The organism is Citrobacter gillenii (genome assembly GCF_013337685.1).
Taxonomy (GTDB): domain Bacteria; phylum Pseudomonadota; class Gammaproteobacteria; order Enterobacterales; family Enterobacteriaceae; genus Citrobacter; species Citrobacter gillenii.
The window spans coordinates 345,439-401,993 of sequence record NZ_SUQN01000007.1; the positions used below are offsets into that span (position 1 = coordinate 345,439).

55 protein-coding genes, 1 pseudogene and 1 other annotated feature (1 of these 57 running past the window's edge) are annotated in these 56,555 nt (G+C 53.5%); of the genes and pseudogenes, 21 read left to right on the forward strand and 35 right to left on the reverse strand.

The genetic code is table 11. The features are described 5' to 3' along the window. Positions 1–43: 43 nt before the first annotated feature. The 5 genes from FCH32_RS18395 to uhpA form a co-directional block, all read right to left on the reverse strand. Positions 44–496, reverse strand: coding sequence for a DUF1198 domain-containing protein (locus tag FCH32_RS18395; RefSeq protein WP_096759021.1), 453 nt, complete (start codon positions 494–496; stop codon positions 44–46). A 145-nt stretch (positions 497–641) separates the two neighbouring features. Continuing rightward, complete coding sequence (gene uhpT, locus FCH32_RS18400; RefSeq protein WP_174361317.1) at positions 642–2,033, reverse strand: hexose-6-phosphate:phosphate antiporter; 1,392 nt, start codon at positions 2,031–2,033, stop codon at positions 642–644. A gap of 142 nt (positions 2,034–2,175) precedes the next feature. Continuing rightward, on the reverse strand, positions 2,176–3,504 hold the full coding sequence (uhpC, locus tag FCH32_RS18405) for an MFS transporter (protein ID WP_096759019.1): 1,329 nt from the start codon (positions 3,502–3,504) through the stop codon (positions 2,176–2,178). A 9-nt stretch (positions 3,505–3,513) separates the two neighbouring features. Beyond that, a complete protein-coding gene (uhpB, locus tag FCH32_RS18410) occupies positions 3,514–5,025 on the reverse strand; it encodes a signal transduction histidine-protein kinase/phosphatase UhpB (RefSeq protein ID WP_174361318.1) in 1,512 nt (503 codons plus the stop codon). Then, positions 5,022–5,615 carry a response regulator transcription factor UhpA gene (gene uhpA / locus FCH32_RS18415; protein ID WP_096759017.1) on the reverse strand — a complete coding sequence of 198 codons (594 nt, stop codon included), beginning with the start codon at positions 5,613–5,615 and terminating at the stop codon, positions 5,022–5,024. Before uhpA ends, uhpB begins: the two co-directional genes overlap by 4 nt. A 22-nt stretch (positions 5,616–5,637) precedes the next feature. Here uhpA and FCH32_RS23500 point away from each other — a divergent pair. Beyond that, positions 5,638–5,721 (forward strand): annotated as a pseudogene (locus FCH32_RS23500) (hypothetical protein); the annotation flags it as partial. Positions 5,722–5,769: 48 nt separating this feature from the next. Here the strand turns inward: FCH32_RS23500 and ilvN are convergent. From ilvN to ivbL, 3 genes are all read right to left on the reverse strand, one after another. Then, on the reverse strand, positions 5,770–6,060 hold the full coding sequence (gene ilvN / locus FCH32_RS18420; RefSeq protein ID WP_115257126.1) for an acetolactate synthase small subunit: 291 nt from the start codon (positions 6,058–6,060) through the stop codon (positions 5,770–5,772). Positions 6,061–6,063: 3 nt separating this feature from the next. Then, complete coding sequence (gene ilvB, locus FCH32_RS18425) at positions 6,064–7,752, reverse strand: acetolactate synthase large subunit (protein WP_096759015.1); 1,689 nt, start codon at positions 7,750–7,752, stop codon at positions 6,064–6,066. A 105-nt stretch (positions 7,753–7,857) separates the two neighbouring features. Further along, the gene (gene ivbL, locus FCH32_RS18430) at positions 7,858–7,956 is read right to left on the reverse strand and encodes an ilvB operon leader peptide IvbL (protein WP_096759014.1); all 99 of its coding nucleotides are present in this window, start codon (positions 7,954–7,956) and stop codon (positions 7,858–7,860) included. 523 nt (positions 7,957–8,479) lie between these two features. On the opposite strand from ivbL, the gene tisB reads away from it, so the two are divergent. The 3 genes from tisB to emrD all read left to right on the forward strand — a co-directional run bounded on the left by tisB (position 8,480) and on the right by emrD (position 10,915). After that, a complete protein-coding gene (tisB, locus tag FCH32_RS18435) occupies positions 8,480–8,569 on the forward strand; it encodes a type I toxin-antitoxin system toxin TisB (protein ID WP_115257124.1) in 90 nt (29 codons plus the stop codon). A 92-nt stretch (positions 8,570–8,661) separates the two neighbouring features. Then, the gene (locus tag FCH32_RS18440) at positions 8,662–9,522 is read left to right on the forward strand and encodes a DMT family transporter (RefSeq protein ID WP_153880497.1); all 861 of its coding nucleotides are present in this window, start codon (positions 8,662–8,664) and stop codon (positions 9,520–9,522) included. 208 nt (positions 9,523–9,730) lie between these two features. Beyond that, entirely contained in the window at positions 9,731–10,915 is a 1,185-nt protein-coding gene (gene emrD, locus FCH32_RS18445; protein ID WP_096759012.1) for a multidrug efflux MFS transporter EmrD, read from the forward strand. On the opposite strand, the gene FCH32_RS18450 is transcribed toward emrD, so the two are convergent. Beyond that, a complete protein-coding gene (locus FCH32_RS18450) occupies positions 10,842–11,924 on the reverse strand; it encodes a cellulase family glycosylhydrolase (protein ID WP_137399118.1) in 1,083 nt (360 codons plus the stop codon). The genes emrD and FCH32_RS18450 overlap by 74 nt on opposite strands. An 81-nt stretch (positions 11,925–12,005) precedes the next feature. Further along, positions 12,006–12,932, reverse strand: a complete 927-nt coding sequence (gene dsdC, locus FCH32_RS18455) for a DNA-binding transcriptional regulator DsdC (RefSeq protein ID WP_174361332.1) — start codon at positions 12,930–12,932, stop codon at positions 12,006–12,008. A 241-nt stretch (positions 12,933–13,173) separates the two neighbouring features. Between dsdC and dsdX the strand changes: the two genes are divergently transcribed. Both dsdX and dsdA read left to right on the forward strand, forming a co-directional pair. Then, positions 13,174–14,511, forward strand: a complete 1,338-nt coding sequence (dsdX, locus tag FCH32_RS18460) for a D-serine transporter DsdX (protein WP_096759009.1) — start codon at positions 13,174–13,176, stop codon at positions 14,509–14,511. 17 nt (positions 14,512–14,528) lie between these two features. After that, positions 14,529–15,851, forward strand: coding sequence for a D-serine ammonia-lyase (gene dsdA, locus FCH32_RS18465; RefSeq protein ID WP_135911183.1), 1,323 nt, complete (start codon positions 14,529–14,531; stop codon positions 15,849–15,851). Positions 15,852–15,863: 12 nt separating this feature from the next. Here dsdA and FCH32_RS18470 read toward each other — a convergent pair whose 3' ends face one another. The 6 genes from FCH32_RS18470 to ibpA form a co-directional block, all read right to left on the reverse strand. After that, on the reverse strand, positions 15,864–16,394 hold the full coding sequence (locus tag FCH32_RS18470; RefSeq protein WP_174361319.1) for a radical SAM protein: 531 nt from the start codon (positions 16,392–16,394) through the stop codon (positions 15,864–15,866). Then, the gene (locus tag FCH32_RS18475) at positions 16,391–16,753 is read right to left on the reverse strand and encodes a DUF202 domain-containing protein (RefSeq protein ID WP_115257118.1); all 363 of its coding nucleotides are present in this window, start codon (positions 16,751–16,753) and stop codon (positions 16,391–16,393) included. Before FCH32_RS18475 ends, FCH32_RS18470 begins: the two co-directional genes overlap by 4 nt. Continuing rightward, positions 16,743–17,090: a YidH family protein gene (locus tag FCH32_RS18480; protein WP_096759005.1), complete on the reverse strand. Its 348-nt coding sequence runs from the start codon at positions 17,088–17,090 to the stop codon at positions 16,743–16,745. The genes FCH32_RS18475 and FCH32_RS18480 overlap by 11 nt, the downstream gene beginning before the upstream one ends. 185 nt (positions 17,091–17,275) lie before the next feature. Beyond that, a complete protein-coding gene (locus tag FCH32_RS18485; RefSeq protein ID WP_135911180.1) occupies positions 17,276–18,937 on the reverse strand; it encodes a putative transporter in 1,662 nt (553 codons plus the stop codon). A gap of 124 nt (positions 18,938–19,061) precedes the next feature. Then, on the reverse strand, positions 19,062–19,490 hold the full coding sequence (ibpB, locus tag FCH32_RS18490; RefSeq protein WP_096759003.1) for a small heat shock chaperone IbpB: 429 nt from the start codon (positions 19,488–19,490) through the stop codon (positions 19,062–19,064). A gap of 94 nt (positions 19,491–19,584) precedes the next feature. Then, positions 19,585–19,998, reverse strand: a complete 414-nt coding sequence (ibpA, locus tag FCH32_RS18495) for a small heat shock chaperone IbpA (RefSeq protein WP_045448945.1) — start codon at positions 19,996–19,998, stop codon at positions 19,585–19,587. Further along, positions 19,992–20,064 (reverse strand) — a sequence feature (ROSE (Repression Of Heat Shock gene Expression) occurs in the 5'-region of heat shock genes and acts as an RNA thermometer to modulate expression.). It overlaps the preceding gene by 7 nt. Positions 20,065–20,304: 240 nt before the next feature. Between ibpA and FCH32_RS18500 the strand changes: the two genes are divergently transcribed. Continuing rightward, positions 20,305–20,637 carry a YceK/YidQ family lipoprotein gene (locus FCH32_RS18500; protein WP_096759493.1) on the forward strand — a complete coding sequence of 111 codons (333 nt, stop codon included), beginning with the start codon at positions 20,305–20,307 and terminating at the stop codon, positions 20,635–20,637. A 1-nt stretch (position 20,638) separates the two neighbouring features. On the opposite strand, the gene FCH32_RS18505 is transcribed toward FCH32_RS18500, so the two are convergent. After that, positions 20,639–21,865 carry a YidR family protein gene (locus tag FCH32_RS18505; RefSeq protein WP_174361320.1) on the reverse strand — a complete coding sequence of 409 codons (1,227 nt, stop codon included), beginning with the start codon at positions 21,863–21,865 and terminating at the stop codon, positions 20,639–20,641. Between the two features lie 99 nt (positions 21,866–21,964). Here FCH32_RS18505 and cbrA point away from each other — a divergent pair, with 99 nt between their 5' ends. Then, the gene (cbrA, locus tag FCH32_RS18510) at positions 21,965–23,092 is read left to right on the forward strand and encodes a colicin M resistance lipid reductase CbrA (RefSeq protein ID WP_115257114.1); all 1,128 of its coding nucleotides are present in this window, start codon (positions 21,965–21,967) and stop codon (positions 23,090–23,092) included. Between the two features lie 5 nt (positions 23,093–23,097). On the opposite strand, the gene yidA is transcribed toward cbrA, so the two are convergent. The 5 genes from yidA to dnaA all read right to left on the reverse strand — a co-directional run bounded on the left by yidA (position 23,098) and on the right by dnaA (position 30,295). Next, complete coding sequence (gene yidA / locus FCH32_RS18515) at positions 23,098–23,910, reverse strand: sugar-phosphatase (protein ID WP_174361321.1); 813 nt, start codon at positions 23,908–23,910, stop codon at positions 23,098–23,100. Between the two features lie 213 nt (positions 23,911–24,123). Further along, the gene (gene gyrB, locus FCH32_RS18520; protein WP_115257112.1) at positions 24,124–26,538 is read right to left on the reverse strand and encodes a DNA topoisomerase (ATP-hydrolyzing) subunit B; all 2,415 of its coding nucleotides are present in this window, start codon (positions 26,536–26,538) and stop codon (positions 24,124–24,126) included. A 28-nt stretch (positions 26,539–26,566) separates the two neighbouring features. Further along, the gene (recF, locus tag FCH32_RS18525) at positions 26,567–27,640 is read right to left on the reverse strand and encodes a DNA replication/repair protein RecF (protein ID WP_174361322.1); all 1,074 of its coding nucleotides are present in this window, start codon (positions 27,638–27,640) and stop codon (positions 26,567–26,569) included. Positions 27,641–27,786: 146 nt separating this feature from the next. Further along, positions 27,787–28,887, reverse strand: coding sequence for a DNA polymerase III subunit beta (gene dnaN / locus FCH32_RS18530; RefSeq protein WP_096758997.1), 1,101 nt, complete (start codon positions 28,885–28,887; stop codon positions 27,787–27,789). A 4-nt stretch (positions 28,888–28,891) separates the two neighbouring features. After that, the gene (gene dnaA / locus FCH32_RS18535; RefSeq protein WP_096758996.1) at positions 28,892–30,295 is read right to left on the reverse strand and encodes a chromosomal replication initiator protein DnaA; all 1,404 of its coding nucleotides are present in this window, start codon (positions 30,293–30,295) and stop codon (positions 28,892–28,894) included. Positions 30,296–30,592: 297 nt separating this feature from the next. On the opposite strand from dnaA, the gene FCH32_RS23505 reads away from it, so the two are divergent. From FCH32_RS23505 to FCH32_RS18565, 7 genes are all read left to right on the forward strand, one after another. Beyond that, entirely contained in the window at positions 30,593–30,673 is an 81-nt protein-coding gene (locus FCH32_RS23505; protein WP_420838405.1) for a hypothetical protein, read from the forward strand. Between the two features lie 228 nt (positions 30,674–30,901). Next, on the forward strand, positions 30,902–31,042 hold the full coding sequence (gene rpmH / locus FCH32_RS18540; protein ID WP_003023858.1) for a 50S ribosomal protein L34: 141 nt from the start codon (positions 30,902–30,904) through the stop codon (positions 31,040–31,042). A 17-nt stretch (positions 31,043–31,059) separates the two neighbouring features. Then, positions 31,060–31,419, forward strand: coding sequence for a ribonuclease P protein component (gene rnpA / locus FCH32_RS18545; protein ID WP_096758995.1), 360 nt, complete (start codon positions 31,060–31,062; stop codon positions 31,417–31,419). Continuing rightward, positions 31,383–31,640 carry a membrane protein insertion efficiency factor YidD gene (gene yidD / locus FCH32_RS18550; protein WP_003023846.1) on the forward strand — a complete coding sequence of 86 codons (258 nt, stop codon included), beginning with the start codon at positions 31,383–31,385 and terminating at the stop codon, positions 31,638–31,640. The genes rnpA and yidD overlap by 37 nt, the downstream gene beginning before the upstream one ends. Positions 31,641–31,642: 2 nt before the next feature. Beyond that, positions 31,643–33,289: a membrane protein insertase YidC gene (yidC, locus tag FCH32_RS18555; RefSeq protein ID WP_115259883.1), complete on the forward strand. Its 1,647-nt coding sequence runs from the start codon at positions 31,643–31,645 to the stop codon at positions 33,287–33,289. A 108-nt stretch (positions 33,290–33,397) separates the two neighbouring features. Then, entirely contained in the window at positions 33,398–34,762 is a 1,365-nt protein-coding gene (mnmE, locus tag FCH32_RS18560) for a tRNA uridine-5-carboxymethylaminomethyl(34) synthesis GTPase MnmE (protein ID WP_096758993.1), read from the forward strand. 62 nt (positions 34,763–34,824) lie between these two features. Then, on the forward strand, positions 34,825–35,262 hold the full coding sequence (locus tag FCH32_RS18565; protein WP_174361323.1) for a hypothetical protein: 438 nt from the start codon (positions 34,825–34,827) through the stop codon (positions 35,260–35,262). Positions 35,263–35,285: 23 nt separating this feature from the next. Here the strand turns inward: FCH32_RS18565 and FCH32_RS18570 are convergent, their stop codons facing one another. Next, complete coding sequence (locus FCH32_RS18570) at positions 35,286–35,981, reverse strand: HAD family hydrolase (RefSeq protein ID WP_174361324.1); 696 nt, start codon at positions 35,979–35,981, stop codon at positions 35,286–35,288. Positions 35,982–36,072: 91 nt separating this feature from the next. Between FCH32_RS18570 and FCH32_RS18575 the strand changes: the two genes are divergently transcribed. The 5 genes from FCH32_RS18575 to FCH32_RS18595 all read left to right on the forward strand — a co-directional run bounded on the left by FCH32_RS18575 (position 36,073) and on the right by FCH32_RS18595 (position 40,725). Then, a complete protein-coding gene (locus FCH32_RS18575) occupies positions 36,073–36,918 on the forward strand; it encodes a LysR family transcriptional regulator (protein WP_244958432.1) in 846 nt (281 codons plus the stop codon). A gap of 184 nt (positions 36,919–37,102) precedes the next feature. Then, a complete protein-coding gene (locus tag FCH32_RS18580) occupies positions 37,103–38,284 on the forward strand; it encodes an MFS transporter (RefSeq protein ID WP_117342604.1) in 1,182 nt (393 codons plus the stop codon). Further along, positions 38,253–39,212, forward strand: a complete 960-nt coding sequence (yidZ, locus tag FCH32_RS18585) for an HTH-type transcriptional regulator YidZ (protein WP_174361325.1) — start codon at positions 38,253–38,255, stop codon at positions 39,210–39,212. The genes FCH32_RS18580 and yidZ overlap by 32 nt, the downstream gene beginning before the upstream one ends. A 166-nt stretch (positions 39,213–39,378) precedes the next feature. Next, entirely contained in the window at positions 39,379–40,128 is a 750-nt protein-coding gene (locus tag FCH32_RS18590; protein WP_174361326.1) for a 4'-phosphopantetheinyl transferase family protein, read from the forward strand. A gap of 30 nt (positions 40,129–40,158) precedes the next feature. Continuing rightward, complete coding sequence (locus FCH32_RS18595; RefSeq protein WP_096758989.1) at positions 40,159–40,725, forward strand: NADPH-dependent FMN reductase; 567 nt, start codon at positions 40,159–40,161, stop codon at positions 40,723–40,725. A 54-nt stretch (positions 40,726–40,779) separates the two neighbouring features. Here FCH32_RS18595 and adeP read toward each other — a convergent pair whose 3' ends face one another. Further along, positions 40,780–42,117, reverse strand: coding sequence for an adenine permease AdeP (gene adeP / locus FCH32_RS18600; protein WP_138140552.1), 1,338 nt, complete (start codon positions 42,115–42,117; stop codon positions 40,780–40,782). 167 nt (positions 42,118–42,284) lie between these two features. On the opposite strand from adeP, the gene yieH reads away from it, so the two are divergent. Next, positions 42,285–42,950, forward strand: a complete 666-nt coding sequence (yieH, locus tag FCH32_RS18605) for a 6-phosphogluconate phosphatase (RefSeq protein ID WP_096758988.1) — start codon at positions 42,285–42,287, stop codon at positions 42,948–42,950. 120 nt (positions 42,951–43,070) lie between these two features. Here the strand turns inward: yieH and phoU are convergent, their stop codons facing one another. From phoU to atpD, 11 genes are all read right to left on the reverse strand, one after another. Continuing rightward, entirely contained in the window at positions 43,071–43,796 is a 726-nt protein-coding gene (gene phoU / locus FCH32_RS18610) for a phosphate signaling complex protein PhoU (RefSeq protein ID WP_115259878.1), read from the reverse strand. 14 nt (positions 43,797–43,810) lie between these two features. Further along, positions 43,811–44,584: a phosphate ABC transporter ATP-binding protein PstB gene (gene pstB / locus FCH32_RS18615; protein ID WP_003023821.1), complete on the reverse strand. Its 774-nt coding sequence runs from the start codon at positions 44,582–44,584 to the stop codon at positions 43,811–43,813. Between the two features lie 107 nt (positions 44,585–44,691). Beyond that, positions 44,692–45,582 carry a phosphate ABC transporter permease PstA gene (gene pstA, locus FCH32_RS18620; protein ID WP_096758986.1) on the reverse strand — a complete coding sequence of 297 codons (891 nt, stop codon included), beginning with the start codon at positions 45,580–45,582 and terminating at the stop codon, positions 44,692–44,694. Beyond that, positions 45,582–46,541, reverse strand: coding sequence for a phosphate ABC transporter permease PstC (pstC, locus tag FCH32_RS18625; protein WP_096758985.1), 960 nt, complete (start codon positions 46,539–46,541; stop codon positions 45,582–45,584). Before pstC ends, pstA begins: the two co-directional genes overlap by 1 nt. A 144-nt stretch (positions 46,542–46,685) precedes the next feature. Beyond that, positions 46,686–47,726 carry a phosphate ABC transporter substrate-binding protein PstS gene (gene pstS, locus FCH32_RS18630; protein WP_096758984.1) on the reverse strand — a complete coding sequence of 347 codons (1,041 nt, stop codon included), beginning with the start codon at positions 47,724–47,726 and terminating at the stop codon, positions 46,686–46,688. A 334-nt stretch (positions 47,727–48,060) separates the two neighbouring features. Further along, the gene (locus FCH32_RS18635; RefSeq protein ID WP_117342607.1) at positions 48,061–49,812 is read right to left on the reverse strand and encodes an amidohydrolase; all 1,752 of its coding nucleotides are present in this window, start codon (positions 49,810–49,812) and stop codon (positions 48,061–48,063) included. 68 nt (positions 49,813–49,880) lie between these two features. After that, positions 49,881–50,768 (reverse strand): AraC family transcriptional regulator, encoded by an 888-nt coding sequence (locus FCH32_RS18640; RefSeq protein WP_174361327.1) that lies wholly within the window; start codon positions 50,766–50,768, stop codon positions 49,881–49,883. A gap of 105 nt (positions 50,769–50,873) precedes the next feature. Next, entirely contained in the window at positions 50,874–52,703 is a 1,830-nt protein-coding gene (gene glmS, locus FCH32_RS18645; RefSeq protein WP_115259875.1) for a glutamine--fructose-6-phosphate transaminase (isomerizing), read from the reverse strand. Between the two features lie 364 nt (positions 52,704–53,067). Beyond that, complete coding sequence (gene glmU / locus FCH32_RS18650; RefSeq protein WP_115259874.1) at positions 53,068–54,438, reverse strand: bifunctional UDP-N-acetylglucosamine diphosphorylase/glucosamine-1-phosphate N-acetyltransferase GlmU; 1,371 nt, start codon at positions 54,436–54,438, stop codon at positions 53,068–53,070. A gap of 656 nt (positions 54,439–55,094) precedes the next feature. Further along, a complete protein-coding gene (locus FCH32_RS18655; protein WP_005121460.1) occupies positions 55,095–55,514 on the reverse strand; it encodes a F0F1 ATP synthase subunit epsilon in 420 nt (139 codons plus the stop codon). Between the two features lie 20 nt (positions 55,515–55,534). Then, positions 55,535–56,555, reverse strand: the 3' portion of a protein-coding gene (gene atpD / locus FCH32_RS18660) for a F0F1 ATP synthase subunit beta (RefSeq protein WP_096758981.1). 362 nt of this gene lie beyond the right edge of the window; 1,021 of the gene's 1,383 nt are visible here — the last part of the coding sequence; the start codon falls outside the window, past its right edge; it ends in the stop codon at positions 55,535–55,537.

Sequence of the window (56,555 nt, forward strand, 5' to 3'; positions counted from 1 at the left end):
CGCCGGACGGCGATGCCAAATAGCCATCATCACAAATCTGATATCAGTGTAGCCAGTGCACACCATCTTCAGGCAGGAAAAAGGCGTTGTAGCGCATTTGAAATGCATTTATCTCCTGCAGGTCTGGCTCCATTTCACGCAAAAAACCGAGCGCCAGACGCACCTGGGCGTCGGTAATTGGCGCGGCCAACCGGGCTTTTTGCAGTAAACGATGCCACTGCAGCAGATTCTGCTCACTACCGTCGACAATGACGACTTGCCAGATCAACAGCACCTGTGCGGCATTTTGCAGATGCGATTCGTCAGGTCGGTGGAGGTACTGTAAAAACGCCTCACCCTGCACTTTTCCCATCTGATCGGTCATCGATTCTACCGCCATCACATCAATACCCAGACGCTCGCTCAACCGGCGAACCGCACGCCGCGCCCCGGACGTCAGCACCCGAAAACCGACAATAAAAACAACCACCAACGTGGCCAGCATTATCCAAATCATGCGCACATCCCTTACCCGACAGGACGCCCATCATAGCGGCAATTTCATCTCTGTCGACGGCCGAACGTGTCAACGCTATTCCGGACGGCGCATAAGGCATAAAAAAGCCCGCCATAAAGGCGGGCAAAACGTTACCACTACACACTTAAGCGATGTTTAACTGCTGAATTTTTTTCTCGCGACGGATTTTACGTTCTTCGAAGACGGCCACGATAGCCATCAGGCAGATACAAGCGATAGCGGCGGTGTCCAACGCGGCGAAGGTGCCCGCCCAGCCGGTCAGGCCGAAGACTGGCGTCCCATCGGCAATCATCCCCAGACCCAGCTTAGCGAAGCTGTCACCGATCAGATACGCGAATGTGCCTTTAATCCCATCGGCCGCGCCGATCGCTTTTTTCGGCACAAAACCGACTGCCGCCACGCCGATCAACAGCTGCGGACCAAACACCAGGAAGCCGAGGGCAAACAGGGAAGCCAGGTAAACGTACTGGTTGCTGGCGTGCTGATAAACACCGAGCGTGGCGATAATTAATGCCAGCGCGACACAGGCTACCAGTGCGCGACGACCGTTCGCCAGATCCGACAGCCAGCCCCACAGCAGCGTGCCGACCAGCGCGCCCACTTCAAACAGGGTGAACCCCTGAATTGCCACCTCTTTAGAGAGTTTCAGCTCCTGGAAGGCATACACGGTAGACCACTGGTCGATACCGATACGCACCACGTACAGGAAGATGTTGGAGAAGCACAGCAGCCAGATCACTTTGTTTTTCAGCACGTACTCAACAAAGATCTGCCATTTGGTCATTTCGTTTTCTTCGGTCTCTTTGTCCTCTTCGCTGATCTCTTCGCCAAACAGTTCTTCTGCTTTACCGAGACCATAAGATTCCGGAGAGTCGCTACCAAAGCGCAGGCCGATAAAGCCCACGATCAGCGCGATAATCGACGGGAAGATAAACATCCCAATGACGTGGCCGTCGAACAGCACGTTAGCACCGAACAGCGCCACGCCTGCCGCACCCGCACCGCCGAGGTTATGGGAGATGTTCCACATACCGAGGTAGGAACCACGTTTACGGCGCGGCGTCCATTTGGTGATGGTCGAATAGCTGCACGAGCCGCCGGTACTCTGGAAGAAACCGCTCAGCGCGTAGAAGGCGATCATCAGGTACAAGCTGGTTGTGCCCGGCCCCATGCTGGCGCTAAAGCCGAGTATACAGATGGCCGAGAGGATCAACATCAGCGGCAGGAACTGCTTAGTGTTTTTGCCGTCAGCGTAGTAGGAGACCAGCGTTTTACCCACGCCATAGGTGATGGAGAAGCCCAGACCAATCATCCCCAGCTGCGTCATGCTCAGCCCGTAGGTGGTGATCATGTCGTTCTGCGCGATGTTGAAGTTTTTGCGGATCAGGTACATGGTCAGGTAGCCGATGAAAACCACCAGGTAAGACTGCATGAACGGCTTGAACCACATTTTGCGCCGCACATCGAGCGGCAAATCCAGGGTCGGCTTGCGCACCTGGTTTAGAAAGGCCAGCATAGGACACTCCCGAGCTAATTTTTATACCTGCGAATAGCAGGCATTGTAAAAATCAGTCGGCAGAGACGCCTGAGACAGCGTCCAGGCGGAACCGGGAAAATTTCTTAGTTTTGCCCCACTCAGGGCAAAAAGGTGAGGTGCATCACGCTTCGCTGACGTTGCGCGGCGCCTGAGCGTTTAAAAACGGCAGCAACAATAGTGCGGAAATACCCGCAGCAATGGCGATCACCACGAAGAACCCGGTCCAGTGCCAGACTTCCATCACCTTTGCCAGCGGCCAGCCGGAGAGCGATGCGCCGAGATAAGCGAACAGCCCAACAAACCCGGTTGCCGCGCCCGCCGCCTCTTTGTGCGAGCACTCCGCCGCCGCCATGCCGATCAACATCTGCGGGCCAAAGACAAAGAATCCGGTGGTGAAGAAGCACGCCGCCTGCATCACATAGCTGGCAAACGGCATCAGCCATAGTGAGCCGACTGAGAGCAAAATCCCGGCGGCAAAAATCAGGTTCATCGGCCCCCGATTGCCGTTAAACAGTTTGTCCGATCCCCAACCCGCCACCAGTGCGCCAATGAACCCACCGAGTTCGAACATGGTGACCGCCGTATTAGCGGTGACCAAATCAACGCCCAGCGTCTCCGACATGTACAGATTGCCCCAGTCGTTGATCGCCGCACGCACCACGTACACCAGCACATAGCACAGCGACAGCAGCCAAATATACGGGTTCAGCAGCACGTATTTAGTGAGGATCTCTTTACGGGTCAGCCCTGCCCCTTCCTGCTGTTGGGCGATTTCCAGCTCGTCGTGCCGCCAGTCGCCAACCGGCGGTAAGCCGATGGCCTGCGGGCGGTCACGCAGTCGCCAGCAGAGGAAAATGCCAACCACAATCGCCATCGTCCCGGCAATCATCATCCCGGCCCGCCAGCCGTAGTGCAGCGCGGCGGCGGCCATCACCATCGGAATTAACGCCCCACCAACATTATGCGCGGTGTTCCACAGCGCCCACCAGCCGCCGCGTTCAGTACGCGAGTACCAGGCCGTCAACAGACGGGCGCACACCGGCGACCCCCAGCCCTGGAAGAAGGCATTCAGCGCCCACAGTACGGCAAACGCCCACAGCGAAGTGGAAAAGCCAAACAGGATGTTTACCACCCCGGTGGCAATCAGCCCGATGCCCATAAAATAGCGGGCGTTGGAGCGGTCGCTGACGATACCGGAGACAAACTTCGACAAGCCATAGGTGATGTAAAACAGCGTTGCCAGCAGGCCAATATCGTTGCGGGTGAGTACGCCGCTGGCAAGGATATCGGGCACCGCGGCGTTGAAGCTTTTACGCGTGAAATAAAACAGCGCATAGCCAAGCCAGATGGTCAGCAGGATATGACGCCGCCAGTAGCGGTAACGGGCGTCGACCTCGTGTTTATCAGTGATAAGCGGCGCATTCGCCGGGGCTTTAAAAAACGTCAGCATCAATGCTCCTTACACGTAGCGCTGAGGCAACGACACGCTGACGCGCGTGCCATGCGTGCAGGAAATCGAGAGCGATCCGCCAAGGGCCGTAATGCGCTCACGCATGCCGGTCAGGCCAAATCCTTGTTGATTCGAGCCCGGCGGCAGACCGCAGCCGTCATCTTCAATCACCAACATTAACCGCTCGTCCTGTTGCCAGGCCTGAAGCGTCACCGCGCTGGCGTTGGCGTGTTTCACAATGTTGTTCAGCCCTTCCTGACAGACGCGAAACAGCGTCACCCGCTGGCTTTCACTGAGTGCCGACTCGTCGATGTGCCAGTCGAGATGGCTGACGATGCCGCGGCTTTCCAGTTCCATTTCGCGCAGCAGCGAGCGAATAGCCTGTTCCAGCGTCAGATCGTCGAGCTGGCGTGGGCGTAACCGCCCAAGCAGGCGACGCACCGAATCGTAGACGCCCAACGAAAGCTGCTCGATATGCGCCCCGCTTTGCTTCACGCCCGCATTCTCCGGGGCCAGCCGCTGGACAATGCCCGCCTGGGTGCGAATGGCGGTGATGGTTTGGCCGATATCGTCATGCAGTTCGCGCGCCACATCGCGGCGCACGCTCTCTTCGGTTTCCAGCAAGCGTTCTGCCAGCCGATGATTACGCGCCAGCTCGTTTTGCAGCGACTGGTTGAGTTCTCGCAGACGCTGAATCCCCGCACCGAGCAGCAGCCCGGTCAGGCTTTGCGCCAGCAGCGAGAGCAGTAAATCAACGGGATGATCGTGCCAGGTCTGGCTGGCAATCAGCGCGATGGCGTTCATCAGCGTGGCAATTAGCGCGCCCTGCCAGCCGTAATGCCAGGCCAGTGCGATGATCGGCAGCGCCAGGCAAAACGGTGTAAAGCGCGAAAGCTCGTCCGGCAAGCCCAACTGCAGCCACAGGCTGACGCTGAACAGCAGCAGGTACCACACCAGGTGCCGCCCACGCCAGTTCACCGGCTGGGAGACCACCGCCGGCCCGAGCGGTAGCCAGGTAGTGCTGGTCAGGTAGTGCCAGAACACCAGACAGATAGGGGCCAGCGTCAGTCCACCGGTCAGGGTCAGCAGCAGCGCAGTCCACGCGACTTCTCCCTGCCCCAGCCACGGCAGCGACTGTAACAGCGCCGCGGCAATCAGCGCCGCCCCCTGCAACAACAAGGCACGCCAGTCGCGCTGATGGCGATAGCGCCAGATCAACGTCACAGGCAGCAGCGTCAGCAGCGTCAGCAGGCTACCGGTCATCAACAGGGGGAAGTGCGCCAGCGCCACTTCCTGCGCCAGCCAGAAAATCAGCAGCCATTCCGCGCCCAGCAGCACCGGCCAGTAGCCACGTGGACATTGCAGCATCAACCCCAGCCGCAGGCCAAACGGGAACAGCAGTACCGCCAGCTCCGGGCGTTCCACCAGATGCAAGCTAATGCTCCACAGGCAGAACCAGGCGGCGGAGAAGATAAAGAAGCAGGCGACAACGGTGATTAAGCGAGAGAAAAAGGTGTTCATTGCCAGCCGTCAAACATCCGTCGAGCCAGCTCAACGTCGTTACTGACGTTCAGTTTTTCCATCAGATTAGCGCGGTGCACATGCACCGTTTTTGGCGACAGGCCCAACTCGGCGGCAATCTCTTTCACCGCCATGCCCTGCGCCAGTTTTTCCGCCACCTGACGCTCGCGCTTGGTCAACGGATCCTGACGCCCTGCCGCCAGTTTGACAGCGATATCCGGCGTGAGATAGCAGCCGCCGGTCGCTACAGTGTGTACTGCTGCAATCAGCTCATCGGGGCTACAGCGTTTGGAGAGGAAGCCGCGCGCCCCGGCGTTTAGCGCCTGCTCCACCAGCGCCGGGCTGTCGTGCACGGAGAGCATAATCGTCGCCATCCCTTTGGGGAGCTGGCTTAACAGCTCCAGCCCGGAGATATCCGGCATCGAAATATCGCAAATGCACACCTGCACGCCGCGGCCAGGCAATCCCGCCAACGCCTCAGCGCCTGAACCAAACTCAGCCACAACCTGCAAATCGGGTTCAAGCCCCAGCAGCTGCGCAAAGCCGGAGCGGACGATAAGGTGATCGTCTATCAGTGCAATGGTTGTCATGAATGTTGTCCTGGCGTGTGGGATGCCTGATGACGCTACGCTTATCAGGCCTACGGGCGGGAGCCGTGGTAGGCCGGATAAGGCGTTTACGCCGCCCTCCGGCAAAGGCGCTTACCTTAACGATATACACTTCATCGTTCAAGCCTTGAACGGATTACTCGAAGAACACGCTTATCTTGTTAAACATCGACGGGTCGGACTGGTTGCGCGCGACTTTCACCACATCTTCCAGTTTATCAATCTGGCTGATCATCTGTTCCAGACGTTGGTCATCATTGACCAGTAGCCAGATGCGGCTCTGGTCGCTGTCCTGAATAGGTAGACAGAGAATGCCTTCCACGTTAAACGCGCGACGGGCGAACAGGCCACAAACGTGAGTCATTACGCCGGGGTGGTTACGCACGGTGAGTTCAAGTATTACGTTGTCATGAGTCTGCTGTTGCATAGCTTATTCCCCCACCATCTCTGTATTTGCCGCGCCCGGCGGCACCATCGGATACACTTTTTCTTCCGCATCGATACGCACGTGGATCAGCGCCGGTCCCGGACGATCGATAATCGCCTGCAATGCCGCCTGCGGGTCGGCTTCGTGGTTTAAATCGCAAGTTTCGAGACCGAAACCGGCGGCAATCTGCATAAAGTTAATCATCCCCGGATAGGTGGCAGCAAACACGCCCTGTTTGTAGAACAGGCTTTGTTGCTGATACACCAGCCCCAGCGCTTCGTTATTCATCAGGATGATTTTAATATCCAACTGATTCTCACTGGCGGTGGCCATTTCCTGAATATTCATCATCAGGCTGCCGTCGCCGGAGAAGCACAGCACTTTTTTATCCGGGTTCGCCAGCGCCGCGCCAATTGCCGCAGGCAGGCCAAACCCCATGGTGCCAAGGCCGCCGGAAGTCAGCCACTGGCGCGGACGGTTCAGCGGGTAAGCCTGCGCCGCCCACATCTGATGCTGACCGACGTCGGTGGTGATGATCGCGCTGTCGTCCACACAGGCAGCAACCGCGTTAATCAGCCCATAATGGCTGAGCGGATTTTTTTCCTGTGGGATGGTGCACGGAAATTCTTGCTGCAGGTCGGACACCTGCTGATGCCAGGCTTCACGCGGTTGCGCTTCAATCAGCGGGATTAACTGTGCCAGCACCTCATCTACATCCGCCTGAATCGCCACATGCGCCTGTTTGATTTTACCCAGCTCCGCGCGGTCGATATCCACGTGGATGATTTTTGCATTCGGGCAGAACTGCTCAGTTTTACCGATCGCCCGGTCATCAAAACGGGCTCCCAGAACGATCAATAAATCCGCTTCTTGCAGAATAAAGTTGGTGCTGCGCGCGCCGTGCATCCCCAGCATACCTAACGACAGTGGATGCGCTTTTGGCAGCATGCCGAGCGCCATTAAGGTCATGGTGGTGGGCAACGTCGCTTTTTCTGCCAGTTCACGCACCCGCTCAGGGGCGTTAATGACTCCGCCGCCAAGATACAGCACCGGGCGTTTGGCCGCGTTAATCATCGCAGCGGCATCGCGGATGCTCTCCGTGCTAAAGGCTGGCGCGGGTGCTTTTTCAGCCGGTGCAGGCAACGATTCAATCTCAAACACGGCGGTTTGGATATCTTTAGGAATGTCTATCCACACCGGGCCCGGACGGCCTGACTGCGCAATGCGGAAGGCATCGCTCATAACCTGGGGTAATTCATTGATATGGCGGACCAGATAGTTGTGCTTGGTGATGGGAATCGCAATGCCGTAGGTGTCGACTTCCTGGAAGGCGTCGGTGCCAATCATCGAGGCCGGAACCTGGCCGGTGATACACACCAGCGGGATGGAATCCAGTCGCGCATCGGCAATAGCCGTCACCAGATTGGTGGCCCCCGGCCCGCTACAGGCCATACACACGGCAGGTTTGCCATCGGTTCGCGCCATGCCCTGGGCGATAAACCCCGCGCCCTGTTCGTGACGCGCCAGGATATGACGGATTTGCGTACTTTGGCTTAAAGCGTCGTAGACGGGGAGAATCGAGCCGCCCGGAATACCGGTGACCACCGTAATGCCCTGGCGCTCCAGGAAATGAACGATGAATTCTGCGCCCGTAAAGCGCGTACGCTTGGATGTTATGCCCGAACTTGCCATGCTCCAGTCCTTTTATTCTGGGCCTGCGTATCCGGGTGGGTCTCTTAAACGAAAAACCCCGCCCGGTTTGCGCCGGCGGGGTTTTGGAATCGTGTGTTCCGGACCCTACGGCGCATTGCCGACGACCACCACCACACGCACGACGACCACTGCGCGAGATGGCGCAGTTTTTAGTAGGGTCGCTGTCAGCATGGAAGGGTTCATTAGGGGCCTTGTCTGTTTGTTGGTTAACAGGATTTATACAAACACAGGTTTTTCAGCGTGACAATGGAAAAATTTTCATCTGCGTAAAAATGCGTCAACGATCACGTTTCATTGTATGTTGTGCAAAAACAAAAAACCCCGCCGGAGCGAGGTTTTCATCAGCGTTGTGCGGTTGGTTTCCGCTGGACACACTGTGTTATGTCAACGCAAAAAGTATACGCGTTCTGCGAAGAACACGCAATTTCGGCACGAATTTTGACGTTTTTTAGTATGATTCAGTCATAGCATTACGTCCATAAAATACTGTTCATTTATACAGTATTTATCTATAATGTCACCGTACGCAATGTGTTATGCGGGGGCCGCAGAGTAAACCGGCGCAAAAAAGTCCTGGCTGAAACGGGTGGTGCCGTCAGCGCCTTAACCCCCGTGTGAGCACACTGTGTTATGTCAACAAAGGTGCTGGCAACAGGCAGCGGCGAGGTACGCCAGCACCGTGCTCCTTGTACCAAAAGGAGAGCGTATGAGCCTCGTGGATATCACCATTCTTATCCTGAAACTCATTGTTGCTGCACTGCAACTACTTGATGCTGTTCTGAAGTACATTAAATAACTCAGATTCAAGTCGCACTAAAGGGGAGTGGGTAACCACTCCCCTTTCACCGTTACCCAGGTGCGCGTAGCTCGACAATATGTTACGTTTTTATGACGCTATCAGGGACGAATACCGCTATGACGCTTTCTGTTTTCTGCATTTTGCTGTTCGCCGCACTGCTCCATGCCAGCTGGAATGCTATCGTAAAAGCAGGAAACGACAAGTTGTACTCCGCCATTAGCGTCAGCGGATCGGCTGCAGTCATGGCCTTGATTTTACTGCCTTTTGCACCTCATCCCTCAGCAGCTAGCCTGCCGTACTTAGCGGTCTCAACCGCGTTACAGGTGGTGTATACCGTGCTGGTCGCCAAGACCTATCAGGTCTCGGACATGAGCCAGACCTATCCCTTAATGCGCGGTACTGCCCCGCTGCTGGTCGCGATCATCAGCGTTCTGTTTCTCGGCGATAGTCTGTCAATGCTCGCCTGGGTGGGTATCGCCACCATCTGTATGGCAATCCTCGGCATGGCGTTTAACGGGCGCAGCAGCTCACAGCAGGGAATTGTTTTGGCGTTAATTAACGCCTGCTTTATTGCTGGCTATACGCTGGTGGATGGCACCGGGGTACGACTCTCAGAGACCGCGTTGGGCTATACGCTGTGGACCTTCTTTCTCAACGGATCTTGTCTGCTCACCTGGGCGATGATCGCCCGACGCCGGGAGGCATCACGCTATCTGGCGCAGCAATGGAAGAAAGGCATTTTGGGCGGTATCGGCACCATGGGATCTTACGGTCTGGCACTGTGGGCAATGACACAGGCCCCGCTGGCAGTGGTCGCCGCGTTACGGGAAACGTCAATCCTGTTTGGTGCCCTGCTCGCCTGGCTGATACTGAAAGAAAAAGTCGCCGGTATACGCATTTTTGCTGCTGCCGGGATTGCCGCCGGGGCGATTTTGCTCCGTTTGTCGTGATCGCGCCTTCTCCATCCTCCAGAATAGTCGGATGCATTCCGGCAACATTTATTGCCGCTATTTGTTTACATTTCCTGCCGCTTCCCTTACCGCCTTTGTAGTGATCAATATGGCCTTCTTTTTTTAATGTGGTAGATTCCACGCGCATTTAGCGGAATGTTCAGCACCTTATTCTTCTTTTTTCTCTTTTTTAAAAGTAATCAGCGAAATGAAAAGGCATAGAAGCGTCAATTTGTTGTTGATGTTGGTACTCCTGGTGGCGGTAGGCCAGATGGCTCAAACCATTTATATCCCCGCCATTGCCGATATGGCGCGTGAACTCAACGTTCGCGAAGGAGCGGTGCAAAGTGTAATGGCGGCTTACCTGCTGACCTACGGCTTGTCGCAGCTGGTTTACGGTCCCCTTTCCGACCGGGTAGGGCGCCGTCCGGTGATCCTCACCGGAATGTCTATTTTTATGCTGGCTACGCTGGTCGCCATTACTACCCATAGCCTGACGGTATTGATTATCGCCAGCGCCATTCAGGGAATGGGAACGGGCGTCGGCGGCGTAATGGCGCGAACCTTACCGCGCGATCTGTATGAAGGTACCCAGCTACGTCATGCTAACAGTTTGTTAAACATGGGTATTCTTGTCAGCCCGCTGTTAGCGCCGCTGATTGGCGGCGTGCTGGACACGATGTGGAACTGGCGTGCCTGCTATATTTTCCTGTTGATTCTGTGCGCAGGCGTAACGTTTAGCATGGCGCGCTGGATGCCGGAAACGCGTCCTGCAGGTGCGCCGCGCCCACGGCTTATCGCCAGCTACAAAACCCTATTTGGCAACGGCGCATTCACCTGTTACGTACTGATGCTCATCGGCGGACTGGCGGGCGTTGCCGTCTTCGAAGCCTGCTCCGGGGTATTGCTGGGCGCAGGATTAGGCTTGAGCAGCATGGCGGTCAGTATTCTGTTTATTCTGCCGATCCCGGCGGCGTTTTTCGGTGCGTGGTTCGCTGGTCGCCCGAACAAGCGCTTCTCAACGTTGATGTGGCAGTCGGTTATCTGCTGCCTGGTGGCTGGTTTGATGATGTGGATCCCGGGCCTGCTTGACGTGATGAACGTCTGGACGTTACTGATCCCCGCCGCGCTGTTCTTCTTTGGTGCCGGGATGCTGTTCCCGCTCGCCACCAGCGGCGCGATGGAACCCTTCCCGTTCCTGGCAGGTACCGCCGGGGCGCTGGTGGGTGGTTTGCAAAATATTGGTTCCGGCGTGCTGGCGTGGCTTTCCGCGATGATGCCTCAGACCGGACAGGCTAGCCTGGGTCTGCTGATGACCCTTATGGGTGTGCTGATTCTGGTGTGCTGGTTGCCGCTGGCGTCACGCGTGTCTCATCAGGAGCAGGCGGTTTAAGCGTGTGATGGCCCGGTTTCTCGCCGGGCTTTTCACATTCAGGCGCAATCATCGTATTCAGCAACGGTTCCAGCGCCGGACGCCAGGCCCCTTCCTCGCCATCATAAAACTGCGTATCTGCATTGATAGCATAGGGAATTTTTGCTTTCTTCAGTTCACAGGCCATAAAGCGGGCAAACGCCATCTGCGAGGCCGAAGGCACATTTTTGATCGTCTCTCCCGGCGCCCATCCCCCGACCCAACTGACATGACCGGTCTTCTGCTGCCAGTGAACAGCGCTGTTAATGCGGGCGCGAATCGCCGTCTTTTCTGCCGCTGTACCCGACGTCCACGGATACTTACCGTTGTTTTTTAGCGGCCCCCACGGGAAGACATGCCACTCGGCCAGCACGGTGTTCTGACTTTGCGGCGGTAGCTTCAGGCTCGGCAATTCTTCCGGCGCGGCGCGCAGACGGGGTGCGACAAAAATCATACGCTGGGGATCGATAGCGTGAATCATACGAATCGTTTTGTCATACACCCGATTGAGCGACGCCTGATTGTGATTGAGCTTATCAGCAGGTTCGTAGATCAGGTCAAAACCCAGTAACGGCGAGCCTTGACCAAAGTAATGTGCGACGGCCACCCACCAGTTAATCACCTCTTTTTCATTGCTGATGCTGGGGTCTTTTTTATACTCGTCCGCCTGATAAGCAATAATCGGGATCACGCCATAGTGTTCACAGGCTTCCACCAGCTTACGCAGATGGATAAGCCGGGCCTCAGTGGGTTCTCCGGCCACGCGAATACGCACATGGGCGAGCCCCTTCGCCTGGAAATCTCTTACCACCAGCGGGTCAAACTCGCGGATGCCCCGTTCAGTGCGCGCCCAATCCACGTCCATCCCCACACCCAGTTGTTGGGCGTAGTGTGCTGCCGTCAGCGGAGGTTGTGCCGCATAGACAGTGGCGCTGGCGAGCAGCAACAGAGAAGCAAGCGGCTTTAACACGGTGATCCTCAAGTAAATCATCAGGTGTGATTCACGTATTTAGCATGATTTCTGACGCCGGGTGTAGAGAGAAAGCGTAAAAATATTCGAGGCTCACCTCGATTATTTTACCTGCTCCTGCAGCCAGCTAATAAACGCCTCGATTTTCGGCCACTGCCGGCCAGGTAGCGTAGTGATGTAATAATGCTGATGGCATTTCAGCGCCATATCGCCAAAGGGAGCGACCAGTTCTCCACTATCGAGGCGTTTTTGTACCAACCGCTTGCGTCCCATCGCCACGCCGATGTGGTTCATGGCGGCAATCACCGCTAAATCGGAACGATCGAAGCCAATGCCCGATGATGTCGGCAAATTCACTGCAAAATTCTGCGCCCAGCTGTGCCACTCATCGGTCCCTGAATCATTACTCCACGCCTGCCTGTCATGCAGCAACGTGCAGTGCGACAGGTTCACCCGCGCGTCGGTAAGATCATGGCGGCGGGCATAATCCGGGCTGCACACCGGCAAGATCGCTTCGTCCATCAGGAAATGATGCGTGAGCTGCGCAGACGGCGCATCATCAAAATAGATGGCCAGGTCAATACCGGCACGCTGCATATTGACGTTGTCATTCCCTGTCAGCATGGTCAGTGAAATCGACGGATAGCGACGGGTAAAGTCGCCGAGCGCGGGAACCAGCCAGCACTGGGCGATGGAGGGCCGCGAGTAGACGGTAAGCGTCCCGGACAGCTCCTGGTTTTTGATATCGAGAATTTCCTGATTAAGCGTATCCAGAGAAGATTTCAGCGCCCAGAACACCCGCTTGCCTTCGTGCGTGAGTTCGACTTTTCGATGTGAACGGACAAACAACTGGATGCCCAGTTCCTCTTCCAGTTGATTAATACGGTGACTGACGGCGCTGGGACTTAACGACAGTTCGTCTGCTGCCAGCGCAAACGACTGATGCCTGGCCGCCACTTCAAAGGTATAAAGCTTTGACAGTTGCCAGCCATTGAGCAGCCGATTTCTGACCTCGCGTACGGGATCCATACTCACCTCTTTCATCCTGAATCTTTCCCCGAAGTGTAAAAAAAACCGCTGTAAAAATCAGCGCAAAGATGAATCAGAGTGAACCATATCGCATTATTAGGCCATTATTAGAGGTAAATCACCCATTTGATTCAATCTGACTCATGTGAAAGAGGATTTTTATCGTTTGTCAGCGAGTGCCTTATTTTTGTCCAATAGACCCAGGCTATAAAGTCAGGTTAATCACAGGGCAAGGTGAGAAATGCACTCTCAAATCTGGGTTGTGAGCACGTTGTTGATAAGCATCGTGTTGATCGTTTTGACCATCGTGAAGTTCAAATTCCACCCGTTTCTGGCGCTGCTGTTAGCCAGCTTCTTTGTGGGAACGATGATGGGTATGGGTCCACTGGATATGGTCAATGCCATTGAGAGTGGTATCGGCGGTACGCTGGGCTTCCTCGCCGCGGTTATCGGTCTGGGGACTATTCTCGGAAAAATGATGGAAGTGTCCGGCGCGGCAGAACGCATCGGCCTGACGCTACAGCGCTGCCGCTGGCTTTCCGCTGACGTCATTATGGTGCTGGTCGGTCTGATTTGCGGGATCACGCTGTTTGTTGAAGTCGGCGTGGTGCTGTTGATTCCGCTGGCGTTTTCTATCGCCAAAAAAACCAATACCTCGCTACTGAAGCTGGCGATCCCGTTGTGTACAGCACTGATGGCGGTGCACTGCGTCGTCCCACCACATCCGGCGGCCCTGTTCGTGGCGAACAAGTTGGGTGCCGATATTGGTACAGTGATCGTTTACGGTTTACTGGTGGGTCTGATGGCGTCGCTGATCGGCGGGCCGCTGTACCTGAAATTCCTCGGCAATCGTCTGCCGTTTAAACCGGTACCGGCTGAGTTTTCCGACCTGAAGGTACGCGACGAAAACACGCTGCCGTCGCTGGGTGCCACGCTGTTTACCGTGCTGCTGCCGATTGGCCTGATGCTGATGAAAACCGTCGCTGAACTGAATATGGCGAAAGGCAGCGCGGTGTATACGCTGCTGGAGTTTATCGGCAACCCGATCACCGCCATGTTTATCGCCGTGTTTGTGGCCTATTACATTCTCGGTCTGCGCCAGCATATCGGCATGGGCGCACTGTTGACCCATACTGAAAATGGCTTTGGATCCATTGCCAACATCCTGCTGATTATCGGTGCGGGCGGCGCGTTCAACGCCATTCTGAAGAGCAGCGGACTGGCGGATACGCTGGCGCTGATTCTTTCAAACATGCATATGCACCCGATTCTGCTGGCCTGGCTGGTGGCGCTGATCCTGCACGCTGCGGTGGGTTCTGCCACGGTGGCGATGATGGGCGCAACGGCAATTGTGGCACCCATGCTGCCGCTCTATCCCAACGTCAGCCCGGAGATCATTGCCATTGCCATCGGTTCCGGCGCGATTGGCTGCACAATCGTCACCGATTCCCTCTTCTGGCTGGTGAAGCAGTACTGCGGCGCTACCCTGAATGAGACGTTTAAATACTATACGACCGCGACATTTATCGCGTCGGTGATTGCACTCGCGTGCACATTCCTGCTTTCCTTTATCATCTAAGCGCAAAGAGACGTCCTATGGAAAACATGCAAAAACTCATCGCCCAGTATCCGTTAGTGGAGGATCTGGTCGCACTGAAAGAAACGACCTGGTTTAACCCGGGCACCACCTCTCTTGCGGAAGGTTTACCCTATGTTGGCCTGACGGAAGACGACGTTCAGGATGCTCACGCCCGTCTGGCGCGCTTTGCGCCGTACCTGGCAAAAGCTTTCCCGGAAACCGCGGCCACCGGCGGTATTATCGAATCTGAGCTGGCCGCCATTCCCGCCATGAAGAAACGGCTGGAAAAAGAGTTTGGCCAGAATATCAGTGGCGAAATTCTGTTGAAGAAGGACAGCCACCTGCCGATTTCCGGCTCGATTAAAGCCCGTGGCGGTATTTATGAAGTACTGACTCACGCCGAAAAACTGGCGCTGGAAGCCGGTCTGCTGACCACCGATGATGATTACAGCGTGCTGCTTTCACCTGAGTTCAAGCAGTTCTTCAGCCAGTACAGCATCGCGGTAGGCTCGACCGGTAACCTCGGGATGTCGATCGGTATCATGAGCGCCTGCATTGGCTTTAAGGTGACAGTGCATATGTCTGCTGACGCCCGCGCCTGGAAAAAAGCCAAACTGCGCAGCCACGGCGTGACGGTAGTGGAGTATGAAGAAGATTACGGCGTGGCGGTTGAACAAGGCCGCAAGGCGGCGGAGTCTGATCCAAACTGCTTCTTTATCGACGACGAAAATTCCCGCACGCTGTTCTTAGGCTATGCGGTTGCCGGGCAGCGTTTGAAGGCGCAGTTCACGCAGCAGGGCCGCGTGGTAGATGCCGACCATCCGTTGTTTGTTTATCTGCCATGCGGCGTCGGCGGCGGCCCTGGCGGCGTGGCATTTGGCCTGAAGTTGGCGTTCGGCGATAACGTACACTGCTTCTTTGCAGAGCCGACCCATTCACCGTGCATGCTGCTCGGGGTTTACACCGGGCTGCACGATGACATCTCTGTACAGGAGATTGGCATTGATAATCTGACCGCAGCCGATGGCCTGGCGGTGGGTCGGGCTTCTGGTTTTGTGGGGCGTGCGATGGAGCGTCTACTCGACGGCTTGTACACCCTTGATGACCAGACCATGTACGACATGTTGGGCTGGCTGGCGCAGGAGGAAGGGATTCGCCTTGAGCCGTCGGCACTGGCGGGGATGGCCGGTCCGCAGCGCGTTTGCGCGTCAACTGACTATCAACAAATGCACGGTTTCAGTGCTGAGCAACTTAATAACGCCACGCACCTGGTGTGGGCCACCGGCGGCGGCATGGTGCCGGAAGCCGAAATGGCACAGTACCTGGCGAAAGGGCGCTAAACGCCGTTGACCTTAACGTAGCATCGCCATCAGTTCCATCGGTGAGCGATGCTGCTTCAGCAGGTCGCGCATAACGCGCATATGCGGAGCCGTGTGGTCAAAGAAAGCTTGATAGCCTGCACACAGTCCACCCTTGCCGCTATCATCACAAAATGCAGGGCAATCGCCACGATAGAATTGCAACAGGGAACATGACTGACAGCGCGCGCTCATCTGTGAAATCGTCTGTCGATTAGTTTGTCCCGTTCGACCACACCACCGATTCAACGTTTCATCAAAAAGCGGAATAGATATTCGTGTTATATCCTCACGAACCCAGATATCAAATACCGTATTTAAAAAATGTCCCCAGTCTTCCGCTGTAACGGAACCCACGGTCAGACACCCTTTTTCATCGCGTTCAACTAAGGGAACAAACTGCACCGAACGAACGCCTGATTTTTGTATATTGCGATATAAATCAATAGGTTGATTGCATTTCAGCCGATCTACCACCACCTTAATCATTCCCTCACTAACATCCATGTGCTCACACTCCGTCATACAAAATTCCCGAGATATACGATAAGTTGGCGAACGTGTGTTACAGCAAACAGTATTGCGAGAGATAACACCGCGAGGGAGATCATAAATTTGTCACGCACCGCGCGAGATTCAGAAAAATCACTATGCGTGACGTCCATCAGGTTACGGCTCCGGGTATAGCGCCAAAGAATTATCGCCACAATTGCCAGTACCCCAATTGACACCCAAAACAGAAAGCCGGCCTGATGCCAGTTATGTTTCAGCGCCAGCGCTATTAACGCGCCGTAACCCAGCAGGGTGCGAAACCAGGCCAGCGAGGTACGTTCAGGTTGCAGCCCCGGATCGGCGATACGTCGCGATTTACGGCTATCCGGCATACAGCACCAGGCCCATCACAATGACCGCAACAATCATCAAAATCAGACTGATTATCAACAGGCTATGCGTGTATGGCAGGTCCTCTTTCAGGCGCATGGCCTTTTCATTCCGCAACCAGCGCAGGTAGCCATAAATCGCCAGACCGCCGGCAAACAGGCACAGCAGCAGCGCCAGCAGTTCGCGAATGACCGGCGTGGCGAAATCCGGTGCCAGTTGATCAAGACCCACACCAGCGGCCAGAAACCCCAGCGCAGTGCGGATCCACGCCAAAAACGTACGCTCATTTGCCAGCGAGAAGCGGTAATCCGGCGCCTCTCCAAGGCGGGAAATTTTCATTATGGCTCCTTCAATGTTGTTGTCTGGTCGTTATACCGGAACAGTTAAGGAGTATGAACCTGATTCTCAAACGAACGAGGACGTAATGTGATGAGACAAAAGAAAAGAGAGACGCACCTTATGGTGCCGGATGGCGAATTGCGTCTTATCCGGCCTACAGACCAGGCAGGCCGGATAAGTCAGTGTTAACCCATCCCCCAGAAGATCACCGCCAGCAGTTGGGGGGTGATAATGCGCAGGAACATCACCAGTGGGTAGACCGTGGCATAGGAAAGCGCCGCCGCACCGCTGGTAGCGTGCAGGTTGTTGGCAAAAGCCAATGCCGGTGGGTCAGTCATCGAACCGGCCAGCATTCCGCACAGCGTGAGGTAGTTCATTTTGGTGAGCAGCCGCGCCAGCAAACCAACGGTGATCAGCGGAACGGCGGTAATGAAAATACCGTAACCCACCCAGCTTAAGCCATCGCCCTGGGTTAATGTATCGACAAAATCACCACCCGATTTCAGGCCAACCACCGCGAGAAAGAGCACAATCCCCAGTTCGCGCAACGCCAGGTTAGCGCTCGGCGGCATAAACCAGTACAGCTTGCCGATGCTGCCAATACGCCCAAGTATCAGCGCCATAATCAGCGGCCCACCAGCCAGGCCCAGCTTTAACGCCACCGGGAAGCCAGGAATAAACAGCGGAATAGAACCCAGTAAAACCCCAAGTCCGATACCGATAAACACTGGCAGCATCTGTACCTGCTGCAGTTTTTGCTGCGCGTTGCCGACAACATTAGCGACGGCATCGATGGACGAGGGCCGCCCCACCAAATTGAGGATATCACCAAACTGCAGGCTGGCGTCGCTGCTGGCGACCAGCTCAACACCTGCGCGGTTCAGGCGCGAGATAACAACGTCATAGCGTTCTTTGAAATGCAGATCGCGGATCCGTTTACCCAGCACCTGTTCGTTGGTCACCACCACACGCTCGACGCGCAAATCCGTGCCTCGCGTCGACAGCGAGGTATCAACTTCCTGACCGATCACTACCAGCGCGTTGTGCAGGTCATCGGGCTGCCCGACCAGGTGGAGCAGGTCGCCCATCTGGATAATGGTTCCCGGCGACGGCACCATCAGTGTCTCATCCCGCTTCAGACGCGAGCAGATAATTTTATCGCTGTTCAGAATGGGGACGTCCTGAATCGCCATATTATTCAGGTTCGGGTTTTCAACGCGGATGTTCATGGTCTGAATCAGCGCCTGACCGTTGGTCCGCGTTGATTCGTGCTGCTGTGCTTCTGCCTCGACGTTAACGCGGAAGATAAGGCGCATTAACCACATCGTGAGCAAGATACCGCAAATACCAAAAGGATAAGCCATGGCGTAGCTCATCCCCATCTGGTCCACGACATCCATGGGCGTACCCAGATCGCGCAGGATTTGCTGTCCAGCACCCAGCGCCGGAGTATTAGTGACGGCACCGGAGAATATGCCCAACACCACGGGAAGAGGTATAGCAAAAATTTTATGCAGGAGAGCGGTAACCAGCCCCCCCATAATGACAATCAGCACGGCGAACAAATTCAGGCGCAGGCCCGAAACGCGCAGCGAAGCAAAGAAACCCGGCCCCACCTGGATACCGATGGTGTACACGAAGAGTATCAGGCCGAACTCCTGAATAAAATGCAGCATATCGCCGCTCAGGGTCATCCCTGCCTGATCGACAAAATGTCCGACGATAATACCGCCAAACAGCACGCCTCCGATGCCAAAACCCACACCCCGGACTTTAATGTTGCCGATCCATAACCCGACAACCGCCACCAATGCCAGAACGCTGACCGTCAATGCTATATCACTCATTCTTCTGTTCCCTGTGAATAACATCATTAAGTAGATGGATTCTGGCAGAGTACAGTCGCAATGTATGGGTGGTAAAGCACAAAAAAGCCCCGTCATTTCTGGCGGGGCAAAGGCAAGGAGCTAATTAGCTATTTAATGCGGGACGTTCGCTGATGGTGATCCGCTGCGGTGGGACCGTTTCAGGTTCGTTGCGAATTAAATCGATGTGCAGCAAACCATTGGTGAAGCTCGCGCCGGAGACTTCCATATTTTCAGCCAGGGTAAAGCTCAGGCTGAAGGATTGTGTCACCAGCCCCTGATGCAGCCACTTGGTCTCTTTTTCCGGCTGCTCAGGCGTACCTTTCACGGTCAGACGCGTACCTTCCAGCTGAATATCCAGATCTTCCTGACGGAAACCGGCTAACGCAAGCGTAATGCGATAGTGGTTATCGTCGCTCTTTTCGATGTTATAGGGTGGGAAGCTCTGGCTTTCGCCGGTGTTTTGCAGTGCATTGGCCAGTTTGTCAAAACCGATCCATTGACGCAGCAGCGGGGATAAATCGTAGTTACGCATATTCATTTCTCCTTCTAAGAAGCGAGTAAATACCTTTCAGCTCCCTGACGGCAAGCTGATTGCTTAGCAGGGCCGCCTGACGCGGCCCACTGAATTAGTTGATTTCGATACGGCGCGGTTTGTTCGCTTCCGGAATCACGCGCTCAAGTTCGATATACAGCAGACCATTCACCAGGTTTGCGCCACGAACATGAATGTTCTCCGCCAACTGGAACTTGCGTTCAAAGTTGCGCTCGGCAATACCCTGATACAGGTAAGTACGTTCTTTTTGCTCGTCTGCATGAGCGCCTTTCACCACCAGCAAATTGTCCTGGGCGGTAATTTCCAGCTCGCTTTCAGCAAAGCCCGCAACGGCAATCGCAATACGGTAATGGTTTTCGTCTACCAGCTCGACGTTATACGGAGGGTAGCCGCCATTACTCTGGCTCTGATTGCTTTCCAGCAGGTTAAACAGACGATCAAAACCAATTGCAGAACGGTATAACGGGGATAAGTCAAAGTTACGCATAATCAATAGCTCCTGAAATCAGCGAGAATGTTAGACCTTCCATCATGGACAGGTCAGGTAGCCAGAACACCCATCAGACGTGCCCTTCATTTGCCTACATCCTAAAAATGGGTCTTGATACAAACTTTTCAAGCGTATTCATCCGACTTTTTTTGCAGTTTGTTGTCTATTGCATACACTGGGGGAACAGTTGTTATCGTTAGAGTGCGATAGCCACCACAGTGCGACAGAATGGTGATGTTATTTTTCGCAACGGATCGCTATAACTCACCATGCAAACACCGATGTTTAACAGATGAAAAAATGATGATTAGAAAAATGTTGTTAACACTGATGATGTGCAGCGGAATGGTTGTTGTGAGCGGGTGCTCCAGCGTCATGTCGCACACCGGTGGCAAAGAGGGAACGTATCCTGGCACGCGTGCCAGCGCCACGATGATTAGCGAGAGCGATACCAACTGGGGAACCAAGTCACTGGCGATTCTTGATATGCCATTTACCGCCGTGCTGGATACGCTACTGCTCCCGTGGGATTTCTTCCGTACCGATAGCTCGGTAAGATCGCGCGTTGAAAGAAGCGAGGAGAGCACGCAAGCCATTAACGACGTGATCCCCCCGGCAACAATGCCAGCCCCTTAAGTTAACGCCCGGTTTCTGTCACCCATAGCTGGCGGAAACCCTCGACGCTCTCCATCCACGCAACCTGCTGCCCATCAGGCGAGAAAACGATCGCATCAGCAGACGGCGGCGCTTCGTGATTTTTCGTTAAAAAATCAATCTCTCCCGTCTGTGCATCACAGCAGGCAATTCTATTTTCCAGCACGAATCCCAACCATTGCCCCGACGGATGCCAGTTAAAGGCGGACTGAATATCACTCGAACAGTGAGTTAACTGGCGCGGTGCACCGCCCTGAGGTGAAATCAACCAGAGCTGCACCACGCCATGATCATCACGCATCAAAAACGCAATCTCTGATGCCAGGGGATGACTGCGCACCCAGTGACGCGGCTGATTCACCAGCCCTGGGAAAGCGCGGTCGTGAGTAAACGTCAGGCGGCGCTGAACCACGCCAGCCGGCGGGGCTGGCATTGTTGATTCGCTGCCTTCAAGCGGTGCATCGCCCGGTTGCTTCCAGCCACTTTCATCCTGCGGTAAATCGACAATAAACAGTTCAGGTACTTTCTCACCATTGACTGACAACGTATCACCGATAAACGCCAGCGCATGGTTCCCCACCCAGCCCTCTTCATAGGCACGGTTAATCTGATCGCTACCCGGCTGTGGCGCAGGCGTAGTCTGGCTTACCAGTACGCACCAGTGACTTCCGCTGTACTCGCGCGGATGCTGAACGGAAACCGTCACCGGACCGTACGGCGAGGCCACGCCAACGTTACGTAAATCCAGCGCCGGGGAACGCTCACGCAACACATGGTCGTTATAGGTGAAGCTGACAAACTCGCCGTTCGGGCTAAAAACATGTACATGGCTGCCGCCGCGCAGTGCGCCAGGGGTATACGGGACAGTAATATCCATCGCGTCCAGATTCGTCACATCACCCTGCCCGGCAATGACTCCGCGACGGTGATGAAAGTCGTAATGCCATGTTTCATCAGGATTTTCAGGCCCGTGAATGAACACGTATTTTTCAGACTTCGGATGAACGGTCACCACGCCGACGTGTGCCTGCTGCGTCGCGCGATAAATCACTTCCACCTCGCCAGTGGGAATATTGACGCGTTCAATGGTCTCGCCGGTAAACGATGCGCCGGAGGGTCGCACATCAAAAACCAGCCACTGGCTGTCCGGGGTCCAGGTATTGATATTGGTCAGTTGGTGATGACGCGGCGTAAAGGTGACTTGCTTCATGGGATGCCCTGATACGAGACAATTTCAGCAATCATACTTCACAAGGACTTCACTTTCAGGCTTTAGCGTATGCTCATCTCACTTACTATGGGCAGAAAGATGGAACATTTTGACGTGGCGATTATCGGTTTAGGCCCGGCAGGTGCGGCGCTGGCGCGGCAGTTGAGCGGAAAAATGCGCGTGATTGCTCTGGATAAAAAGCGCCAGTGCGGGACTGAAGGGTTCACCAAACCCTGCGGAGGCCTACTGGCTCCTGACGCCCAACGTTCATTTATCCGCGACGGGATCACGCTCCCCGTTGATGTTATTGCCAATCCGCAGATATTCAGCGTTAAAACGGTCGATGTGGCCGCCTCTCTGACCCGAAACTACCAGCGTAGTTATATCAATATCGATCGCCATGCTTTTGATTTATGGATGAAATCACTCATCCCTGACGATGTGCAGGTTTATCATGACAGTCTGTGTCGTAAAGTCTGGCGCGAGGGCGATAAATGGCATGTGATATTCCGTGCAGACGGCTGGGAACAGCAGATTACGGCTCGCTATCTGATCGGTGCCGACGGGGCGAATTCGCTGGTGCGCCGTCATCTCTATCCACAACACCAGATCCGTAAATATGTTGCTATCCAACAGTGGTTTACGGAACAACACCCTGTCCCGTTCTACTCGTGTATTTTTGATAACGATGCTACGGACTGTTATTCCTGGAGTATCAGCAAAGACGGCTTTTTTATCTTCGGGGGGGCTTACCCAATGAAGGACGGTCAGGCACGTTTTGACATGCTGAAAACCAGGATGGAAGCGTTCCATTTCCAGTTTGGCAAACCGGTGAAAAGCGAAAAATGTACAGTCCTGTTCCCGTCACGCTGGAAGGATTTCGTCTGCGGCGAGGAGAACGCCTTTCTGATTGGCGAAGCCGCCGGATTTATTAGCGCCAGTTCACTGGAAGGTATTAGCTATGCGCTGGACAGCGCGGAAATCCTTAAATCCGTACTGTTGCAGGACGTGGTAGACAAAAATAAAGCCTATCGCAAAGCAACCCGCAAGCTGCGTATCAAGCTGTATGGAAAAATCCTCAAGAGCCGGGCGCTAACGTCCGCATTTTCCCGTAAATGGATAATGCGCAGCGGCGTGGCGCATATTCCGCAGGCCGAATACCCTGAATCAAAAACGACAACGGATGAAAAAGACGTTGGGCAAATGCGGCAAGGCATTTGCCCATAGCGGACTTAATTCAGCGCAAATTTCTCAATGGCATACGCAACGCCGTCTTCAAGATTAGATTTGGTGACGAAGTTGGAGATTTCTTTTACCGAGGGAATTGCGTTATCCATGGCTACGCCCATACCGGCATATTCGATCATCGCGATGTCGTTTTCCTGATCGCCAATCGCCATAACCTCTTCGGCTTTAATGCCCAGCGCATCGGCCAGCGATTTCACACCGGTGCCTTTATTGACGCGTTTATCCAGGATTTCGAGGAAGTACGGCGCACTTTTCAGCACTGTATATTTCTCTTTCACCTCTGCCGGAATGCGTGAGATGGCTTTATCGAGGATTTCTGGTTCATCAATCATCATCACTTTCAGGAACTGAGTCGCCGGGTCCATCTTCTCGGCTTCACAGAACACCAGCGGAATGGTCGCGATAAACGATTCATGCACCGTGTAGTAGCTGATATCTCGGTTAGCGGTATACAGCGTGTTGCGATCGAGGGCGTGGAAGTGTGAACCGACTTCCCGGGAGAGTTGTTCCAGGTAACGATAATCGTCATAGCTCAACGCCGTTTGGGCAACGGTGCTGCCATCCCCTGCTTTCTGCACCAGCGCCCCGTTGTAGGTAATGCAGTAGTCGCCAGGTTGTTCCATATGAAGTTCTTTCAAGTAGCTGTGGACGCCGGCATACGGACGGCCAGTGGTCAGCACCACGTTTATCCCGCGCGCGCGCGCCGCAGCAATTGCATTTTTGACCGCAGGTGAAATGGTGTGATCGGGCAGCAGAAGTGTGCCATCCATGTCGATAGCAATAAGTTTGATAGCCATGAGTTCCCCGGATTAAATGAGTCCGTCCTCATGCTAACGCGATTCCGCTCAAAAAACAGCTACGAAAAGGGGGATAGGAAGGGGAACCGGGATCCCCCTTTTGACAATCGATGGTAGGCCGGATAAGGCCTAAGCCGCCATCCGGCAAAAACTGACGAACTGCCTGATGGCGTTGCGCTTATCAGGCCTACAGGAGCAGGCCTGAGTTACACATTAGATATCGATATTTGCCGCTTTCAGGGCGTTCTCTTCGATAAACGCACGACGCGGTTCAACGGCGTCGCCCATCAGCGTAGTGAACAACTGGTCGGCAGCAATCGCGTCTTTCACCGTCACACGCAGCATACGACGGCTTTCCGGATCCATGGTGGTTTCCCACAGCTGATCCGGGTTCATTTCGCCCAGACCTTTATAACGCTGAATAGACAGACCACGGCGGGACTCTTTCACCAGCCAGTCCAGCGCCTGCTCGAAGCTGGTAACCGGCTGACGACGCTCACCACGTTCAATAAACGCATCGTCTTCGATCAGGCCACGCAGTTTCTCACCCAGCGTGCAGAGACGACGGTATTCACCTCCGGTCACAAACTCATGCTCCAGAGGATAGTCGGTATCGACCCCGTGGGTACGCACGCGGATAACCGGTTCAAACAGGTTCAGCTCGGCGTCTTTACGTACAAAGCTATTCCAGGTGCTACCGTGCATTTCGTTTTCATTCAGCACGTTCACCAGCTGGGAAACCCAGGCCGTGACTTTCTCTTCATCAGCCAAATCGGCTTCGGCCAGCGTCGGTTGATAAACCAGTTCTTTCAGCAACGAGCGCGGGAAGCGGCGCTCCATACGACCAATCATTTTCTGCGTGGCATTGTATTCAGATACCAGTTTTTCCAGCGCTTCACCCGCCAGCGCCGGAGCGTGGGCATTGGTGTGCAGCGTGGCGCCATCAAGAGCAATAGAGATCTGGTACTGATCCATCGCTTCATCGTCTTTGATGTACTGTTCCTGCTTGCCTTTCTTCACTTTGTACAGCGGTGGCTGTGCAATGTAGACGTGGCCGCGTTCAACAATTTCCGGCATCTGACGATAGAAGAAGGTCAACAGCAATGTACGAATGTGCGAGCCGTCGACGTCCGCATCGGTCATGATGATGATGCTGTGATAACGCAGTTTATCCGGGTTGTATTCGTCGCGACCGATACCGCAGCCGAGCGCGGTAATCAGCGTTGCCACTTCCTGAGAAGAGAGCATCTTGTCGAAGCGCGCCTTCTCAACGTTAAGGATTTTACCCTTCAGCGGCAGAATCGCCTGGTTCTTACGGTTACGTCCCTGCTTCGCAGAGCCGCCCGCTGAGTCCCCTTCCACCAGGTACAGTTCAGAGTGGGCCGGGTCGCGTTCCTGACAGTCCGCCAGTTTGCCCGGCAGGCCAGCTAAGTCCAGCGCACCCTTACGACGGGTCATTTCACGTGCACGACGTGCTGCTTCACGGGCACGTGCCGCATCAATAATTTTACCGACGACGATTTTCGCGTCAGACGGGTTTTCCAGCAGGTATTCGCTCAGCAGTTCGTTCATCTGCTGTTCTACTGCGGTTTTCACCTCGGAGGAAACCAGCTTGTCTTTGGTCTGGGAGGAGAATTTCGGATCCGGTACTTTCACGGAAACGACAGCAATCAGGCCTTCACGGGCATCGTCACCGGTGGCGCTGACTTTCGCTTTTTTGCTGTAGCCTTCTTTGTCCATGTAGGCGTTCAGGGTACGGGTCATCGCCGCACGGAAGCCTGCAAGGTGAGTACCGCCATCACGCTGCGGAATGTTGTTGGTGAAGCAGTAGATGTTTTCCTGGAAACCATCGTTCCACTGCAGCGCAACTTCGACGCCAATACCGTCTTTTTCGGTGGAGAAGTAGAAGATATTCGGGTGGATCGGCGTTTTGTTTTTGTTGAGGTATTCAACAAACGCCTTGATGCCACCTTCGTAGTGGAAATGATCTTCTTTGCCGTCGCGCTTGTCGCGCAGGCGGATGGATACGCCGGAGTTCAGGAATGACAGCTCGCGCAGGCGTTTCGCCAGAATTTCATATTCAAACTCAACGACATTGGTAAAGGTTTCATGGCTTGGCCAGAAACGCACCTGGGTACCGGTCGCTTCAGTCTCGCCAGTCACGGCCAGTGGTGCCTGCGGTACGCCGTGCACGTAAGTTTGCTGATGCACTTTACCTTCGCGGCGAATCACCAGCTCCAGTTTCTGCGACAGGGCGTTAACCACGGAAACACCTACGCCGTGCAGACCGCCGGAGACTTTATAGGAGTTATCATCGAATTTACCGCCTGCGTGCAGGACGGTCATGATCACTTCGGCCGCCGAAACGCCCTCTTCCGGGTGGATACCGGTTGGGATACCACGACCATCATCGGTAACGGACACGGAGTTGTCAGCGTGGATTGTCACCACGATATCTTTACAGTGACCCGCGAGCGCTTCGTCGATAGCGTTATCTACCACCTCGAATACCATGTGGTGTAGACCGGTGCCGTCATCCGTGTCGCCGATATACATACCCGGGCGCTTACGCACCGCATCCAGTCCTTTCAGGACTTTGATACTGGAGGAGTCATAAGAATTCGACATCAACGTTTCTCGCTCATTTTATCTTGGGTTAATCCGTTATTTTACCCTTTTCCACGGTGAACATCTTCGAATTTTTGTCCGACATGTCCATAACGTGTTCAGCGCTAATTGCGCTGACAAAGACTTGAGATTGCGTGGCTTTTAAGCGGCTGGCTAGCAGTCCGCGACGCGCATCATCCAGTTCAGAGGCAAAATCATCTATCAGGTACAGGCAGCGCCGTCCGCTTTCGCGAGTCAGGAACTCCCCTTGCGCCAGACGTAAGGCGCACATCAGCAGTTTTAACTGCCCACGCGACAACGTATCTTCCACCGGTGCACCGTCGGCACGTATGCGGAAATCCGCTTTGTGCGGGCCGTGCGCGGTGTAGGTCAACATGCGATCGCGTTCAAAACTGCGTTCCAGCACCTCAGCGTAGTCGGTCTCTTTCTCCCAGCCACGCTGGAAAGAGAAAGAGAGTGAAAACTCGGGAAGAAACTGCTGGCAGGTATCCGCCATATCCTGCGCGATACCGGCGCTGTACTCCGCGCGCCAGGTGCTGATTTGTTCCGCCAGCGGGATCAACTCTCGATCCCACGGGCGCAGTTGCTCATAACGACTCACTTGGCGCAGCGCCGCATTGCGCTGCTTTAGCAATCGCTTAAGGTTGCTCCAGGCGGTAAAGAATCCGGCTTCATTGTGAAAGCATCCCCAGTCAAGGAATGCTCTTCTGTATTTGGGGCCGCCGTTGAGTAAAGTAAACCCCTCAGGCGTTATCAGCTGCATCGGCATCAGGTGCGCCAGTTCGGCAACCTTATGACCGTCAGTTCCGTCAATGCGCACTTTGCTGTCACCCAGCTTGTCTTTGGTCAGGCCAATCGAGGTTTCACGCTCGACGCCCTGCAAACGCCCGTGGAGTACAAACGACTCCTGCTCGTGGCGAATGACGCGGCCAATCTGCACACTGCGAAACGCCCGACCGTGACCGAGCGTATAAATAGCTTCCAGCACGCTGGTTTTACCGCTGCCGTTAGCGCCGACCAGGAAGTTAAAGCCGGGAGATAAAGTGAGATCCGCATTTTCAATATTGCGGAAGTCTTTGATGAGCAAGCGCGTCAGTGACATATCAGCGTTCTTTGGGCCAGGGCGTTATCGGCGCAGCCAGTTTCAACGCGGACTGCGCGCAGACCCTGGAGCGTACACGAAGTACGTGACAGGGGCGAGCACAGCCCAGGTTGAAAATGGCAAGTTAGATAGCCCGATATTTTCCACTACAGTCTCATTGGCATAACAACGTAGGCTGCGGATTGTGACGCTGCATCTTCAATCTGTACGCTCGATACGGAATCGGTCAGCATAATACGGACGTTTTCGCACTTCAGCGCGTTCAATACGTCCAGCACATAGCTAACATTGAAGCCGATTTCCATTTCAGTCCCAGGATAGGTGACATCGAGGATCTCTTCCGCTTCTTCCTGCTCTGGGTTGTTGGCCGTAATTTTGAGCTGGTTTTCGCTGACGTACAGACGCACACCGCGGAATTTCTCATTGGAGAGTATGGCCGCACGGGCAAACGCCTGCTTAAGGATATCGCAGCCCGCCTCCAGATGTTTGTCTGGATTCTTCGGCAGTACGCGACGGTAATCCGGGAAACGTCCATCTACCAGCTTGGAGGTAAAGATGAAATCGCCAACATGCGCACGGATGTTGTTGCTGCCAATCTGCACGCGCAGCGGGTTGTCGCCGCCGTCGAGCATACGCATCAGTTCAATCACGCCTTTACGCGGCACGATCACCGAATGACTGGGCAGCGATTGACCCACCGGCATAGAGCACACCGCCAGGCGGTGACCGTCGGTCGCCACGGTACGCAGTTCTTCACCTTCGGTTTCAAACAGCATGCCGTTTAAGTAATAGCGCACATCCTGATGAGCCATCGAAAACTGCGTGGCTTCAATCAGACGCTTCATCGTCGCCTGCGGCAGCGTGAATTCAACTTCACTCTGCCAGTCATCCAGATTCGGGAAGTCGGCGGCAGGCAGTGTGGACAGCGAGAAACGGCTGCGGCCAGAACGCACCAGCATGCGGTCACCTTCCAACTGGACAGCAATTTCCGCACCTTCCGGCAAACCACGACAAATGTCGAAGAATTTACGCGCCGGGACGGTGGTCGCACCGGGTTCATGCGGCTGGATCAGCGCAACGCGTGCCACCATCTCCATCTCGAGATCGGTACCGGTCAGAGAAAGCGTTCCATCCGCAACCTGTAGTAACAGGTTTCCGAGGATCGGCAGCGTAGGACGACCACCCAGCGGGCCGCTGACCTGCTGAAGCGGTTTTAATAAATGTTCACGTTCAACGGTAAATTTCATAGCGTCACGAAGATAATGTTCTGATTAAATTGGAGAAATCTTCTTTAATATCATGGCTTTCTTCACGCAACTGTTCAATCTTGCGACAGGCATGAAGCACGGTAGTATGGTCACGCCCACCAAAGGCGTCGCCAATTTCCGGCAAACTGTGGTTGGTAAGCTCTTTTGCCAGCGCCATCGCCATCTGACGCGGACGCGCTACCGAACGAGATCGACGCTTAGAAAGCAGATCCGCAATTTTGATTTTGTAATACTCAGCCACCGTCTTTTGAATATTGTCGATGGTGACCAGTTTTTCCTGTAATGCCAGCAGGTCGCGCAGCGCCTCACGCACAAAATCGATAGTAATCGCCCGGCCAGTAAAGTTGGCGTTAGCAATCACGCGGTTCAGTGCGCCTTCCAGTTCACGCACGTTAGAGCGTAAACGCTTGGCAATAAAGAACGCCACCTCGCCTGGCAGACGAATATCGTTTTCGTCAGCTTTTTTCATCAGGATCGCAACGCGCGTTTCCAGTTCAGGTGGTTCGATCGCGACGGTCAGTCCCCAGCCAAAGCGGGATTTCAGACGATCTTCAACGCCATTGATCTCCTTCGGATAGCGATCCGACGTCAGGATGATCTGCTGATTACCTTCCAGCAGGGCATTGAAGGTGTGGAAAAACTCTTCCTGGGATCGTTCTTTATTAGCAAAGAATTGAATATCGTCAATCAGCAACGCATCAACCGAACGGTAGTAGCGTTTAAACTCTTCGATCGCATTGTTTTGTAGGGCTTTAACCATGTCCTGTACAAAACGCTCGGAGTGCATATACACCACTTTTGCATTCGGCTTGCGCGCCATAATCCCGTTACCCACAGCATGCAACAGGTGGGTTTTACCCAGACCGGTACCGCCATAAAGGAATAGAGGATTGTAGGCGCCGCCAGGATTGTCCGCCACCTGACGAGCCGCCGCGCGCGCCAGTTGGTTAGATTTACCTTCAACGAAGTTATCAAACGTGTGTTTGACGTTGACGTTAGAGCGATAGGTTGGTTCTGCCGGGGCCGGGACGTTATCCCAACCCGAACGTGCTGCAGGTGCGGCTCGTTGCGGCTGAACTTGTTGCGCTACATACGCAGGTGCGACAACGTGATTAACCGGCGTCTTCAGCGTTTGCGTGACGGGTTTGGTACCGACTTCAAAGCGTAGCTGTGGGGCATCTGCTCCGCAGAAGTTATTCAGCAATCCATTAATATTATTAAGGTATTTATCCCTTACCCAATCGAGCACAAAACGGTTTGGCGCATACAAAGCCAGCGTGTTATCGCTCAGTTCCGCCTGCAACGGGCGTATCCACATACTGAATTCTGTGGCTGGTAACTCATCCTGCAATCGGGCAAGACACTGCTGCCAAAGCGAAAGTGACACGGCGGACTCCACTCGAACAAAAGTCGATAAATGACAAAGGCTGAAACATTCATGATTGTTGGCGCACGTCGAAAAGACCCTGCGTGAGGGTGACGTGCGAACCGCTGTCTGCGGTTATATGCCTGATCAGGATCCATTGAAACGATCAGGACCGCGGATCATAGCCTAAACTGAGCGAGAGATCTTCTGTTTCTCACAGATTCTTCCCGATTTATCCACAGGATGATCCAGAATCGGCTAAGTGTAAACGATCCTGGAGAAGTGCTGCAGGTTTTCGCGCGCATATTGAAAAAATTAATGAGTAAAGATGCTTTACTGCGAAAACGATCTAATAAAGATCCCGTGCGATCCTTGCGCTTTATCCACCAGCCCGTATAATTCTTACCCCCAGCGAGTAAAGGTCGCCTCACGGCGTCAACGCTGCCTGTTTTTTACGCGAAACCATGCGGAAAAAAGCGGGAATTAAGGAAAGAGAATTGACTCCGGAGTGTACAATTATTACAATCCGGCCTCTTTAATCACCCACACTGTGGCGTAAGTCGTTCGAAGTTCGTTCGGGTATACGCAAAAGTCAGTGAATTTATTCAAGTTTAGGTAGAAATCGCCATGAAACGCACTTTTCAACCGTCTGTACTGAAGCGCAACCGTTCTCACGGCTTCCGTGCTCGTATGGCTAATAAAAATGGTCGTCAGGTTTTGGCACGTCGTCGTGCTAAAGGCCGTTCTCGTCTGACCGTTTCTAAGTAATAAAAGCTAGCCCCTGAGTGGTTAAGCTCGCATTTCCCAGGGAGTTACGTTTGTTAACTCCCACTCATTTCACATTCGTCTTCCAGCAGCCACAACGGGCTGGCACGCCGCAAATCACCATTCTCGGCCGCCAAAATTCGCTGGGGCATCCCCGCATCGGTCTAACGGTCGCCAAGAAAAATGTTAAACGTGCGCATGAACGCAACAGGATTAAACGCCTGACGCGTGAAAGCTTCCGTTTACGTCAGCACGAACTTCCAGCAATGGATTTCGTAGTGGTGGCTAAAAAAGGGGTTGCCGACCTCGATAACCGTGCTCTCTCGGAAGCGTTGGAAAAATTATGGCGTCGCCATTGTCGCCTGGCTCGCGGGTCCTGATAGCCCTCATTCGGGTCTATCAACGCCTGATCAGTCCGCTGCTTGGGCCGCATTGCCGTTTCACTCCAACCTGTTCGAGCTACGGAATTGAGGCATTGCGCAGGTTTGGAGTGATAAAAGGCAGTTGGTTGACGGTGAAACGCGTATTAAAATGCCACCCTTTACACCCTGGTGGTGACGATCCCGTCCCACCCGGACCATTTGATACCAGAGAACACTAACGATGGATTCGCAACGCAATCTTTTAGTCATCGCTTTGCTGTTCGTGTCTTTCATGATCTGGCAAGCCTGGGAGCAGGATAAAAATCCGCAACCTCAGGCTCAACAGACCACGCAGACAACGACCACCGCAGCGGGTAGCGCCGCCGACCAGGGCGTACCGGCCAGTGGCCAGGGGAAACTGATTACGGTTAAGACTGACGTGCTTGATCTGACCATCAACACCCGTGGTGGTGATGTGGAACAGGCTTCACTGCCAGCTTACCCGAAAGAACTCGGTTCTACCGAACCGTTCCAGTTACTGGATACCACGCCACAGTTCATCTATCAGGCACAGAGTGGCCTGACAGGTCGTGACGGCCCGGATAACCCGGCTAACGGCCCGCGTCCGCTGTACAACGTCGACAAAGACGCTTTTGTACTGGCTGACGGTCAAAATGAACTGCAGATCCCGATGACCTATACAGACGCCGCTGGCAACACGTTTACCAAAACGTTTGTTCTCAAGCGCGGTGAGTATGCGGTAAGCGTTAACTACAGCGTGCAGAACGCCAGCGAGAAGCCGCTGGAAATCTCCACCTTTGGTCAGCTGAAGCAATCCATCAATCTGCCCTCTCATCTCGACACTGGTAGCAGCAACTTTGCGCTGCATACCTTCCGTGGCGCGGCTTACTCCACGCCTGATGAGAAGTATGAGAAATACAAGTTCGACACCATTGCTGAAAACGAAAACCTGAACGTCAACGCTAAAGACGGCTGGGTCGCAATGCTGCAGCAGTATTTCGCCACGGCATGGGTTCCGCGTAACGACGGCACCAATAACTTCTATACCGCAAATCTGGGTAACGGCATTGCCGCTATCGGCTATAAATCTCAGCCGGTACTGGTTCAACCGGGCCAGACAAGCGCGATGACCAGCACCCTGTGGGTTGGCCCGGAAATTCAGGATAAAATGGCGGCCGTTGCACCGCACCTGGATCTGACCGTCGACTACGGTTGGTTGTGGTTCATCTCTCAGCCGCTGTTCAAACTGCTGAAGTGGATCCATAGCTTCCTGGGTAACTGGGGCTTCTCTATCATCGTTATCACCTTTATCGTTCGTGGCATCATGTACCCGCTGACTAAAGCGCAGTACACCTCCATGGCGAAGATGCGTATGCTGCAGCCGAAGATTCAGGCAATGCGTGAGCGTCTGGGCGATGACAAACAGCGTCAGAGCCAGGAAATGATGGCCCTGTACAAAGCTGAGAAGGTTAACCCTCTGGGCGGCTGCTTCCCGCTGATCATCCAGATGCCAATCTTCCTGGCACTGTACTACATGCTGATGGGCTCCATTGAACTGCGCCATGCGCCGTTCGCACTGTGGATCCATGACCTGTCTGCACAGGACCCGTACTACATCCTGCCGATCCTGATGGGCGTAACGATGTTCTTCATTCAGAAGATGTCGCCGACCACCGTGACCGACCCGATGCAGCAGAAGATCATGACCTTTATGCCGGTCATCTTCACCGTGTTCTTCCTGTGGTTCCCGTCAGGTCTGGTGCTGTACTATATCGTCAGCAACCTGGTAACTATTATTCAGCAGCAGCTGATTTACCGTGGTCTGGAGAAGCGTGGCCTGCATAGCCGCGAGAAAAAGAATTCCTGATTCGGTTGTAGGCCGGATAAGGCGAAGCCGCCATCCGGCAAACGGAACATAAATTAAAGGGCGGTCGATTGACCGCCTTTTTTATTATTGGTATTTAAGAGACATATCATGAGCCATAACGACACCATCGTCGCTCAGGCCACCCCACCGGGACGTGGTGGTGTGGGTATTCTGCGCATCTCCGGCCTGAAAGCCCGCGAGGTTGCAGAATCCGTACTGGGCAAACTGCCAAAACCACGTTATGCCGACTACCTGCCGTTTAAAGATGCCGATGGTAGCACGCTGGATCAGGGGATTGCCCTGTGGTTCCCCGGTCCAAACTCCTTTACCGGTGAAGACGTTTTAGAATTGCAGGGCCACGGCGGCCCGGTCATTCTCGACCTGCTGTTAAAACGTATTCTGACTATTCCCGGCCTGCGTATTGCCAGACCCGGTGAGTTCTCGGAGCGCGCGTTCCTGAACGATAAACTCGATTTAGCCCAGGCAGAAGCCATTGCCGACCTGATCGATGCCAGTTCAGAACAAGCCGCACGTTCCGCGCTGAACTCCTTGCAGGGTGCGTTCTCCGCCCGCGTAAATCACCTTGTGGAAGCACTCACTCACCTGCGCATCTACGTGGAAGCGGCGATTGATTTTCCGGATGAGGAAATCGACTTCCTCTCTGACGGTAAAATTGAAGGCCTGCTTAATAACGTCATCGCCGATCTCGATGCCGTACGGGCCGAAGCGCGTCAGGGTAGCCTGCTGCGTGAAGGGATGAAGGTGGTGATCGCCGGACGTCCTAACGCCGGGAAATCAAGCCTGCTGAACGCCTTAGCGGGCCGTGAGGCGGCGATTGTCACCGACATTGCTGGCACCACCCGCGACGTGCTGCGCGAACATATTCATATCGACGGTATGCCGCTGCATATCATCGACACCGCCGGTCTGCGTGACGCCAGTGACGAAGTCGAACGCATTGGTATCGAACGCGCCTGGCAGGAAATCGAACAGGCCGACCGCGTGCTGTTTATGGTGGATGGCACCACCACCGATGCCGTCGACCCGGCCGATATCTGGCCTGATTTTATCGCACGTTTGCCGACGAAGTTACCCATCACCGTAGTACGCAACAAAGCGGATATCACTGGAGAAACGCTGGGCCTTAGCGAAGTAAATGGCCACTCACTGGTTCGCCTCTCCGCGCGTACAGGTGAAGGCGTGGACGTGCTACGCAACCACCTCAAGCAGAGCATGGGTTTCGAAACCAATATGGAAGGGGGTTTCCTGGCGCGCCGTCGTCACCTGCAGGCACTGGCAGAAGCGGCAGAGCATCTCGAGCAGGGCAAAGCTCAGCTGTTGGGCGCCAGGGCCGGAGAATTGCTGGCAGAAGAGCTACGCCTCGCGCAGCAGAATCTCAGTGAGATCACTGGGGAGTTTACCTCCGACGATCTGCTGGGACGGATTTTCTCCAGCTTCTGTATTGGTAAGTAAACCAGCAACCCCGAATTAGCGCTGGATTAATTCGGGTTATTATTTCCAACAGAGGTATCATCATGAGTATGGATTACTGGCTGCAGGCATTTGATAAAGGCGAGGAGGGATTTTTCCCACTTTCCATCGTAGAAGAGGCATTTGGTGACGCGCTTACAGAGAAAAAAATATCTCATAGTGAAACCGCCGGAAAAATACTCGTTTCATACAATCTTAAATATCCTCAACAACCAGAATATTACCTCTCTGTATGGGCGACCGATGATGCAGTTCCGTTAGCCAGTGACCTTGATTTTGTGCATATTCCGGAAGCTGATGCTTTCTGGCAGAGTCTGGTCGATATTCTACAGGCCACGCATACGGCTCTGTACTGGGCTGATACTGAAAACGCACTGGTTATTGGGCAGCAAGATACCCGACAGCACTTGCCGCCGGATATGATTGAAACGCTGGGAGAACCACGCCTGGTGACATCATTTGAACAACTTTGGCCGCAGTAATAACGCCTGCCCCAGAAAAGCAGTCACCGTCCCATGCGTACAGAATGTCCGGATGGAAACAAAAGCACCTGGGTGCTATCGTCTTCATACACAACGCGGACATCCCGAAAGTCAGGGATAACGCTCATCGCCCCATGAGACAGTAAATTATCACCGCCGATCCCGACACAATACGCTCCGGCCGCAACGGCAGACGTTACCCCGCTTTGAGAGTCCTCAAAAACCACAGTTTGATTCGCCGGGATACCCAGATGCTCGGCCGCCAACAGGTACGGATCGGGGTAAGGTTTTCCCCTGGCGACATCGTAACGTTCGACAATCACCGAGATGCAAGACTGGGCATTAAGCAATGTTATCACCCGATCAATTTTCTCACGACAACCACTGGTGACGATTCCCATCGTTATCCCGGCCGCCTTCAATGAAGAAATCAGTTCCATCACACCAGTAATAACATTGTAGCTGGCGGTATTTTCAACATGGATTATATGCTGCTGGACTTTTTGTTGATCAACCAGTGGAAGATCATGAAATAGCGCACGAATGGTATGCGCCCCCGGCTGCCCATGAATATGTTGAGTAATCTCTTCTTCGCTAATGTGTCGACCGTACATGTCAGCCGCTTCACACCATGCACGCTCAATAACGACATTAGAATCTATCAGAACACCATCCATATCGAAGAGTATCGCCCTTTTTACCGATTTATTTTGATACATTACTATCGACCTTATTATAAATAATTATCCCTCACCAGTATCTGCCAGATTATAATACTGTGTATAATTCCATTTTTTCAGAGTTCGATAAATGTCAGGAATGGATATACGACTCATACGCGCATTTGTTGCTGTCGCAGAACACGGTAACTATCACAAAGCCGCTGAAGTGCTCCATCTCACACAGCCGGCGCTGTCTAAACAAATCCAGGCGCTGGAACAGCAGATCGGCGGTAACCTTTTCCAGCGAGGCCGCCACGGAGCGGCACTCAGCGAACTGGGTCATCAACTCTATTCAAGTGCAAATGAATTACTCGAACAGCATCATCGTTTTCTCCTTTATGCTCAGGACATCCAGAAAAAGAGTCATGAGCGTTTATGTATTGGATTTGGTATTTCATCTTTTAATAACGTTCCGGCGTGGATTAATACTTTTCAGTCCCAACAACCTGATACAGAAATATCAGTAAGCCATATTCCATCAAGTGTACAATGTAACTTATTAGTAACCAGAGAGCTTCATATTGGTTTTGTGCGACTTCCTGCCGCTGAATCGCTTAACTCATTATTAATTAAGCGTGAAAATTTACGGCTGGCGGTGCCGTCAGATAAAAATTTACAGCAAAAAAGTGTACTGGATCTTTTATTATCAAATTCTATCTTACAAATGAATCCAACCCAGAGCCCTTGCCTGGCAGAGCAGACAGCGTTATACCTCCAGAAAAATGGCATCATCACTCAGCCCTTATCCGTTACGGATGATATTCACGCCTTATTGGCGCTGGTTGCCGCTGGTTGCCGCTGGTTGCCGCTGGCAATGGTGTCGCATTGCTACCAGAAAGCGTCCGTCATTTCCTGCCTGCGGGCGTGGAGCTACGCCATCCGGAAACAAGCCTCGCAAGTTGGAATATTGGTATGGTCTGGAACCCTCAGTTAAACCATACACGACGGGATAAATTCATCAAGATGGTAAAAGAAGCGCCAAATCAGCCTATTGAAGAGGCTAACAGCCAACCAATTTAGCATCATTTCCTTTCAGGAAATCACTGTTGTCCGAATGGCAACTCGTGCTACTGACGCTCTCCCCGTATTCTTAGCGCCACATTCCTCATGAGGTCGCTATGACACGCTTTTTAATCTGCAGTTTTGCCCTGGTTCTGCTTTATCCTGCCGGTATTGATATGTATCTGGTGGGGTTACCGCGTATTGCCGCCGACCTTAACGCCAGCGAAGCACAGCTGCATATTGCATTTTCGGTGTATCTGGCCGGAATGGCCGCGGCGATGCTGTTCGCCGGTAAGATTGCCGACCAGTCGGGTCGTAAACCGGTCGCGATTGTCGGCGCCCTGATCTTTATTTTTGCTTCCGCCCTGTGTTCATTCGCCGAGAGCGGTACGCCGTTCCTGGTGGGCCGTTTTATTCAGGGAATTGGCGCAGGCTGCTGTTATGTAGTGGCCTTTGCGATTTTGCGCGATACGCTCGACGATCGCCGCCGGGCGAAGGTGCTGTCTCTGTTGAACGGTATCACCTGTATCGTGCCAGTTCTGGCCCCGGTAATGGGGCATCTGATTATGCTCAAATACCCGTGGCAGAGCCTGTTCTACACAATGATTGGTATGGGCGTGGCAGTTTGCCTGCTGTCGGTGTTTATCCTGCGAGAATCGCGCCCAGCGACGCTCTCAAGGTCTGCGGGTGTTGAGCAGCGCACCGAATCGCTGGTAAACCGCTTTTTCCTCAGCCGACTGGCGATTACCACGCTCAGCGTGTCGGTGATCCTTACCTTCGTCAACACCTCGCCGGTGCTACTGATGGAGGTAATGGGTTTTGACCGCGGTGAATACGCCACGACCATGGCGATGACCGCAGGGGTCAGTATGGCGGTCTCTTTCTCCACGCCGTTCGCCCTGAGCCTGTTTAAGCCCCGTACCCTGATGCTGGCCTCGCAGGTGCTGTTCCTGAGCGCAGGCGTGGTTCTAACCCTTGCCAGCTCGCATGCAGTTACACTGTTTGGCCTGACGTTAATCTGTGCCGGATTCTCGGTCGGTTTCGGCGTTGCCATGAGCCAGGCGCTGGGACCGTTCTCGCTGCGAGCGGGCGTCGCCAGCTCAACGCTAGGCATCGCCCAGGTTTGTGGCTCATCACTGTGGATTTGGCTGGCGGCTGTCCTCGGACTTGACGCGTTGAATATGCTGATCGGGATTCTGATTGGCTGTAGCATAGTGAGCATCATGCTGATTATCACTGTTGCTCCTAACCGGTCCGCGCCTACTCATGAAGAAATCCCTCAGCAGTCTCGATCTTAATTTACTGCTCTGCCTGCAGCTCCTGATGCAGGAGCGCAGCGTCACCAAAACCGCCAAACGGATGAACGTCACGCCGTCGGCGGTCAGTAAATCGTTGGCGAAGCTGAGATCCTGGTTTGACGATCCGCTGTTTGTAAACACCCCGCTGGGGCTGACGCCGACGCCGTTGATGGTCAGTATGGAACAGAACCTGGCGGAGTGGATGCAGATGGGCAATCAGTTGCTCGATAAGCCGCATCACGAAGCACCGCGCGGGTTGAAGTTTGATCTGGTGGCCGAGACGCCGCTGGTGATGATCATGTTCAACGCGCTCTCGCAGCAGATTTATCAACGCTATCCGCAAGCGTCCATCAAAGTGCGCAACTGGGATTACGATTCGCTGGACGCCATTATTCGCGGTGAGGTGGATATCGGGTTTACCGGGCGCGAAAGCCACCCGCGCTCACGCGAGTTGCTGAGCCTGCTGCCGTTATCTATCGACCATGAAGTGCTGTTTTCCGATCTCCCCTGCGTCTGGCTGCGCGAAGATCATCCGGCGTTACGAGAAGAGTGGAACCTGGAGACCTTCCTGCGCTATCCGCATATCAGCATCAGTTGGGAACAAAGCGATACCTGGGCGCTGGACGATGTGCTGCAGGAGATAGGACGCAAACGCACTATCGCCCTGAGTCTGCCGGGGTTTGAGCAGTCGCTGTTTATGGCCGCTCAACCGGATCACGCGCTGATAGCCACCGCCCCGGTCTATTGTCAGCGTTATAATCAACTCCACCAGCTTCCACTGGTGGCGCGCCCGCTGCCCTTTGATACCGCACAGCTGGAAAAAATGCGCGTACCGTTCACCCTGCTCTGGCATAAACGTAACAGCCACAATCCAAAGATCGTCTGGCTGAAAGACACGATCAAGACGCTCTATCGTGATATGTCCTGACACTGCGCGCCCAAATTGTTGCTAAATTAACCATGATAGTGTCAGAAATGTAAATGTCGCGTAATGTATCCCGTTTTCGCCTGATTTTTAGGCAGCAAAGCCTGCCTGGACGCCGTGTAAATGTTACTCTGGTAATAATCACGGACCATTAATCACGGAGCGAAAAATGGCGACACATTTTGCCAGAGGGATTCTTACGGAGGGACACCTGATTTCAGTTCGCCTCCCTTCTCCATGTCATATCGAAGCAAACAGCCTCCCAACTCACCGCCGAACACGCTTTCTGGCCTCCAGAAGCCTCCTCGCTGAACTGATGTTTATGCTTTACGGCACCAGCTCGCTACCCGAAATCGTGCAACATGCCAAAGGCAAACCGGTCTTTCGCGATAAAAATCTGCCCGGATTTTCCATTTCCTACGCCGGAAATATCGTCGGCGTGGCGCTGACGACAGAAGGCAGCTGCGGCCTGGATATGGAACTTCAGCGAGCAATCCGTGGGTTTAACTATCCACATTCGACGGACACCAGGCGCTTTTCCAGCAACGAAAACCTGTGGATCAACAACCAAAGCGATCCGAATGAAGCACGCGCACAGCTCATTACCCTGCGCCAGAGCGTACTCAAACTTACCGGTGATATGAGCAATGACGATCCGCGCGAACTCCAGTTGTTACCCGGCGCCGGACGCCTGAAATGCGCCCATACGGCGCAGATCGAAGCCATTTGCGATGCGGAAGATGTGCTGGTGTGGTCGGTCGCGGTGACGCCAGCTATTGAAAAACTCAAGGTTTGGGAGTTTGATGGTAAGCAGGATTGGAAAAGTTTGCCCGATATCCAGACTCGCGCCAATGCGCCAACGGGCCGCCTGATCCGCTTTTCTCAATTATCCGCAGCGAAGAACTGCACGCTTAACTGATTTAACCTTCATGATGAAACAGGAGTAACCATGTCCGAAACATTGAATGTTGTTACGTTACTGGGGAGCCTGCGCAAAGGCTCATTTAATGGAATGGTTGCCCGTACGCTGCCAAAAATTGCCCCGGCAGGGATGGACGTCAACGCATTACCGTCGATTGGCGATATTCCACTGTACGATGCCGATCTCCAGCAGGAAGAAGGTTTTCCGGCAAGCGTAGAAGCGCTGGCGGAGCAGATCAGAAAAGCGGATGGCGTGGTGATTGTCACACCAGAATATAACTATTCGGTACCAGGTGGACTGAAGAACGCCATCGACTGGCTGTCCCGTCTACCCGATCAGCCTCTGGCAGGCAAACCGGTGCTGATCCAGACCAGCTCAATGGGCGCGATTGGCGGTGCCCGCTGTCAGTACCATCTGCGCCAGATTCTGGTGTTCCTTGACGCCATGGTCATGAATAAACCGGAGTTTATGGGTGGTGTCATTCAGAATAAAGTGGATACACAAACCGGCGAAGTGATTGATCAAAGCACGCTGGATCACCTGACGGGCCAGTTAGCCGCCTTCGGGGATTATATTCAGCGCGTAAAAGCATAAAAGAAAAAGCCCGCCAGCAGTAATGCCGGGCGGGCTGTAGAGAATACCGATATTTTAGTGTGCGTCGATAAACACAATCTTCAGCACAAACAGCAGCGCCACAACGATCACGCATGGGCTGAGGTCGCGGAAGCGTCCGGTACCGATTTTCATTACACAGTAGGAAATAAAGCCCAGCGCGATACCTTCGGTAATCGAGAAGCTAAACGGCATCATCACGGCGGTAATAAACGCCGGGACCGCTTCGGTCAGGTCATCCCACTTCACGCGTGACAGGCTGGAGGTCATCAGCACACCGACATAAATCAGCGCACCTGCTGCCGCATAGGGCGGCACCATTCCCGCCAGCGGCGACAGGAAAATCACCAGCAGGAACAGGATCCCCACCACGACAGCCGTCAGGCCAGTACGCCCGCCAACTGAAACCCCGGAAGACGACTCGATATACGCAGTCACTGAAGAAGTACCGATAAAGGACCCGGCAACCGAGGAGACGCTATCCACAAACAGCGCCTGCTTCATGCGCGGAAACTTACCTTTTTCATCGGCCAGACCCGCTTTGTCCGTCACACCAATAAGCGTACCGGAGGAGTCGAACAGGTTAACCAGCATGAAAGAGAAGATCACCCCCGCCAGCCCCAGGTTGAACGACCCGGCAAGGTCAACATGGCCCACAACGGTGGTGATGCTCGGTGGTGCAGAAACGATACCGTTATAGTGCACATCGCCCAGCATCCAGCCCAGCAGGGTGGTGACGATAATCGAAACCAGCACCGCCGCATGAATGTTGCGGGACGCCAGAATAGCGATAATGAAGAAGCCCAAGACCCCCAGCAGCACGCTGTGAGAAGTCAGATTACCAATGGAAACCAGCGTATCCTTGTTCGCCACGATAACGCCGGCATTTTTCAGCCCCATCATGCCGATAAACAGACCGATACCGCTGGTGATCCCCACGCGCAGACTGACCGGAATGTTGGCAATCATCCAGTAACGCACGCGGAAGATAGTCAGCAGCAGCAGACCCACCGCACCCCAGAAGATAGCGCCCATACCTACCTGCCACGGCAGGCCCATTGCCTGTACCACGACGAACGCGAAGAAGGCGTTCAGCCCCATCGCTGGCGCCAGCGCCACCGGCAGGTTAGCGAATACGCCCATCAGGATACTGCCCAGCGCCGCAATCAGACAGGTGGTCACGAAGACGGCACTGGTGTCCATTCCGGCTACGCCCAGAATTTGCGGGTTGACGAAAACGATGTAGACCATCGTCAGGAACGTGGTGAAACCGGCGATCACTTCGGTCCGTGCCGTCGTGCCATGTTCGCGCAGTTTAAACACGCGTTCCAGTATGCCCCGGCCAGAAGCCTGGGTTGTGTGTTGTTGACTCATTATCAATTTCCGAACAAGGAGGGAAAATTCGTCGCTATCCTATACCAAAATGCGACAATAGGGTGGGTTATGAGCGATTTTTTTCCATTGATTTTGCTTATACGGCAACGATTGCGTCGCCCAATAATGCTGTACGTAAACGTTAAACTTGTTAAAACGGAAATGACATGTCCCAGATAGAAGCTGTATTTTTTGACTGTGACGGAACCCTCGTCGACAGTGAAGTCATTTGTTCTCGCGCGTATGTCAGCATGTTCCAGGCGTTTGGCATTACGCTCGATCTTGAAGAGACGTTTAAACGCTTCAAGGGGGTAAAGCTCTACGAGATCATCGACATTATCAACGACGAGCACGGTGTCGAACTGGCAAAAGCCGAACTAGAACCGATTTACCGCGCCGAGGTCGCACGCCTGTTCGATACGGAACTGGAGGTGATTGCGGGTGCCAACGCGCTGCTGGATAGCATGGCAGTGCCGATGTGCGTGGTGTCGAACGGTCCGGTCAGCAAAATGCAGCACTCGTTGGGCAAGCTAGGCATGCTGCATCATTTCCCGGATTTACTGTTCAGCGGCTATGATATCCAACGCTGGAAGCCCGATCCGGCGCTGATGTTCCATGCGGCAAAAGCCATGAACGTCAATCCGCAAAACTGCATTCTGGTGGATGATTCTGCAGCGGGTGCGCAGTCAGGGATTGATGCCGGGATGGAGGTGTTCTACTTCTGCGCCGATTCGCACAACAAACCGATCGATCATCCTAAAGTGACGACCTTTACCGATCTGGCACAGTTGCCGGCATTGTGGAAGGCGCGGGGTTGGAATATCGTCGATTAAACAGTAGGCCTGATAAGCAAAGCGCCATCAAGCGGATGGCGCAGAATGCCGGATGCGGCGTAACGCCTTATCCGGCCTACAATAGCGACGCCGGGGATCCCGGCGAACGCAACAAGCCGCTTATTCCTTCGGGTCTTTACCCGCCAGCAGCTTATCCAGCTCATCGCCTCCGACGTGACGGAAATCTTGTCCCTTCACGAAGTAGAAGATGTATTCGCAAATATTCTGGCAACGGTCACCGATACGCTCGATAGAACGGGCGCAGAACAGTGCGGTCAGCACGCTCGGAATGGTGCGCGGGTCTTCCATCATATAGGTCATCAGTTGGCGTACGATGCCCTCATATTCCTGGTCAACTTTCCTGTCTTCACGGTAAATACGCACCGCTTCGTCCAGATCCATCCGCGCAAATGCATCCAGAACATCATGCAGCATTTGCACCGTATGGCGACCCAGTGATTCCAGGCTTACCAGCAACGGCTGATGCTGCAGGGAGAATTTCTCCAGCGCGGTACGGCAAATTTTATCCGCTACATCACCAATACGTTCCAGCTCGGCGATAGTTTTGATGATTGCCATCACCAGGCGCAGGTCGCTCGCCGTCGGCTGACGCTTGGCAATGATGCGCACACAGGCTTCATCAATCGCCACTTCCATCATGTTGACGTTCTTATCGCCCTCAATGACGCGCTTCGCCAGCTCGCTGTCCTGGTTGTGCATAGCGGTAATGGCATCAGAAAGCTGCTGCTCCACCATGCCGCCCATGGTCATTACCTGGGTGCGGATGCTTTCCAGTTCTGCGTTGAACTGGCCGGAAATATGTTTATTAAGGTTCAGACTGTCCATAACGCGCTCCTGAATCAACCGTAACGGCCGGTGATATAATCTTCTGTTTGTTTCTTCGCGGGCTTGGTGAACAGATCGTCCGTGTTGCTGAACTCAATCAACTCGCCCAGGTACATAAACGCCGTGTGGTCGGAACAACGCGCAGCCTGCTGCATGTTGTGGGTAACGATAACGACGGTGTAATCCTCTTTCAGCTCGGTGATCAGCTCTTCAATACGCCCGGTAGAGATCGGGTCGAGCGCCGAACACGGCTCATCCAGCAGCAACACCTCAGGCCGAATGGCAATACCACGCGCAATGCACAAACGCTGCTGCTGACCACCGGAGAGAGAGTACCCGCTCTGGTGTAGTTTATCTTTGGTTTCATTCCATAATGCGGCCTTGGTCAAGGCCCACTGCACGCGCTCGTCCATATCTGCACGCGAGAGTTTTTCAAACAGACGGACACCAAACGCGATGTTGTCGTAGATGGACATCGGGAACGGCGTCGGCTTCTGGAACACCATCCCTACTTTGGCACGCAGCAGCGCGATATCCTGGGTATTGGTGAGAATATTGTCGCCATCCAGCAGAATTTCACCTTCCGCACGCTGTTCTGGATACAGTTCAAACATTTTGTTGAAGGTACGCAGAAGCGTTGATTTACCACAGCCTGATGGCCCGATAAACGCCGTGACCTGGTTTTTAGCGATATCCAGGTTGATGTTCTTCAGGGCATGGAATTTGCCGTAGTAGAAGTTCAAATCACGAACCTGAATCTTACCTGGGGCAGTATCAACCATACTCATTTCAATCTATTCCTTATCATGCCTGATGGCGCGCAGCTTATCAGGCCTACAAATATGTTCGACCGTAGGCCGGATAAGGCGTTTACGCCGCCATCCGGCAATTCGTCTTAACCGTGTTTCTTCTTCGCGAAAATAACGCGCGCCAGAATGTTCAGCAGCAGTACGCACAGGGTAATAATCAGCACCCCGGCCCAGGCCAGTTGCTGCCATTCCACAAATGGGCTCATCGCAAACTTAAAGATGGTCACCGGCAGGTTGGCTATCGGCTGCATCATGTCGGTGCTCCAGAACTGATTGGAGAGCGATGTAAACAGCAACGGAGCGGTTTCACCGGCAATACGCGCAATCGCCAGCAAAACACCGGTGATAATGCCGGAGACAGACGCCTTCAGGGTGATCGCTGAAATCATCTTCCACTTCGGCGTACCCAGCGCATAGGCCGCTTCACGCAGGCTATCCGGCACCAGTTTGAGCATGTTTTCGGTGGTACGAATCACGATTGGCACCTGCAGCAGCGCCAGCGCAATCACGCCCGCCCAGCCAGAGAAGTGCTCCATTTTCGCGACGACCACGGTGTAAACGAACAGACCCACAACAATCGACGGCGCAGACAGCAGGATGTCGTTGATAAAGCGGATAATCTCAGCCAGCCAGGACTTACGCCCGTACTCGGCCAGATAGATGCCCGCCATAATACCGAGCGGCGTACCCAACACGGTCGCCCACAGGATCAACAGCCCGCTGCCCGCCAGGGCATTCGCCAGACCGCCACCCGCCGTATTCGGCGGCGGCGTCATTTCAGTGAACAGCGCCAGCGACATACCGTCGATACCGCGAACCACCGTTGAGAACAGTATCCACACCAACCAGAACAGACCGAACGCCATCGTCCCCATTGAGAGTGTCAGTGCGATGCGGTTTTTCAAGCGGCGACGCGCCTGCATCTTACGACGAGACTCCGCCAGCGCGGCGGTGTTTTGCATATCAAGCGTAGCCATTAGCGTGCCCCCTCGTTCTTCGCAAGGCGCATGATCATGAACTTAGACGCTGCCAGCACGATGAAAGTAATCACAAACAGGATCAGCCCCAGTTCCATCAACGCAGCCACATGCAGGCCAGATTCCGCTTCGGCAAATTCATTCGCCAACGCAGAGGTAATACTGTTACCCGGCATAAACAGCGATGCACTGTCGAGCTGGTAGGTGTTACCGATGATAAAGGTCACCGCCATGGTTTCACCGAGCGCGCGGCCAAGACCCAACATCACGCCGCCAATCACCCCATTTTTGGTGAACGGCAGGACGATGCGCCAGATGACTTCCCAGGTAGTACAGCCGATGCCGTAGGCTGACTCTTTCATCAGTACCGGCGTTTGTTCGAACACATCGCGCATGACCGCCGCAATGTACGGGATGATCATAATGGCCAGGATCACACCGGCTGCCAGAATACCGATACCAAAGGCCGGACCCGCAAACAGGGCACCCACAAACGGTATGTTGGAAAGGATGTTACCCACCGGCTCCTGAAAGTAGGTTGCAAACAGCGGGGCAAAAATAAACAGGCCCCACATGCCGTAAACAATACTCGGGATCGCCGCCAGCAGTTCAATTGCAATGCCCAGCGGGCGACGTAACCAGTTAGGTGCTAACTCAGTCAAAAATAAAGCGATGCCGAAGCTCACCGGAACGGCGATCAGCAAGGCGATAAACGAGGTCACCAGCGTACCGTAAATCGGTACCAGCGCACCGTAGATGTCGTTTGGCGCATCCCACTCTTTGGTCCACAAAAATGAGAAACCAAATTTTTGAATGCTTGGCCAGGAGGAGATGATCAGAGAGACAATAATGCCACCCAACATCAATAGCACAATCAGCGCAGCCAGTTTTACCAGCACGCTGAATATCATGTCACCCTTTTTACCCGGTGGGTTAAAAGCAGGCTTGGTTGCAGCCATAAATCACTCTTTAAGTTAAACTCGTTTACTCAGTTGCCCATGCCGGATGGCGCTACGCTTATCCGGCCTACACTCTGGGCCTACGGTAGAAACCGTAGGGCGGATAAGCGTAGCGCCATCCGCCAATTCGTCAAAGATATTCTATTAGTACAGTGCTTTACCGCTGCTGTCTTTCACGTTGGTCTTCCATGCAGCACGAATCTGCTCAACCACGTTATCCGGCAGGCTGGCGTAATCCAGGTCATTCGCCTGTTTACCGCCATTTTTGTACGCCCAGTCAAAGAACTTCAGCACTTCAACGCCCTGCTCAGGTTTCTTCTGCTCTTTGTGAACCAGGATAAATGTGGTGGACGTAATCGGCCACGCCTCATCACCTTTCTGGTTAGTCAGATCCTGGGCGAAGGTTTTGCTCCAGTCAGCACCTTTTGCCGCATTTGCAAAGTTTTCTTCGGTCGGGCTTACCGGTTTACCGTCAGCAGAAATCAGTTTGGTATAGGCCAGGTTGTTCTGCTTAGCGTAAGCATATTCAACGTAACCAATGGAGCCTGGCAGACGCTGTACGAACGCGGCGATACCGTCGTTACCTTTACCACCCAGACCGGTTGGCCAGTTAACGGTAGAGCCTGCACCAATTTTAGATTTCCACTCTTCGTTCACTTTTGCCAAGTAGCTGGTGAACACGAAAGAGGTACCGGAACCATCAGCACGACGCACAACGGCGATGTTCTGCGAAGGCAGTTTCAGCCCTGGGTTCAGTTTGGTGATGGCTTCATCATCCCACTTCTTGATTTTGCCGAGGTAGATATCACCCAGGGTCTTACCGTCCAGCACCAGTTCGCCAGATTTCAGGCCTGGAATATTTACAGCCAGCACGACACCGCCGATCACGGTCGGGAACTGGAACAGGCCTTCCTGTGCCAGTTTCTCATCAGACAACGGTGCATCAGAAGCGCCGAAATCAACGGTATTTGCCGTAATTTGTTTTACACCACCGGAGGAGCCGATACCCTGGTAGTTGACTTTACTACCGGTCTCTTTCTGATAAGTATCAGCCCATTTGGCATACACTGGCGCAGGAAAAGTTGCACCTGCACCTGTCAGGCTCGCTGCGGCAAATACAGAGAACGCGCTCATGGATAAGGTCGCGGCGACAACAGTTGCGACAGTGGTACGCATAACTTTCATAATGTCTCCTGCACGGTTTTCGTAAATCATTGTTTGAGTTGCTACTGTGAGCAAAATAGGACAAACAGGTGACAGTTAAATGTACGAAATATGACAGTTTTATGACAATGAAAAAAAGTGAAATACAGAATTTAAAAAATACTGCAAAAACAAGTTATTAACGCATTTCATGACAATAACATTTCGCGAAAATTTTATTTTTATGACACTTAAAAGCGTAGCCAAGGATGACTATTTTTCATCAAAATGCCGTGATGTATTTCTTTTCTAACGGCTCAAAAAACAGGCTATCGTAATGTAAAAGACCACCTCCCGGTGGCCTTTCAGCAGCAGTTTACTTCCCGCTATAGACTTTTTTTCCGGCAAACATCGTCCAAAGCACCGTGGCATCCCGTAGCTTTTCAATACTCACTTTCTCAAGGTTGCGATCGAACAACACCAGGTCAGCACTTTTCCCTACGGCAATTGAGCCCGTTTCTTTATCGCGGCCAATAACTTTTGCTGCATTCAGGGTGTAGGCCTGTAGCATCGCGGCACGGCTGATTTTTTCACTCTCAGGTGGCAGTTCGCCCTCTTCCCCCATCCGCGTAACTGCCGTGTAAATGGCAAACAGCGGGTTGGGGCTAGATACCGGCCAGTCGCTGGCCCCCGCAATCAGCGCGTGATGGCGGAACAGATCGCCAGCAGGATAAAGGTGTTGGAGTAACGGCGCTGGCACTTTGCCATCCAGCAGAGTTGTCGTTGCACCGTCTTTACCCGCCCACAGCAACTGCATAGACGCTGCGACGTTCAACTGCTGAAATTGAGGGAGGCTCTGCGGGTTGACGATTTCCAGGTGGGTAATGCTGTGCAATATGCCGCTGTTGCCATTCTTTTCGCGCGCACAGGCAACCGCATCCAGTGACTCCTGCACGGCGCGATCGCCGATAGCATGAAAGTGGGCAATCAATTTTTCGGCATCCGCTTTGGCCACCAGCGAACAGAACGTCACTTTATCCAGCGAGTTACTACCACTGTAGCCAAGTCGATTCAGGTATGACTGACTCAACTTCGCCGTCTGGGACGGATATTCAATCACTCCGTCCTGAAAGATTTTAATCCCAGCCAGCTTGATATCGGGTATTCCGGCATATTTATCCCTGATAGCCACTACGTCATCAATGGCTGCTGGAGAAGCGTTAATATTGACCAATGCCAGACCGGTTACGTGGGCGGTGAGTTTTCCGTCCTTCGCCAGAGAACTGTACGCCGGAAGTAGCCCTTCATCGTTGCGTCCCGGGTGAGCATCAAATGACGGTGCCAGCGGGCGCAGGTTGCTCAGCGGCTCCATCCAGGCGGTGATACCATAGCGGTTCATCACCTTTGATCCAGCGATAATCGACTGCGCAATTTTGTCGTTATCGACGGGAGGAATGGCACCGAGCACCCGATCCCATGCGCCTTCGGAGACAAAGCCGTTGAGTTTTCCATTGGGGGTTAGCCCAACATTGGTTCTTATACTGTTGCCAGCGTCAGCAATGGCCTGGGGATCCAATTTGGCTTTACGTAACATGGCGTTATTAACCCAGCCGGTATGGGCATCCGATCCAGCCAGCACCACCGGCGTATCCTGATATTCTGGCGCATTAAATACGCTATCCAGCAGGCTAATATTGTCCCAGTAATCCAGGGATACATTGCTGTAAAACTGGACACCATGGAGATCGCGCTGAGGGTTACGCTTATTTTTATCGACAAACGCTCTAATCGCTGCCGCTTTTGTCATCCCTTCAGGAAATTCGACGGTGATCGTTTTAAATCCGCCATCAGCAACATGGGCGTGGCTGTCGATCAACCCCGGCATCAGGTAATTACCCTGCAAATCAATGCGAATAGCATCAGAACCGGCCTTCTTCAGCACATCGTTGAACGTTCCCACGGCAATGATTTTTTTGCCTTCAATAGCGATGGCTTGTGGAGAAGGATTATTTGGATCGGCGCTGTAGATTTCCCCGCCAAAGATAATCATTTTATTACCTTCCAGAGCAGAGACCGTGGAAGACGTGACGGCCAGTGAACATGCCAGAAAGAGCATTGAAATTCTCATGAAAAATTAACTCCATTGCGTTGCGAATAAACGTATTCGTTGCTGTGTAGATAGCTATTTTTCTGGCGTTAATTCAAAGGGATGCAAATGTCATAGACATAATAATCATGCGCGGCATTGGTTTCGTTGTAATACATTTCGTAGCAAGGTTTATCGCTTTTCATCAGCCCTTTCGTTCGCATCCAGGCAAAGGCGAGCGCCCAGGTGTTATCAACCTGATCTCCCCAAGCTGCGCACTTGCATACCAGATAATTTCCGGCGGCTATTGTCTGCACGGCGATATGTCGACTGACCTGCTCCCCCTCGCTGAGTTCAAAACCAACATCCGTGCGGCAATGCTGTTCTGCCGTCACATCTGGCGGATCCCAGTAAACACATAGCATTCCGGCAGGCTGTAACGGCGTTCTGGCGGGCAACGAGGTCAACAAGTCCTGATGCGTTTGTTGGCAGGTCTCTTTACCGTATGGTCCAAATCGGCGCATAAATGCGACCCTACGCGTGGGGAGCGCAATGACTTTTGCGCCCAAAAAGCCTGCTGTATGCCAGTGTGCTTGGGTAGTATCGCACTGAGAATAGGTGCTTTTTTGCTGAGAGACGTGTCCTGTCTTGCTTTTTATTGCCTCCCGAAGGGAGCGACGAAATTCGCCTGGCGATACGGAAAAATGACGGCGAAATGCCCGGGCAAAGTTTTGCGAACTGGAAAATCCGACCTGTAATGCCAGCCCGGTAATATCGCTATGCGGTGCGTCAATCAGGCTCATAGCGGCCTTTTCCATCCGCAGACGACGGGTAAATTCAGCGACCGTTTCGCCAACCTGTGCTTTGAAGATGCGATGAAAGTGATAGCAGGACACAGCGACCTCACGCGAGACCTCTTCCAGAGTCGGGTTAAGATCCAGATGCTGGCTGATGTAGTCCATTGCCCTGAACACCGACTTACGATAGTCCTGCGTCATCTTCTGCCTCATTTAATATACTGATTTTAGACATAAAAAAATCCGGAGTGCCGTAACAGCACGCCGGATTTTTAGCGCTATCTCCGCGATAAATCGCGTGGCGCGTTATTCTACGGTAACTGACTTCGCCAGGTTGCGCGGCTGATCGACATCGGTGCCTTTAATCAGCGCCACGTGATACGCCAGCAGTTGCAGCGGAACGGTATAGAAGATCGGAGCAATCACCTCTTCCACATGCGGCATCTCAATGATGTGCATGTTTTCGTTGCTGGTAAAGCCCGCATCTTGATCGGCGAAGACGTACAGTTGGCCGCCACGGGCACGAACTTCTTCAATGTTGGATTTCAGTTTTTCCAACAGTTCGTTGTTCGGTGCCACGACGATAACCGGCATATCCGCATCAATCAGCGCCAGCGGGCCGTGTTTCAGCTCGCCAGCTGCGTAGGCTTCCGCGTGAATATAAGAGATCTCTTTCAACTTCAGCGCGCCTTCCAGCGCAATCGGATACTGATCGCCACGGCCGAGGAACAGCGCATGGTGTTTGTCAGAGAAATCTTCTGCCAGGGCAGCAATGCGTTTGTCCTGAGACAGCATCTGCTCAATACGGTTCGGCAGCGCCTGCAGACCGTGAACGATGTCATGCTCAATAGACGCATCCAGGCCTTTCAGACGTGACAGTTTCGCCACCAGCATCAGCAGTACAGTCAGTTGGGTGGTAAATGCTTTCGTGGAGGCCACGCCGATTTCGGTACCGGCGTTGGTCATCATCGCCAGGTCGGATTCACGCACCAGCGAAGAACCCGGTACGTTACAAATCGCCAGCGATCCCAGATAACCCAGCTCTTTTGATAAGCGCAGACCCGCCAGGGTATCCGCCGTTTCACCAGACTGGGACAGGGTGATCATCAGGCTGTTGCGACGCACCGCTGATTTGCGGTAACGGAATTCAGAGGCGATTTCTACATCACACGGAATACCCGCCAGCGACTCAAACCAGTAGCGAGACACCATACCGGAGTTGTACGACGTACCACAGGCGATGATCTGAATATGCTCCACCTGAGACAGCATCTCGTTGGCATGCGGACCCAGCTCGCTTAAATCCACCTCACCGTGGCTGATACGCCCGGTCAGCGTATTTTTGATCGCATTCGGCTGTTCGTAGATCTCTTTCTGCATGTAGTGCCGATAGATACCTTTTTCGCCCGCGTCATATTGCAGACTGGATTCAATGTCCTGACGTTTAACTTCCACGCCAGACTTGTCGAAAATGGTCACTGAACGACGAGTCACTTCCGCAATATCGCCTTCTTCCAGGAAGATAAAGCGACGGGTTACCGGCAGCAGCGCCAGCTGATCGGAAGCGATAAAGTTCTCACCCATGCCCAAACCAATTACCAGCGGGCTACCAGAACGCGCCGCCAGCAGGATTTCAGGGTTACGGGTATCCATGATCACCGTACCGTATGCACCGCGCAGCTGCGGGATAGTCCGCAGTACGGCCTCACGCAGAGTACCGCCCTGCTCCAGCTCCCAGTGCACCAGGTGAGCAATCACTTCGGTGTCGGTTTCTGACACGAAAGTGTAGCCACGTGTTTTCAGCATTTCACGCAGCGGTTCATGGTTTTCGATGATGCCGTTATGCACCACCACAATGTGATCAGAAACATGCGGATGCGCGTTCGCTTCTGAAGGTTCGCCATGCGTTGCCCAACGCGTGTGAGCAATACCGGTGCCGCCATGTAACGGATGCTCTTCCGCAGCCGCGGTAAGCATCTGTACTTTGCCCAGACGACGCAGACGGGTCATTTTGCCTTCAGCATCGACAACTGCCAGACCGGCAGAGTCATAACCACGATATTCCAGACGACGTAAACCTTCGAGAAGGATTTCAGCAACATCACGCTGCGCGATAGCGCCAACAATTCCACACATATTTTTAGATTCCGAATTTAGGCATTGTGCCTGTCGTTGTCGGTCAACCTGTTTCCCCTTCGTCTTTCACGCCGTAGCTGCGTTGGCTACACTTGCTCACTACGGTCACTTACTTTAGTAAGCTCCCGTAGATTCCCAAGTTTGCCGCCTTGCTACAGCGTGAAATACTTTGGGTAATACCCGTATTCCGGGCGCCCCGAGCCTTGTAGAGAGTGGGGTTATTTTTATGGTACTGCGTGTTGAGCGGAGGATTATATTATCCCCTCATCTCTTGTCTGCCTGATGGCAATCACGTTTATCAGGCCTACTGAACGTCACCGCACGTAGGTCAGATAAGGCAAAGTCGCCATCCAGCAAAAATTAATTACTTCTTCTTCACCGGACGCTTCCAGCCCTGTTTATGGACCTGCGGTACCCGGCTGATAACCAGTTCGTTATCCGCGACATCACGCGTTACGGTGGTCCCGGCGGCAATAGTCGCGCCTTTACCCACGGAGACAGGCGCCACCAGCTGAGTATCAGAACCAACAAACACATCGTCGCCAATAATGGTTTTAAACTTATTGGCACCATCGTAGTTGCAGGTAATAGTCCCTGCGCCGATGTTCACGTTATCGCCAATTTCTGCATCGCCCAGATACGTCAGATGACCGGCTTTGGAGCCTTTACCCAGACGCGCTTTTTTCATTTCGACGAAGTTACCCACGTGTGCGCCTTCCTGCAGCTCAGCACCGGGACGTAAACGTGCAAACGGACCAATAGTACATGCCGCATCGAGGCGTGCATCTTCCACAACGCTGTATGGGCTAAGCTCACAGTCATCACCAATCACGCTGTTCTTGATGACGCAACCTGCGCCAATCTTGACGCGATCGCCGAGGGTCACGTGACCTTCAATGATAACGTTAGTATCAATTTCAACATCGCGCCCGTGAATAAGCGTACCGCGTAGATCAAAACGCGCCGGATCGCGCAGCATCACACCAGCCAGCAGCAGTTTTTCTGCCTGCTCGGACTGATAAACGCGCTCCAGGCGGGAAAGCTGCAGACGATTATTGACGCCTTCCGTTTCGCTAATACGCGCCGGATGTACCGCGGCAATCTCACGTCCTTCATGATAGGCCATCGCAATGATATCGGTGATGTAGTATTCACCCTGCGCATTGTTGTTGGTGAGTTTTGCCAGCCAGCGCTTCATGTCTGCACCGTTAGCCACCAGAATACCGGTATTGATTTCCTGAATCTGACGCTGCTCGTCGGTGGCATCTTTATGCTCAACGATGCCAGTAACCACGCCGTTTTCACGCGTAATACGCCCGTAGCCGGTTGGGTCATCCAGTTTCACCGTTAACAGGCCGATGCCACCCTGCGGTTTTGCATCGCGCAGACGCTGTAAGGTGTCGGTGGAGATGAGCGGAACATCGCCATAAAGCATCAAAATGTCTTCGTCATCACCAAAGAATGGCGCCGCCTGCTGCATAGCATGACCGGTACCCAACTGCTCTGCTTGCAGAACCCAGTTCAGGTTGTCATCTTTCAGCGTTTGTTTAAGCAGATCGCCACCGTGTCCGTAGACCAGATGTACGCGAGTTGCGCCTAATTCATTAGCAGCATCAATGACATGCTGGACCATCGATTTGCCCGCGAGGGTATGCAGCACTTTAGGAAGATCGGAATACATACGTGTACCTTTGCCTGCGGCAAGGATCACGACGCTCATAGCACTATTCAACATACACGTCCTGACTGTAATTTAAGAACGAATTTATACCGTTTCACATTGAAAATACTACATTTTTTTCATCGTGAAATGGGCCGAAGATAAAACGTTCAATAGGGGAAAATACCTATCGTTTAGCCCACTATTTTCGTCGATATCTACGCCTTTTGTCTTCCCAAAAACAGGAGACTGCTCTTATTAAAGCCTTAGGTTAATGTTTTTGCTATTTTTTTGCCCCATGAATAAAGAATTCAGTGTCCGGACTCAATTTTATTTATCGAATTCAGGGAGTAATAGAAGGAGTGGATCGAGGCGGGGGATAGTGCGAAAACGACAGGAGAACAGATGGCGCTAGCTTATAAATTACGCAAAGCATCGCGCCACATTAAAGCAGGTATTACAGGTTGAACGTGCCGAAAGAGACGTTCATGCTGCTGAAAAGGGCGATGATTTTGTTGATCAGTTTCATGTTGGTATCCCGTTTTTATCTGAGTTAATTATGTGACACTCATCACAAAAAAAGAGTCTACGCTTCATTTTTTAATCGATCAATATTTATGTGATGAATATCACATAAATTTTAAAATACCTTTTCAGTTTCAAATTATCTAAAACACAGGCATAAAAAAACCAGTCTGAAATCAGACTGGTTTTTGTGTTTCAAGCCGGTGTTACATCGCTTTTTTGGTCAACTCGATAACGCGCAGTTTGGCGATCGCTTTGGCCAGTTCCGCAGATGCCTGAGCGTAATCCACGTCACCATGAGAGCTCTTAATGTGCTCTTCTGCCTTACGTTTCGCTTCCAGGGCTCTCGCTTCATCGAGATCCTGCCCGCGAATCGCGGTATCAGCCAGTACGGTCACGTTGCCAGGCTGCACTTCAAGAATGCCGCCGGACAGATAGATAAACTCTTCATGACCGAACTGTTTAACGATGCGGATCATACCAGGCTTAATGGCGGTGAGCAGCGGTGCGTGTCCCGGGAAAATACCCAGTTCACCTTCACTGCCCGTTACCTGGATTTTTTCGACCAGACCAGAGAACATTTGTTGCTCTGCGCTGACGACGTCCAGGTGGTAAGTCATTGCCATATCACCCTCCGATTAAGGCGTTAAAGTTTTTTCGCTTTTTCCACGGCTTCGTCGATAGAACCAACCATGTAGAACGCTTGCTCTGGCAGGTGGTCGTATTCGCCTTCCATGATGCCTTTAAAGCCACGGATGGTGTCTTTCAGGGAAACGTATTTACCCGGAGAACCGGTAAATACTTCCGCAACGAAGAACGGCTGGGACAGGAAGCGCTGGATCTTACGCGCACGTGCTACCACCAGTTTGTCTTCTTCAGACAGTTCATCCATACCCAGGATGGCGATGATGTCTTTCAGTTCCTGGTAACGCTGCAGCAGGGACTGTACGCCACGCGCGGTGTCGTAGTGTTCCTGACCAACAACCAGCGGATCCAGCTGACGGCTGGTGGAGTCCAGCGGGTCAACGGCCGGGTAGATACCCAGGGATGCGATCTGACGGCTCAGTACCACGGTTGCATCTAAGTGAGCAAAGGTGGTGGCTGGGGATGGGTCAGTCAAGTCATCCGCAGGTACGTATACCGCCTGAACGGAGGTGATAGAACCGGTTTTGGTCGAGGTGATACGTTCCTGAAGAACACCCATCTCTTCCGCCAGAGTCGGCTGATAGCCTACCGCTGATGGCATACGACCCAGCAGTGCGGATACTTCCGTACCGGCCAGGGTGTAACGGTAGATGTTATCAACGAACAGCAGTACGTCACGACCTTCGTCACGGAATTTCTCAGCCATGGTCAGGCCGGTCAGTGCAACGCGCAGACGGTTTCCCGGCGGCTCGTTCATCTGGCCATATACCAGGGATACTTTGTCCAGAACGTTGGAATCGGTCATTTCGTGGTAGAAGTCGTTACCCTCACGAGTACGTTCACCTACACCCGCAAACACAGAATAACCGGAGTGTTCGATCGCGATGTTACGGATCAGCTCCATCATGTTTACGGTTTTACCTACACCCGCACCACCGAACAGACCGACTTTACCGCCCTTCGCGAACGGACACATCAGGTCGATAACTTTAATGCCGGTTTCCAGCAGTTCCTGAGAGCTG

What these genes read in the sequence shown, in the direction of transcription:
- FCH32_RS18395 (WP_096759021.1), bottom strand. Translation starts at nt 496, where the DNA reads ATGATTTGGATAATGCTGGCCACGTTGGTGGTTGTTTTTATTGTCGGT.
- uhpT (WP_174361317.1), bottom strand. Translation starts at nt 2,033, where the DNA reads ATGCTGGCCTTTCTAAACCAGGTGCGCAAGCCGACCCTGGATTTGCCG.
- uhpC (WP_096759019.1), bottom strand. Translation starts at nt 3,504, where the DNA reads ATGCTGACGTTTTTTAAAGCCCCGGCGAATGCGCCGCTTATCACTGAT.
- uhpB (WP_174361318.1), bottom strand. Translation starts at nt 5,025, where the DNA reads ATGAACACCTTTTTCTCTCGCTTAATCACCGTTGTCGCCTGCTTCTTT.
- uhpA (WP_096759017.1), bottom strand. Translation starts at nt 5,615, where the DNA reads ATGACAACCATTGCACTGATAGACGATCACCTTATCGTCCGCTCCGGC.
- ilvN (WP_115257126.1), bottom strand. Translation starts at nt 6,060, where the DNA reads ATGCAACAGCAGACTCATGACAACGTAATACTTGAACTCACCGTGCGT.
- ilvB (WP_096759015.1), bottom strand. Translation starts at nt 7,752, where the DNA reads ATGGCAAGTTCGGGCATAACATCCAAGCGTACGCGCTTTACGGGCGCA.
- ivbL (WP_096759014.1), bottom strand. Translation starts at nt 7,956, where the DNA reads ATGAACCCTTCCATGCTGACAGCGACCCTACTAAAAACTGCGCCATCT.
- tisB (WP_115257124.1), top strand. Translation starts at nt 8,480, where the DNA reads ATGAGCCTCGTGGATATCACCATTCTTATCCTGAAACTCATTGTTGCT.
- FCH32_RS18440 (WP_153880497.1), top strand. Translation starts at nt 8,662, where the DNA reads ATGACGCTATCAGGGACGAATACCGCTATGACGCTTTCTGTTTTCTGC.
- emrD (WP_096759012.1), top strand. Translation starts at nt 9,731, where the DNA reads ATGAAAAGGCATAGAAGCGTCAATTTGTTGTTGATGTTGGTACTCCTG.
- FCH32_RS18450 (WP_137399118.1), bottom strand. Translation starts at nt 11,924, where the DNA reads ATGATTTACTTGAGGATCACCGTGTTAAAGCCGCTTGCTTCTCTGTTG.
- dsdC (WP_174361332.1), bottom strand. Translation starts at nt 12,932, where the DNA reads ATGGATCCCGTACGCGAGGTCAGAAATCGGCTGCTCAATGGCTGGCAA.
- dsdX (WP_096759009.1), top strand. Translation starts at nt 13,174, where the DNA reads ATGCACTCTCAAATCTGGGTTGTGAGCACGTTGTTGATAAGCATCGTG.
- dsdA (WP_135911183.1), top strand. Translation starts at nt 14,529, where the DNA reads ATGGAAAACATGCAAAAACTCATCGCCCAGTATCCGTTAGTGGAGGAT.
- FCH32_RS18470 (WP_174361319.1), bottom strand. Translation starts at nt 16,394, where the DNA reads ATGACGGAGTGTGAGCACATGGATGTTAGTGAGGGAATGATTAAGGTG.
- FCH32_RS18475 (WP_115257118.1), bottom strand. Translation starts at nt 16,753, where the DNA reads ATGCCGGATAGCCGTAAATCGCGACGTATCGCCGATCCGGGGCTGCAA.
- FCH32_RS18480 (WP_096759005.1), bottom strand. Translation starts at nt 17,090, where the DNA reads ATGAAAATTTCCCGCCTTGGAGAGGCGCCGGATTACCGCTTCTCGCTG.
- FCH32_RS18485 (WP_135911180.1), bottom strand. Translation starts at nt 18,937, where the DNA reads ATGAGTGATATAGCATTGACGGTCAGCGTTCTGGCATTGGTGGCGGTT.
- ibpB (WP_096759003.1), bottom strand. Translation starts at nt 19,490, where the DNA reads ATGCGTAACTACGATTTATCCCCGCTGCTGCGTCAATGGATCGGTTTT.
- ibpA (WP_045448945.1), bottom strand. Translation starts at nt 19,998, where the DNA reads ATGCGTAACTTTGACTTATCCCCGTTATACCGTTCTGCAATTGGTTTT.
- FCH32_RS18500 (WP_096759493.1), top strand. Translation starts at nt 20,305, where the DNA reads ATGATTAGAAAAATGTTGTTAACACTGATGATGTGCAGCGGAATGGTT.
- FCH32_RS18505 (WP_174361320.1), bottom strand. Translation starts at nt 21,865, where the DNA reads ATGAAGCAAGTCACCTTTACGCCGCGTCATCACCAACTGACCAATATC.
- cbrA (WP_115257114.1), top strand. Translation starts at nt 21,965, where the DNA reads ATGGAACATTTTGACGTGGCGATTATCGGTTTAGGCCCGGCAGGTGCG.
- yidA (WP_174361321.1), bottom strand. Translation starts at nt 23,910, where the DNA reads ATGGCTATCAAACTTATTGCTATCGACATGGATGGCACACTTCTGCTG.
- gyrB (WP_115257112.1), bottom strand. Translation starts at nt 26,538, where the DNA reads ATGTCGAATTCTTATGACTCCTCCAGTATCAAAGTCCTGAAAGGACTG.
- recF (WP_174361322.1), bottom strand. Translation starts at nt 27,640, where the DNA reads ATGTCACTGACGCGCTTGCTCATCAAAGACTTCCGCAATATTGAAAAT.
- dnaN (WP_096758997.1), bottom strand. Translation starts at nt 28,887, where the DNA reads ATGAAATTTACCGTTGAACGTGAACATTTATTAAAACCGCTTCAGCAG.
- FCH32_RS23505 (WP_420838405.1), top strand. Translation starts at nt 30,593, where the DNA reads ATGAGTAAAGATGCTTTACTGCGAAAACGATCTAATAAAGATCCCGTG.
- rpmH (WP_003023858.1), top strand. Translation starts at nt 30,902, where the DNA reads ATGAAACGCACTTTTCAACCGTCTGTACTGAAGCGCAACCGTTCTCAC.
- yidD (WP_003023846.1), top strand. Translation starts at nt 31,383, where the DNA reads ATGGCGTCGCCATTGTCGCCTGGCTCGCGGGTCCTGATAGCCCTCATT.
- yidC (WP_115259883.1), top strand. Translation starts at nt 31,643, where the DNA reads ATGGATTCGCAACGCAATCTTTTAGTCATCGCTTTGCTGTTCGTGTCT.
- mnmE (WP_096758993.1), top strand. Translation starts at nt 33,398, where the DNA reads ATGAGCCATAACGACACCATCGTCGCTCAGGCCACCCCACCGGGACGT.
- FCH32_RS18565 (WP_174361323.1), top strand. Translation starts at nt 34,825, where the DNA reads ATGAGTATGGATTACTGGCTGCAGGCATTTGATAAAGGCGAGGAGGGA.
- FCH32_RS18570 (WP_174361324.1), bottom strand. Translation starts at nt 35,981, where the DNA reads ATGTATCAAAATAAATCGGTAAAAAGGGCGATACTCTTCGATATGGAT.
- FCH32_RS18575 (WP_244958432.1), top strand. Translation starts at nt 36,073, where the DNA reads ATGTCAGGAATGGATATACGACTCATACGCGCATTTGTTGCTGTCGCA.
- FCH32_RS18580 (WP_117342604.1), top strand. Translation starts at nt 37,103, where the DNA reads ATGACACGCTTTTTAATCTGCAGTTTTGCCCTGGTTCTGCTTTATCCT.
- yidZ (WP_174361325.1), top strand. Translation starts at nt 38,253, where the DNA reads ATGAAGAAATCCCTCAGCAGTCTCGATCTTAATTTACTGCTCTGCCTG.
- FCH32_RS18590 (WP_174361326.1), top strand. Translation starts at nt 39,379, where the DNA reads ATGGCGACACATTTTGCCAGAGGGATTCTTACGGAGGGACACCTGATT.
- FCH32_RS18595 (WP_096758989.1), top strand. Translation starts at nt 40,159, where the DNA reads ATGTCCGAAACATTGAATGTTGTTACGTTACTGGGGAGCCTGCGCAAA.
- adeP (WP_138140552.1), bottom strand. Translation starts at nt 42,117, where the DNA reads ATGAGTCAACAACACACAACCCAGGCTTCTGGCCGGGGCATACTGGAA.
- yieH (WP_096758988.1), top strand. Translation starts at nt 42,285, where the DNA reads ATGTCCCAGATAGAAGCTGTATTTTTTGACTGTGACGGAACCCTCGTC.
- phoU (WP_115259878.1), bottom strand. Translation starts at nt 43,796, where the DNA reads ATGGACAGTCTGAACCTTAATAAACATATTTCCGGCCAGTTCAACGCA.
- pstB (WP_003023821.1), bottom strand. Translation starts at nt 44,584, where the DNA reads ATGAGTATGGTTGATACTGCCCCAGGTAAGATTCAGGTTCGTGATTTG.
- pstA (WP_096758986.1), bottom strand. Translation starts at nt 45,582, where the DNA reads ATGGCTACGCTTGATATGCAAAACACCGCCGCGCTGGCGGAGTCTCGT.
- pstC (WP_096758985.1), bottom strand. Translation starts at nt 46,541, where the DNA reads ATGGCTGCAACCAAGCCTGCTTTTAACCCACCGGGTAAAAAGGGTGAC.
- pstS (WP_096758984.1), bottom strand. Translation starts at nt 47,726, where the DNA reads ATGAAAGTTATGCGTACCACTGTCGCAACTGTTGTCGCCGCGACCTTA.
- FCH32_RS18635 (WP_117342607.1), bottom strand. Translation starts at nt 49,812, where the DNA reads ATGAGAATTTCAATGCTCTTTCTGGCATGTTCACTGGCCGTCACGTCT.
- FCH32_RS18640 (WP_174361327.1), bottom strand. Translation starts at nt 50,768, where the DNA reads ATGACGCAGGACTATCGTAAGTCGGTGTTCAGGGCAATGGACTACATC.
- glmS (WP_115259875.1), bottom strand. Translation starts at nt 52,703, where the DNA reads ATGTGTGGAATTGTTGGCGCTATCGCGCAGCGTGATGTTGCTGAAATC.
- glmU (WP_115259874.1), bottom strand. Translation starts at nt 54,438, where the DNA reads ATGTTGAATAGTGCTATGAGCGTCGTGATCCTTGCCGCAGGCAAAGGT.
- FCH32_RS18655 (WP_005121460.1), bottom strand. Translation starts at nt 55,514, where the DNA reads ATGGCAATGACTTACCACCTGGACGTCGTCAGCGCAGAGCAACAAATG.